Annotated in this window: 59 protein-coding genes and 4 tRNA genes; 8 read left to right on the top strand and 55 right to left on the bottom strand. The window is 56.8% G+C overall.

Features of this window, described 5'->3' with window-relative positions:
• Window positions 1-306 precede the first annotated feature (306 nt).
• The 47 genes from BMY49_RS01155 to BMY49_RS01385 form a co-directional block, all read right to left on the bottom strand.
• A complete protein-coding gene (locus tag BMY49_RS01155) occupies window positions 307-1,740 on the bottom strand; it encodes a serine hydrolase (RefSeq protein WP_244154878.1) in 1,434 nt (477 codons plus the stop codon).
• A gap of 220 nt (window positions 1,741-1,960) precedes the next feature.
• Window positions 1,961-2,347: a 50S ribosomal protein L17 gene (gene rplQ / locus BMY49_RS01160; RefSeq protein WP_062363025.1), complete on the bottom strand. Its 387-nt coding sequence runs from the start codon at window positions 2,345-2,347 to the stop codon at window positions 1,961-1,963.
• Between the two features lie 39 nt (window positions 2,348-2,386).
• Window positions 2,387-3,382 carry a DNA-directed RNA polymerase subunit alpha gene (locus BMY49_RS01165; protein WP_016915790.1) on the bottom strand — a complete coding sequence of 332 codons (996 nt, stop codon included), beginning with the start codon at window positions 3,380-3,382 and terminating at the stop codon, window positions 2,387-2,389.
• A gap of 125 nt (window positions 3,383-3,507) precedes the next feature.
• Window positions 3,508-4,128 (bottom strand): 30S ribosomal protein S4, encoded by a 621-nt coding sequence (rpsD, locus tag BMY49_RS01170; protein ID WP_089674583.1) that lies wholly within the window; start codon window positions 4,126-4,128, stop codon window positions 3,508-3,510.
• Between the two features lie 12 nt (window positions 4,129-4,140).
• On the bottom strand, window positions 4,141-4,527 hold the full coding sequence (rpsK, locus tag BMY49_RS01175; protein WP_009099028.1) for a 30S ribosomal protein S11: 387 nt from the start codon (window positions 4,525-4,527) through the stop codon (window positions 4,141-4,143).
• 52 nt (window positions 4,528-4,579) lie between these two features.
• Window positions 4,580-4,936, bottom strand: a complete 357-nt coding sequence (gene rpsM, locus BMY49_RS01180) for a 30S ribosomal protein S13 (RefSeq protein ID WP_089674584.1) — start codon at window positions 4,934-4,936, stop codon at window positions 4,580-4,582.
• A 121-nt stretch (window positions 4,937-5,057) separates the two neighbouring features.
• Complete coding sequence (rpmJ, locus tag BMY49_RS01185) at window positions 5,058-5,171, bottom strand: 50S ribosomal protein L36 (RefSeq protein ID WP_009099023.1); 114 nt, start codon at window positions 5,169-5,171, stop codon at window positions 5,058-5,060.
• Between the two features lie 28 nt (window positions 5,172-5,199).
• Window positions 5,200-6,531 carry a preprotein translocase subunit SecY gene (gene secY, locus BMY49_RS01190; RefSeq protein ID WP_054640906.1) on the bottom strand — a complete coding sequence of 444 codons (1,332 nt, stop codon included), beginning with the start codon at window positions 6,529-6,531 and terminating at the stop codon, window positions 5,200-5,202.
• Window positions 6,532-6,966, bottom strand: coding sequence for a 50S ribosomal protein L15 (gene rplO, locus BMY49_RS01195; protein ID WP_089674586.1), 435 nt, complete (start codon window positions 6,964-6,966; stop codon window positions 6,532-6,534).
• 3 nt (window positions 6,967-6,969) lie between these two features.
• A complete protein-coding gene (gene rpmD / locus BMY49_RS01200; RefSeq protein ID WP_009723888.1) occupies window positions 6,970-7,152 on the bottom strand; it encodes a 50S ribosomal protein L30 in 183 nt (60 codons plus the stop codon).
• Between the two features lie 6 nt (window positions 7,153-7,158).
• On the bottom strand, window positions 7,159-7,659 hold the full coding sequence (gene rpsE / locus BMY49_RS01205; protein ID WP_007111990.1) for a 30S ribosomal protein S5: 501 nt from the start codon (window positions 7,657-7,659) through the stop codon (window positions 7,159-7,161).
• Window positions 7,660-7,670: 11 nt separating this feature from the next.
• The gene (gene rplR / locus BMY49_RS01210; RefSeq protein ID WP_044628825.1) at window positions 7,671-8,021 is read right to left on the bottom strand and encodes a 50S ribosomal protein L18; all 351 of its coding nucleotides are present in this window, start codon (window positions 8,019-8,021) and stop codon (window positions 7,671-7,673) included.
• 9 nt (window positions 8,022-8,030) lie between these two features.
• A complete protein-coding gene (rplF, locus tag BMY49_RS01215) occupies window positions 8,031-8,561 on the bottom strand; it encodes a 50S ribosomal protein L6 (RefSeq protein ID WP_058579839.1) in 531 nt (176 codons plus the stop codon).
• Between the two features lie 9 nt (window positions 8,562-8,570).
• Window positions 8,571-8,963: a 30S ribosomal protein S8 gene (rpsH, locus tag BMY49_RS01220; RefSeq protein WP_009723892.1), complete on the bottom strand. Its 393-nt coding sequence runs from the start codon at window positions 8,961-8,963 to the stop codon at window positions 8,571-8,573.
• Between the two features lie 32 nt (window positions 8,964-8,995).
• Window positions 8,996-9,301 (bottom strand): 30S ribosomal protein S14, encoded by a 306-nt coding sequence (gene rpsN / locus BMY49_RS01225; RefSeq protein ID WP_044628827.1) that lies wholly within the window; start codon window positions 9,299-9,301, stop codon window positions 8,996-8,998.
• 10 nt (window positions 9,302-9,311) lie between these two features.
• Window positions 9,312-9,851 (bottom strand): 50S ribosomal protein L5, encoded by a 540-nt coding sequence (rplE, locus tag BMY49_RS01230; protein ID WP_054640904.1) that lies wholly within the window; start codon window positions 9,849-9,851, stop codon window positions 9,312-9,314.
• Between the two features lie 18 nt (window positions 9,852-9,869).
• Window positions 9,870-10,184, bottom strand: a complete 315-nt coding sequence (gene rplX / locus BMY49_RS01235) for a 50S ribosomal protein L24 (RefSeq protein ID WP_054640903.1) — start codon at window positions 10,182-10,184, stop codon at window positions 9,870-9,872.
• Window positions 10,185-10,198: 14 nt separating this feature from the next.
• Window positions 10,199-10,570, bottom strand: coding sequence for a 50S ribosomal protein L14 (gene rplN / locus BMY49_RS01240; protein WP_009723896.1), 372 nt, complete (start codon window positions 10,568-10,570; stop codon window positions 10,199-10,201).
• Between the two features lie 50 nt (window positions 10,571-10,620).
• Window positions 10,621-10,881 (bottom strand): 30S ribosomal protein S17, encoded by a 261-nt coding sequence (gene rpsQ, locus BMY49_RS01245; RefSeq protein WP_009723897.1) that lies wholly within the window; start codon window positions 10,879-10,881, stop codon window positions 10,621-10,623.
• A 1-nt stretch (window position 10,882) separates the two neighbouring features.
• Window positions 10,883-11,074: a 50S ribosomal protein L29 gene (gene rpmC, locus BMY49_RS01250; protein WP_027337514.1), complete on the bottom strand. Its 192-nt coding sequence runs from the start codon at window positions 11,072-11,074 to the stop codon at window positions 10,883-10,885.
• Window positions 11,074-11,487: a 50S ribosomal protein L16 gene (gene rplP, locus BMY49_RS01255; RefSeq protein ID WP_007112000.1), complete on the bottom strand. Its 414-nt coding sequence runs from the start codon at window positions 11,485-11,487 to the stop codon at window positions 11,074-11,076. Before rplP ends, rpmC begins: the two co-directional genes overlap by 1 nt.
• Before the next feature lie 15 nt (window positions 11,488-11,502).
• A complete protein-coding gene (gene rpsC, locus BMY49_RS01260; RefSeq protein ID WP_018917731.1) occupies window positions 11,503-12,207 on the bottom strand; it encodes a 30S ribosomal protein S3 in 705 nt (234 codons plus the stop codon).
• An 11-nt stretch (window positions 12,208-12,218) separates the two neighbouring features.
• Window positions 12,219-12,551 carry a 50S ribosomal protein L22 gene (gene rplV, locus BMY49_RS01265; RefSeq protein WP_044628831.1) on the bottom strand — a complete coding sequence of 111 codons (333 nt, stop codon included), beginning with the start codon at window positions 12,549-12,551 and terminating at the stop codon, window positions 12,219-12,221.
• 18 nt (window positions 12,552-12,569) lie between these two features.
• Window positions 12,570-12,845: a 30S ribosomal protein S19 gene (rpsS, locus tag BMY49_RS01270; RefSeq protein ID WP_009098993.1), complete on the bottom strand. Its 276-nt coding sequence runs from the start codon at window positions 12,843-12,845 to the stop codon at window positions 12,570-12,572.
• 33 nt (window positions 12,846-12,878) lie between these two features.
• Window positions 12,879-13,709, bottom strand: coding sequence for a 50S ribosomal protein L2 (gene rplB, locus BMY49_RS01275; RefSeq protein ID WP_044628832.1), 831 nt, complete (start codon window positions 13,707-13,709; stop codon window positions 12,879-12,881).
• A gap of 17 nt (window positions 13,710-13,726) precedes the next feature.
• The gene (gene rplW / locus BMY49_RS01280; RefSeq protein WP_009723902.1) at window positions 13,727-14,023 is read right to left on the bottom strand and encodes a 50S ribosomal protein L23; all 297 of its coding nucleotides are present in this window, start codon (window positions 14,021-14,023) and stop codon (window positions 13,727-13,729) included.
• The gene (rplD, locus tag BMY49_RS01285; protein WP_054640900.1) at window positions 14,020-14,625 is read right to left on the bottom strand and encodes a 50S ribosomal protein L4; all 606 of its coding nucleotides are present in this window, start codon (window positions 14,623-14,625) and stop codon (window positions 14,020-14,022) included. The genes rplW and rplD overlap by 4 nt, the downstream gene beginning before the upstream one ends.
• Window positions 14,626-14,640: 15 nt before the next feature.
• Window positions 14,641-15,279 (bottom strand): 50S ribosomal protein L3, encoded by a 639-nt coding sequence (rplC, locus tag BMY49_RS01290; RefSeq protein WP_044628835.1) that lies wholly within the window; start codon window positions 15,277-15,279, stop codon window positions 14,641-14,643.
• A gap of 151 nt (window positions 15,280-15,430) precedes the next feature.
• A complete protein-coding gene (gene rpsJ / locus BMY49_RS01295) occupies window positions 15,431-15,742 on the bottom strand; it encodes a 30S ribosomal protein S10 (RefSeq protein ID WP_009098983.1) in 312 nt (103 codons plus the stop codon).
• Window positions 15,743-15,902: 160 nt separating this feature from the next.
• Complete coding sequence (gene tuf, locus BMY49_RS01300) at window positions 15,903-17,096, bottom strand: elongation factor Tu (RefSeq protein WP_044628837.1); 1,194 nt, start codon at window positions 17,094-17,096, stop codon at window positions 15,903-15,905.
• A gap of 29 nt (window positions 17,097-17,125) precedes the next feature.
• A complete protein-coding gene (gene fusA, locus BMY49_RS01305) occupies window positions 17,126-19,249 on the bottom strand; it encodes an elongation factor G (RefSeq protein ID WP_062362755.1) in 2,124 nt (707 codons plus the stop codon).
• Between the two features lie 167 nt (window positions 19,250-19,416).
• Window positions 19,417-19,887, bottom strand: coding sequence for a 30S ribosomal protein S7 (gene rpsG / locus BMY49_RS01310; RefSeq protein ID WP_016915771.1), 471 nt, complete (start codon window positions 19,885-19,887; stop codon window positions 19,417-19,419).
• Between the two features lie 142 nt (window positions 19,888-20,029).
• Window positions 20,030-20,404, bottom strand: coding sequence for a 30S ribosomal protein S12 (gene rpsL, locus BMY49_RS01315; RefSeq protein ID WP_009098973.1), 375 nt, complete (start codon window positions 20,402-20,404; stop codon window positions 20,030-20,032).
• A gap of 197 nt (window positions 20,405-20,601) precedes the next feature.
• The gene (rpoC, locus tag BMY49_RS01320; RefSeq protein WP_062373722.1) at window positions 20,602-24,816 is read right to left on the bottom strand and encodes a DNA-directed RNA polymerase subunit beta'; all 4,215 of its coding nucleotides are present in this window, start codon (window positions 24,814-24,816) and stop codon (window positions 20,602-20,604) included.
• A 10-nt stretch (window positions 24,817-24,826) separates the two neighbouring features.
• Window positions 24,827-28,903 (bottom strand): DNA-directed RNA polymerase subunit beta, encoded by a 4,077-nt coding sequence (rpoB, locus tag BMY49_RS01325; protein ID WP_074211189.1) that lies wholly within the window; start codon window positions 28,901-28,903, stop codon window positions 24,827-24,829.
• Window positions 28,904-29,264: 361 nt separating this feature from the next.
• Window positions 29,265-29,636 (bottom strand): 50S ribosomal protein L7/L12, encoded by a 372-nt coding sequence (gene rplL, locus BMY49_RS01330; RefSeq protein WP_054640897.1) that lies wholly within the window; start codon window positions 29,634-29,636, stop codon window positions 29,265-29,267.
• Window positions 29,637-29,748: 112 nt separating this feature from the next.
• Complete coding sequence (gene rplJ, locus BMY49_RS01335; protein WP_044628843.1) at window positions 29,749-30,255, bottom strand: 50S ribosomal protein L10; 507 nt, start codon at window positions 30,253-30,255, stop codon at window positions 29,749-29,751.
• A 299-nt stretch (window positions 30,256-30,554) separates the two neighbouring features.
• Entirely contained in the window at window positions 30,555-31,247 is a 693-nt protein-coding gene (gene rplA, locus BMY49_RS01340; protein WP_089674588.1) for a 50S ribosomal protein L1, read from the bottom strand.
• A 2-nt stretch (window positions 31,248-31,249) separates the two neighbouring features.
• The gene (gene rplK / locus BMY49_RS01345; protein ID WP_044628845.1) at window positions 31,250-31,681 is read right to left on the bottom strand and encodes a 50S ribosomal protein L11; all 432 of its coding nucleotides are present in this window, start codon (window positions 31,679-31,681) and stop codon (window positions 31,250-31,252) included.
• A gap of 122 nt (window positions 31,682-31,803) precedes the next feature.
• Window positions 31,804-32,337, bottom strand: a complete 534-nt coding sequence (gene nusG, locus BMY49_RS01350; protein ID WP_062362764.1) for a transcription termination/antitermination protein NusG — start codon at window positions 32,335-32,337, stop codon at window positions 31,804-31,806.
• Window positions 32,338-32,345: 8 nt separating this feature from the next.
• Window positions 32,346-32,729: a preprotein translocase subunit SecE gene (gene secE, locus BMY49_RS01355; protein WP_044628847.1), complete on the bottom strand. Its 384-nt coding sequence runs from the start codon at window positions 32,727-32,729 to the stop codon at window positions 32,346-32,348.
• Window positions 32,730-32,801: 72 nt separating this feature from the next.
• Window positions 32,802-32,877, bottom strand: a tRNA-Trp gene (locus BMY49_RS01360).
• Window positions 32,878-33,026: 149 nt separating this feature from the next.
• Window positions 33,027-33,101 (bottom strand) — tRNA-Thr (locus tag BMY49_RS01365).
• Between the two features lie 14 nt (window positions 33,102-33,115).
• Window positions 33,116-33,189 (bottom strand) — tRNA-Gly (locus BMY49_RS01370).
• A gap of 106 nt (window positions 33,190-33,295) precedes the next feature.
• A tRNA-Tyr gene (locus tag BMY49_RS01375) sits at window positions 33,296-33,379 on the bottom strand.
• 127 nt (window positions 33,380-33,506) lie between these two features.
• A complete protein-coding gene (locus BMY49_RS01380; protein ID WP_054644986.1) occupies window positions 33,507-34,346 on the bottom strand; it encodes a type III pantothenate kinase in 840 nt (279 codons plus the stop codon).
• Window positions 34,343-35,326, bottom strand: coding sequence for a biotin--[acetyl-CoA-carboxylase] ligase (locus tag BMY49_RS01385; protein WP_044628849.1), 984 nt, complete (start codon window positions 35,324-35,326; stop codon window positions 34,343-34,345). Before BMY49_RS01385 ends, BMY49_RS01380 begins: the two co-directional genes overlap by 4 nt.
• A 163-nt stretch (window positions 35,327-35,489) precedes the next feature.
• Here BMY49_RS01385 and typA point away from each other — a divergent pair, with 163 nt between their 5' ends.
• Complete coding sequence (gene typA, locus BMY49_RS01390) at window positions 35,490-37,316, top strand: translational GTPase TypA (protein WP_044628850.1); 1,827 nt, start codon at window positions 35,490-35,492, stop codon at window positions 37,314-37,316.
• A 16-nt stretch (window positions 37,317-37,332) separates the two neighbouring features.
• Here the strand turns inward: typA and BMY49_RS01395 are convergent, their stop codons facing one another.
• On the bottom strand, window positions 37,333-37,593 hold the full coding sequence (locus tag BMY49_RS01395) for a hypothetical protein (RefSeq protein ID WP_062373733.1): 261 nt from the start codon (window positions 37,591-37,593) through the stop codon (window positions 37,333-37,335).
• A gap of 147 nt (window positions 37,594-37,740) precedes the next feature.
• Window positions 37,741-37,989, bottom strand: coding sequence for a hypothetical protein (locus BMY49_RS01400; protein WP_058579851.1), 249 nt, complete (start codon window positions 37,987-37,989; stop codon window positions 37,741-37,743).
• A gap of 66 nt (window positions 37,990-38,055) precedes the next feature.
• Between BMY49_RS01400 and BMY49_RS01405 the strand changes: the two genes are divergently transcribed.
• Window positions 38,056-38,859 carry a TlpA family protein disulfide reductase gene (locus BMY49_RS01405; protein ID WP_062363398.1) on the top strand — a complete coding sequence of 268 codons (804 nt, stop codon included), beginning with the start codon at window positions 38,056-38,058 and terminating at the stop codon, window positions 38,857-38,859.
• A 113-nt stretch (window positions 38,860-38,972) separates the two neighbouring features.
• Window positions 38,973-41,918, top strand: a complete 2,946-nt coding sequence (gene rapA, locus BMY49_RS01410) for an RNA polymerase-associated protein RapA (protein WP_089674590.1) — start codon at window positions 38,973-38,975, stop codon at window positions 41,916-41,918.
• A 25-nt stretch (window positions 41,919-41,943) separates the two neighbouring features.
• Here rapA and BMY49_RS01415 read toward each other — a convergent pair whose 3' ends face one another.
• Window positions 41,944-42,846, bottom strand: a complete 903-nt coding sequence (locus BMY49_RS01415; RefSeq protein ID WP_089674592.1) for a TIGR01777 family oxidoreductase — start codon at window positions 42,844-42,846, stop codon at window positions 41,944-41,946.
• Between the two features lie 690 nt (window positions 42,847-43,536).
• On the opposite strand from BMY49_RS01415, the gene BMY49_RS01420 reads away from it, so the two are divergent.
• Window positions 43,537-44,457 (top strand): MerR family transcriptional regulator, encoded by a 921-nt coding sequence (locus BMY49_RS01420; protein ID WP_201786213.1) that lies wholly within the window; start codon window positions 43,537-43,539, stop codon window positions 44,455-44,457.
• 33 nt (window positions 44,458-44,490) lie between these two features.
• A complete protein-coding gene (gene phrB / locus BMY49_RS01425) occupies window positions 44,491-45,903 on the top strand; it encodes a deoxyribodipyrimidine photo-lyase (protein WP_089674594.1) in 1,413 nt (470 codons plus the stop codon).
• 169 nt (window positions 45,904-46,072) lie between these two features.
• On the opposite strand, the gene BMY49_RS01430 is transcribed toward phrB, so the two are convergent.
• Complete coding sequence (locus BMY49_RS01430) at window positions 46,073-47,911, bottom strand: putative bifunctional diguanylate cyclase/phosphodiesterase (protein WP_044630324.1); 1,839 nt, start codon at window positions 47,909-47,911, stop codon at window positions 46,073-46,075.
• A gap of 270 nt (window positions 47,912-48,181) precedes the next feature.
• On the opposite strand from BMY49_RS01430, the gene fabA reads away from it, so the two are divergent.
• Window positions 48,182-48,697: a 3-hydroxyacyl-[acyl-carrier-protein] dehydratase FabA gene (gene fabA, locus BMY49_RS01435; RefSeq protein WP_054640890.1), complete on the top strand. Its 516-nt coding sequence runs from the start codon at window positions 48,182-48,184 to the stop codon at window positions 48,695-48,697.
• Window positions 48,698-48,709: 12 nt separating this feature from the next.
• The gene (gene fabB / locus BMY49_RS01440) at window positions 48,710-49,927 is read left to right on the top strand and encodes a beta-ketoacyl-ACP synthase I (RefSeq protein WP_044630322.1); all 1,218 of its coding nucleotides are present in this window, start codon (window positions 48,710-48,712) and stop codon (window positions 49,925-49,927) included.
• Between the two features lie 61 nt (window positions 49,928-49,988).
• Here fabB and BMY49_RS01445 read toward each other — a convergent pair whose 3' ends face one another.
• The 4 genes from BMY49_RS01445 to BMY49_RS01460 form a co-directional block, all read right to left on the bottom strand.
• Window positions 49,989-50,723: a lysophospholipid acyltransferase family protein gene (locus tag BMY49_RS01445; RefSeq protein ID WP_062360475.1), complete on the bottom strand. Its 735-nt coding sequence runs from the start codon at window positions 50,721-50,723 to the stop codon at window positions 49,989-49,991.
• Window positions 50,720-51,613: a sugar nucleotide-binding protein gene (locus BMY49_RS01450; protein WP_062360473.1), complete on the bottom strand. Its 894-nt coding sequence runs from the start codon at window positions 51,611-51,613 to the stop codon at window positions 50,720-50,722. The genes BMY49_RS01445 and BMY49_RS01450 overlap by 4 nt, the downstream gene beginning before the upstream one ends.
• Window positions 51,614-51,688: 75 nt before the next feature.
• The gene (gene ssb, locus BMY49_RS01455) at window positions 51,689-52,279 is read right to left on the bottom strand and encodes a single-stranded DNA-binding protein (protein ID WP_062360470.1); all 591 of its coding nucleotides are present in this window, start codon (window positions 52,277-52,279) and stop codon (window positions 51,689-51,691) included.
• A 79-nt stretch (window positions 52,280-52,358) separates the two neighbouring features.
• Entirely contained in the window at window positions 52,359-53,738 is a 1,380-nt protein-coding gene (locus tag BMY49_RS01460; RefSeq protein WP_058579861.1) for an MFS transporter, read from the bottom strand.
• Window positions 53,739-53,909: 171 nt separating this feature from the next.
• Between BMY49_RS01460 and uvrA the strand changes: the two genes are divergently transcribed.
• Window positions 53,910-56,759, top strand: coding sequence for an excinuclease ABC subunit UvrA (gene uvrA, locus BMY49_RS01465; RefSeq protein WP_044630317.1), 2,850 nt, complete (start codon window positions 53,910-53,912; stop codon window positions 56,757-56,759).
• Window positions 56,760-56,975 lie beyond the last annotated feature (216 nt).

Consider the following 56,975-nt stretch of genomic DNA (forward strand, 5'->3'; position numbering starts at 1 on the left):
GATAGCTATTGGGCTTCGAGTTTCATGGCCCTCTCGCCCAGATGTGGCTGCCTCATATGCGGTTCCTGTTCGTCGGGCCAGGAGTTTGCCTACAGCTTCCTTCAGATTCCGCCTCACGACGAACACCCTTGCTGTTCAGCTAACGGTTCCCGCTATCAGGGTCCGTAGGGGACTTTCACCCCCAAGTCATCCGGCCAACCACCACGGCGGACCGGATAGCGCCTAATTGGCGCTGCGCGCCATGCCTGGCGCACCAATAAAAAACCCCGCCAACGAGCCATTGGCGGGGCCTGAACCGCAATAGGGTTAGAGGCTGGCGTTAACCACCATGCAATCTATACCTTGCGCCTGAAGTGTTTGGCAGGCTTGGCGCGCCTGGGCTTCGTTAAGCGACACGACACGAGCGCGAAAGACAGGGGTTTGCCCTTGATGCTGATCAATCGCGACCTGCCCACCTACGCTACTAGGTAAGCGCTGGACGGCTTGGCGCGCAAGCTGCTCTGCTTGCGACGCCTGACTAAACGCTCCCACTTGAATCCCCCAACCAGCGGGTGCCGACTGCCCGGAAGAAGACGCTGTTGCTAAAACGCGCTCTTGCTCAATAAATGCCTGAAGCGGATCTTGCGAGGCGGTCTCCGGGCCATCTTCCCGGTCTTGCTGTGCCTGAATCAGCTGAGCCTCTACGTTTTGGGCTGACGCATTGGAGGCTGTGTTTGCAGGCACAGAGGCCTCAGAGGAAGGTCGCGTTGGTGATAGCGAGGTGGCGGACACATTAGCCATCATGGGCTGTGTGGCGGGCAAAGCTCCGGGAGATTGAGGGCGCGGCTGTGAAAGTGGCTGAGCAGGCCCCGCAAACCCCATAAACTCATTGGAGAAGCTGGTATTAGCCAGCCAAGAGCGCTGGTCACGTAGCGATGCCCGCATAAAGCTACGATCTAGAAGGTCTGCCATATGAGTATCGCGGGATGATGAGCTAAACCCACCCATGACCACCGCCACCATTCGACGGCCATCGTGCACGGCGGTCGTGGCCACGTTAAAACCCGAGGCGCGAATAAAGCCGGTTTTAAGACCATCTGCTCCTGGGTAATCGCGCACTAAGCGGTTATGGCTGGTATGGCGAGTACCGCGATAGGTAAATTCCTGCAAACCAAAATAGTGGTAGTACTGAGGAAAATCCTGCATCACGCGGACCGAGAGTGTCAGCATATCGCGCGCAGAGGTAATTTGTTGGTCGTCTGGCAAACCTGAAGCGTTACGGAATGTGGTGGCGTTCATTCCAAGCTCGCGGGCTTTCGCCGTCATTAAGTTGGCAAATCGCTGCTCGCTGCCGCCCAACGCTTCAGCAACCACCACCGCCACGTCATTGGCTGAACGCACTGCCAAAGCACGTATAGCAGTATCCACCGGGATAGAACTGCCAGCCGACAGCCACAGTTTGGTTGCAGGCATCGCCGCTGCCTGCGCAGAGACAGACAGAGGCTGATTGAGACTTAACGTGCCGTTTTCTAACGCTTCAAACGTCAGATATAACGTCATCATTTTGGTTAACGAGGCGGGATAGCGCGGCTCATCAGCATTTTCGGCATACAGCACTTCACCGTTTTCAAGGTCGACGACGATACCCGCGTAGCGCGGATTCGCGTGGGCACTCGTGCTCCCAATCAACGTCACGACCAGCATTACCAACCACCACTGACATACCCAAGGCACTGCGCCCATTCCGCGTGTTGTTGCCATACCGACCTCTTACTGATTGATCACCCCGCCCGATACGCTGCTACTCTCCACGGCGGCTGCTTTAGCCTAGCATGCCTACCATAGAAATTGAGCCTCCCACAGTTGATTCAGTCGAATCAGATGAATCGCCACAATACGCTTTGGTTTACTCATCGTACAGACGTAAAAAAACCGACCCCAGAGGGCCGGTTTTCATTGTGCCTGAAAGAAGGAGTAGTACTTACTCAGCTACTGCTTCTTCTTCAGCTACCGGACGGTCTACTAGCTCAACGTACGCCATAGGCGCGTTGTCGCCGGTGCGGAAACCGCACTTGAGAATACGGATGTAACCACCCGGACGCTCGGCGTAACGCGGACCCAGCTCGTTGAACAGTTTGCCGACGGCTTCTTTGGAGCGCGTACGAGCAAACGCCAGACGGCGGTTTGCAACGCTATCCTGCTTAGCCAGGGTGATCAGCGGCTCGATAACGCGACGCAGTTCCTTGGCTTTAGGCAGGGTTGTCTTGATAACTTCATGTTCGACCAGCGAGACAGACATGTTTTTAAACATGGCCTGACGGTGCGAGCTGGTGCGATTCAGATGACGACCACTCTTACGATGACGCATGGTTGTGATTCCTTACCAAACTGGGACTCAAGTCGACACTCACGCGGAGGCCTTGTCGTCCTTCAGGCTAGCGGGTGGCCAATTTTCCAGCCGCATACCGAGGGACAAGCCACGCGCCGCCAATACATCTTTGATTTCATTCAAAGACTTTTTACCGAGGTTCGGGGTCTTCAGCAGCTCCACTTCCGTGCGCTGAATCAGATCACCGATGTAGTAGATATTCTCGGCTTTGAGGCAGTTAGCGCTGCGTACGGTCAACTCAAGATCGTCTACGGGGCGCAATAGGATCGGATCGACGTGATCCTCTTCCTCTTCGACTTCCTGCTCTTTATCAGCTTCCAGGTCGACGAAGGCGGCCAGCTGCTCTTGCAGAATGGTCGCACTGCGACGGATAGCCTCTTCCGGATCCAGGGTACCGTCAGTTTCCAGGTCGATAATCAGCTTATCGAGGTCGGTGCGCTGCTCAACACGAGCGGCTTCGACCGAGTAGGAAACACGACGAACAGGGCTGAAGGTGGCATCCAGCTGCAGGCGGCCAATAGCACGGGTCTCTTCATCAGAGCCACGAGCGTCAGCCGGTTCGTAACCACGACCCAGCGCTACTTTAAGCTGAATTTTCAGCTCGGCACCTTCATTGACATGTGCAATGACGTGGTCCGGGTTGACGATTTCGACGCTATGATCAAGCGCAATGTCGCCAGCGGTGACGACGGCTGGGCCCTGCTTGTTCAGCGAGAGCACCGCCTCATCGCGGCTGTGCATCTTGATCGCAACATCTTTCAAGTTCAGGAGGATTTCGATGACATCTTCCTGCACCCCTTCGAGTGCACTGTATTCGTGCTCTACACCGGCAATTTCAGCCTCTACCACGGCAGCGCCGGGCATGGATGAAAGCAGAATGCGACGAAGTGCATTCCCCAGGGTGTGGCCAAAGCCGCGCTCGAACGGTTCGAGAACGATTTTGGCATGATGTGCGCTGATTTCTTCGACCTTGATGTCGCGAGGGCGAAGAAACTCTGTCACTGAACGCTGCATATGAACACCTTTCAGGCTGCCAAACGGATACTGAGTACTCTAAAGCACGATACTCAAGAGCATCTGGGCGGTTAGCTTTGCTATCCCGCCCAGGCCTCAAGAAGCAGAAACGTAAATCAAACTGCTTACTTGGAGTACAGCTCGACGATCAGGTTTTCGTTGATGTCGGCAGTCAGGTCACCGCGTTCAGGCAGAGCCTTGAAAGTGCCTTCCATCTTCTTGGCGTCGATTTCGATCCAAGTGATGTCTCCACGGTTGGCAGCAATGCTCAACGCGCTTTGAATACGAGCTTGGTTCTTCGCCTTTTCGCGAACAGATACCACGTCACCCGGCTTCACTTGGTAGGAAGCTACGTTAACGGTGCGGCCGTTCACGGAAATCGCCTTGTGGCTGACCAGCTGACGCGCTTCAGAGCGAGTCGAGCCGAAGCCCATACGGTAGACGACGTTATCCAGTCGGGATTCAAGCAGCTGCAACAATACTTCACCCGTCGCACCTTTCAGGCGAGCGGCTTCTTTGTAATAGTTGCGGAACTGCTTTTCGAGTACGCCATACATACGGCGTACTTTCTGCTTCTCACGAAGCTGCAAGCCGTAGTCGGAAAGACGCTGACGACGCTGGCCGTGTACACCCGGGATTTGCTCGGATTTACACTTTTTCTCGAAGGGAGTCACGCCACTCTTCAGGAAGAGGTCGGTGCCTTCACGACGAGACAATTTGCACTTAGGTCCAATATAACGAGCCATGAATCTGTCTCCTTAAACGCGGCGTTTCTTAGGCGGACGGCAGCCATTATGGGGAATGGGCGTCGCGTCTACGATGCTTTGCACGCGGAAGCCGGCGGCATTCAGTGCGCGCACGGCGGATTCACGGCCGGGACCGGGGCCTTTGACCAGCACGTCTACGTTTTTCACACCATACTCGGCTGCAGCAGTCGCTGCACGTTCACTTGCTACTTGAGCAGCGAACGGGGTGCTCTTGCGAGAACCACGAAAACCCGAACCACCGGCTGTTGCCCAAGAGAGAGCATTGCCCTGGCGGTCTGTGATCGTCACGATCGTGTTGTTAAAAGAGGCATGGATGTGCGCTACGGCGTCCACTACCTGCTTTTTAACCTTTTTACGGTTACTACGCGGGTTAGCCATGTTGATGTCTATTCCTGTCTTAACGTCAGCTCTCTATTAAAGAGCCTGCGTGTTATTTGCGGATCGGCTTACGCGGGCCCTTACGGGTACGCGCGTTAGTCTTAGTCCGCTGACCACGCAGCGGAAGACTACGACGATGACGCAGACCACGGTAGCAGCCTAAGTCCATGAGACGCTTGATGTTAAGCGTGACATCACGACGAAGGTCGCCTTCTACGGTAAACTTACCAACTTCAGAACGCAGGGTATCCAGCTCGTCGCCAGACAGATCCTGGATCTTGGCAGTCGGCGCAATACCGGCAGCAGCACAGATGTGCTGAGCGCGAGTACGGCCAATCCCGAAGATATAGGTCAGCGAGATCGCCGCATGCTTGTTGTCCGGGATATTGACGCCTGCAATACGGGCCATCAGCTTACTCCGAAATTTGAGCGGCTTGCTCGTTTATTCATCTACAAAAGGCGCAACAGCATACCCCTTTAAGAGCCCTAAGGCAAGGGGTATGCCGGCACCGGCTTAATACAGCCCAGGTTTAGCCCTGGCGCTGTTTGTGCCGCGGTTCGATGCAAATGACGCGAACAGCGCCATTGCGACGAATAATCTTACAGTTACGGCACATCTTCTTTACGGAAGCTCGAACTTTCATCGTTCTCTCCAATTCGCAACGGCGCGCCTCAGCGCATGATGCCGCCGCTACCGTAGCCTTTCAGGTTGGACTTCTTCATCACTGAGTCATATTGATGCGACATGAGATGCGACTGCACCTGGGCCATGAAGTCCATGATGACCACTACCACGATCAGAAGCGACGTGCCGCCGAAGAAGAACGGTACGTTCCACGCTACGATCAGGAACTGGGGCATCAAGGAAACCGCAGTGATATACAAGGCACCGAACAGAGTGAGACGAGTCATCACCTTGTCGATATAGCGAGCGGTCTGCTCGCCGGGGCGAATGCCCGGCAGGAAGGCGCCTGACTTTTTCAAATTGTCAGCCACATCCTTGGGGTTGAAGACCAGCGCTGTGTAAAAGAAGCAGAAGAATACCACTGCCGCCGCGAAAAGCAAGATGTAAAGCGGTTGGCCGGGGCCTAACGCTTGTGATGCACGCTGCAACCACTCCATTCCTTCACCAGCACCCACCCACTGACCGATAGAGGCCGGGAAGAGAAGAATACTGGAAGCAAAAATAGCTGGAATAACACCCGCCATATTCACTTTCAAAGGTAAGTAGCTGCTTTGGCCTGCATACATCTTATTGCCGACCTGACGTCGCGGGTAGTTCACTTTAAGGCGGCGTTGACCGCGCTCAATGAACACCACAAACGCAACGGTGGCAATACCTAGCACTGACAGCGCTAACAGCGGAAGAACATTCCAGGCCCCTTCATTGCGAGCAAGCTCAAACGCTTGCCCCACGGCACTGGGCAGCCCAGCGACGATCCCTGCGAAGATCAGCAGCGATATGCCGTTGCCGATACCCTTCTCAGTGATCTGCTCACCTAGCCACATCATAAACACCGCGCCTGACACAAATGTGATGATCGCAGTGAAATAGAAGCTGAAGTCAGCGCTGTAAGCGATGCCTTGGCTAGCCAGACCCACGGACATACCGGTAGCCTGGACAAGTGCCAGTATCACCGTGCCGTAGCGGGTGTACTGGCTGATCTTGCGGCGGCCAGCCTCACCCTCTTTCTTGAGCTGTTCAAGATGAGGGGAGACCGCAGTCATAAGCTGCATGATAATCGACGCCGATATATAAGGCATAATGCCCAAGGCGAGGACGCTCATGCGCTCCAGGGCGCCACCCGAGAACATGTTAAACATGCCTAGGATGGTGCCCTGTTGCTCCCTAAACAAGGCAGCAAGCTGGTCAGGATTGATACCGGGAACGGGAATGTGGGCACCGATACGGTACACCACGATGGCGAGGAGCACGAAGCGCAAACGCGCCCACAGTTCACTCAGACCGCTGCCCATCGCCGGCATATTTCCTGACTTGGCCATTTAGTCCTCTACCTTGCCGCCAGCGGCTTCGATCGCTTCACGGGCACCTTTGGTGACCTTGATACCACGAACGGTAACCGCCTTGTTCAGTTCGCCAGAAAGGATGATCTTCGCGTGTTGCGTAGCATCCTTCAGCACGTTGGCTTGCTTCAGAGTTTCCATGGTGACTTCGTCACCGGCAACCTTGGCAAGCTCGGCCAGGCGTACTTCTTCAGACACCAGCGACTTAGCAGACGTGAAGCCGAATTTCGGCAGACGACGCTGCAGCGGCATCTGACCGCCTTCGAAACCAGGCTTGACGCTGCCGCCACTGCGTGATTTCTGACCTTTGTGGCCACGGCCGCCGGTCTTACCAAGACCGGAACCGATACCACGACCAACGCGCTTTTCAGCGTGTTTGGAGCCCGGTGCCGGGCTCAGGGTATTGAGTTTCATGGATTACTCTCCCTCAACGCGCACAAGGTAGTTAACCTTGTGGATCATGCCGCGTACGGCAGGGGTGTCTTCCAGCTCAACCGTATGACCGATGCGACGCAAACCCAGGCCTTTCATAGTAGCCTTGTGCTTGGGCAAAACGCCGATGGTGCTGCGGATCTGGGTAACCTTGATCGTTGCTGCCATGGTGCCTTACCCCGTGATCGCTTCGACAGACAGACCGCGCTTAGCGGCCACGTCTTCCGGTGCTTGCATGGAGGAGAGACCTTTGACAGTCGCCCGTACCACGTTAACCGGGTTGGTGGAACCGTAGCACTTGGCCAGTACATCGTGAACGCCGGCCAGCTCTAATACAGAGCGCATGGCGCCACCAGCGATGATACCGGTACCTTCAGAGGCCGGCTGCATGTACACCTTGGAAGCACCGTGACGGGCTTTTACCGGGTACTGCAGTGTGTGGCCTGCAAGGTTAACCTTGACCATGTTGCGACGAGCTTGGTCCATCGCTTTCTGGATTGCGACCGGCACTTCACGCGCCTTGCCACGACCGAAACCGACACGACCTTTACCATCACCAACGACGGTCAGTGCGGTGAAGCCGAAAATACGACCACCTTTGACCACCTTGGCGACGCGGTTGACCTGCACTAACTTCTCTTGCAGATCGCCGCTTTGCTGTTCGTTCTTCGCCATCGTAAAACCCTTTAGAATTCCAGGCCGCCTTCACGAGCGGCGTCGGCCAGAGCCTTGACGCGACCGTGATACTTAAAGCCAGCACGGTCGAAGGCCACCTGGGTGATGCCTGCTTCTTTAGCGCGCTCAGCAATCAGAGCACCGACCTTAGAGGCCGCGTCTGTGTTGCCGGTCGCACCCTCGCGCAGTGCTTTGTCCAGCGTAGAAGCACTGGCTAGCACTTTGCCACCATCCGGCGAGATAATCTGCGCATAGATGTGACGCGGGGTACGGTTGACGCACAGGCGATACACGCCCAGCTCGCGGATCTTGGCGCGAGCGCGGCGGGCACGACGGAGACGAGATTCTTTCTTCGCGTTCATAACCCTGCCTTACTTCTTCTTGGCTTCTTTGCGACGCACCTGCTCGTCGGCGTACCGTACACCTTTGCCTTTATACGGCTCTGGCGGACGGAAGGCGCGGATTTCCGCGGCGCACTGACCGAGCATCTGCTTGTCCGCGCTTTTCAGCACGATCACGGTGTTTTTCGGCGTTTCCGCTGTAACACCCTTAGGCAGTTCGTAGTCGACCGGGTGCGAGAAGCCCAGTGAAAGATTGAGCGTCTGGCCCTTAGCTTGGGCACGATAACCGACGCCAACAATTTCGAGAGTTTTTGTGAAACCCTCGGATACGCCCGTTACCAGGTTCTGAACCAAGGCGCGGGTAGTACCGGCCATTGCCCAGCTCTTGGCAGACTCACTCGGGGCGAAGGTCAGCTGACCATCTTCTTGAGCGATCACCACGTCTTGGTGAACGGTCATAGATAGTGTGCCCTGGCCGCCTTTGGCGGTCAGCTGGTCGGCATTGATTTTAATCTCAACGCCGGCAGGCACTTTAACCGGATATTTCGCTATGCGGGACATTCCAGCCTCCTAGAATACGGTGCAGATGACTTCGCCACCGACGCCTGCTTGGCGCGCGGCACGATCGGTCATGACACCATTAGAGGTGGTGACAATCGCGATACCCAGACCATCGGCGACCTTAGGCAGGTTGTCCTTGCCTTTGTACTGGCGCAGAGACGGCTTGGAAACCCGCTGAATGTGCTCAATAACCGGCTTGCCCTCAAAGTACTTGAGAGTAACGGTCAGCTCGGGTTTAACGCCTTCAGCCACCGTAAAGTCAGTAATGTAGCCTTCTTCCTTTAGCACTCGGGCCACTTCAACTTTCAGCTTGGAGGACGGCATGGTAGCCGTCTCCTTGGTGGCCATCTGCGCATTGCGGATACGGGTAAACATATCCGCCAGAGTGTCTTGCATGCTCATTTAATGTGCGCTCCTGATGATTCTACGTAGCGTTACCAGCTGGACTTTTTCAGACCAGGGACGTCGCCACGCATGGCGGCTTCACGCAGCTTGTTACGGCCGAGACCGAACTTGTTGTAAAAACCGTGCGGACGGCCAGTCACGCGGCAGCGGTTACGCTGACGCACCGGGCTTGAGTCGCGCGGCAGTTGCTGCAGCTTCAGCGTCGCCTCGAAACGATCTTCTTCAGAAGCGTTCACGTCCGAGATGATTTTCTTGAGCTCTGCGCGCTTAGCCGCATACTTCTCGACTAGCTGAGTACGCTTGAGCTCACGCTCTACCATACTTTTCTTAGCCATGATCCAACCCTTATTTCTTGAACGGGAAGTTCAGTGCTGCAAGCAGCGCACGACCTTCCTCGTCGGTGTTGGCGGTAGTAGTGATAGTGACGTCCAGCCCCCGTACGCGATCGATTTTATCATACTCGATCTCTGGGAAGATGATCTGCTCACGCACACCCATAGAGTAATTGCCGCGACCGTCAAAAGACTTCGGATTGAGACCACGGAAGTCACGCACGCGAGGAATCGCAATGTTCACCAGACGGTCCAGGAAGTCCCACATACGCGCGGAGCGCAGTGTTACTTTAATACCGATCGGCCAACCTTCGCGCACCTTGAAGCCCGCGATGGACTTACGTGCTTTAGTTACTAGCGGCTTTTGACCAGAGAGCTTCTCCAGATCGCCGATAGCGTTGTCGATCAGTTTTTTATCACTGACCGCTTCGCCGATACCCATGTTCAGAGTCACTTTCGTGATCCGGGGTACCTGCATTACGTTGGCGTAGCTGAACTGCTCTTTGAGTTGAGCCACCACCTCGTTTTGATAACGTTCTTTCAAGTTCGCCATTTTGCTACCCGACTCGCGTTAGGCGTCGATCTGCGTCTGCGTCGACTTGTAGATACGTACCTTGGTACCGTCTTCCTTAACTTGGAAGCCGACGCGATCCGCCTTACCGGTCTCCGAATTGAAGATGGCTACGTTGGACGCGTGAATCGGAGCCTCACGCTCGACGATACCGCCCTGATTACCCGCCATGGGATTGGGCTTGGTGTGACGTTTAATCATGTTCACACCGGACACCACGAAGCGGTTGTCTAACACCCGCTTAACGGTGCCGCGCTTGCCCTTATCCTTCCCGGCGATGACGATGACTTCATCGTCACGTTTGATCTTTTGCATATCCGCCTCGCTCCTTACAGCACTTCAGGCGCTAGGGAAATGATCTTCATGAACTTCTCATTACGAAGCTCACGAGTTACCGGCCCGAAGATACGCGTGCCGATCGGCTGTTCGTTGGTGTTGTTCAACAAAACTGCCGCATTTCCATCGAAACGGATCAGCGAACCGTCACTACGACGGACGCCACTACGGGTACGAACGACTACCGCTTTCAGCACTTGGCCTTTTTTGACCTTACCGCGCGGAATCGCTTCTTTCACCGTTACTTTAATGACGTCACCAACGCGGGCGTAACGACGGTGTGAACCGCCTAGCACCTTGATGCATTGCACCCGGCGCGCTCCGCTGTTGTCGGCGACATCCAGCATTGTCTGAGTCTGAATCATCGGTTTTCTCCAAACCTAATCTGACTGCACTGGTTGGACAGACGCAGGGGTTAACCTTTGGCCTGCTCGACCACCTCGACCAGCGTCCAGGCTTTCTTCTTGGAAAGCGGACGGCACTCCTGAATGGAAACCGTATCGCCTGCCTTTGCCTGGTTCGCCTCATCATGGGCGTGCAGCTTGGTGGAGCGCTTAACGTATTTTCCGTAGATCGGGTGACGCTCACGACGCTCGATCATAACGACGATGGACTTATCCATCTTGTCGCTGACCACCTTGCCGGTCAGCGTACGTGTTTTCTTCTCTTCGGCCATCTCAATCACCTGCCTTCTCGTTGAGCACAGTCTTAACGCGGGCGATATCCCGACGGACCTGCTTGAGCAGATGAGTCTGGCTCAGTTGGCCAGTGGCCTTCTGCATGCGCAGGTTAAACTGCTCGCGGAGGAGCTCGAGGAGCTGCTCTTTGAGCTCTCCTGCGGACTTTTCACGAATTTCCTGGGCTTTCATCACATCACCGTCCGTTTCGCAAAGGTGGTGGACAGGGGCATCTTCTGGGCGGCCAGTTCAAATGCTTCACGGGCCAGCTCTTCGGATACACCTTCAATTTCGTACAGGACCCGACCCGGCTGGATCTGGGCTACCCAGTACTCAACTGAACCTTTACCCTTACCCATACGAACTTCGAGCGGCTTCTTGGAGATCGGCTTGTCAGGGAATACGCGGATCCAAATCTTACCGCCACGTTTGACGTGACGTGTGATCGCACGACGGCCGGCTTCGATCTGACGCGCAGTGATGCGGCCACGACCGGTTGCTTTGAGACCGTACTCCCCGAAGCTGATCTTGCTTCCGCGATGCGCTAGGCCACGGTTGCGGCCTTTCATCATCTTGCGGAATTTCATACGCTTGGGCTGTAACATCGACTCGCTCTCCCCTTACCTGGAACCTTTCTTCTTGGGCGCGTTGCCGGCAGGCTGCTGTTGCTTAGCCTTGGCACGTACTTCCTCGATACCGCCGAGGATTTCGCCCTTGAAGATCCACACTTTGACGCCGATGACGCCGTAGGTGGTGTGAGCTTCGTAAGTGGCGTAGTCAATGTCCGCACGCAGAGTGTGCAGCGGAACGCGACCTTCGCGGTACCATTCGGTACGTGCGATTTCGGCACCACCCAGACGACCTGACAGCTGAATCTTGATGCCGCCAGCGCCAAGACGCATTGCGTTTTGTACCGCGCGCTTCATCGCACGACGGAACATAACGCGACGCTCAAGCTGACCCGCTACGTTAGCAGCAACCAGCTTGGCATCCAGCTCCGGCTTGCGAACTTCTTCAATGTTCACATGAACCGGAACACCCATCATCTCGGTGAGATCGCGACGCAGACGGTCGACATCTTCACCTTTCTTACCAATCACGATACCCGGACGGGCAGTGTGAATGGTGATGCGGGCATTGTTAGCCGGACGCTCGATGTGAATGCGGCTTACGGAGGCGTTTTTCAAACGCTCTTCCAGGAAGCTGCGCACTTCGAGATCGTTGTTGAGCTTATCGGCATAGGCGCCGCGCTCGGCATACCAGACAGAAGCATGGTCTTTGACGATGCCCAGTCGAATGCCTGTTGGATTGACTTTCTGACCCATCTGGTCGACTCCTACTTCTCGGCTACCTTGACGGTGATGTGGCAGGTGCGCTTCAAGATACGATCCGCACGGCCTTTGGCGCGCGGCTTGATACGCTTAAGCGTCATGCCCTCATCGACGCAGATGGTCGAGACACGCAGCTCGTCGATGTCCATGCCGTTGTTTTCTTCCGCATTCGCGATGGCGGACTGAAGCACTTTCTTGACCAGTTTGGCAGCCTTCTTCGGGGAGAAGGTCAGCAGGTCAAGAGCTTCGGCGACCGGTTTACCGCGCACCTGGTCAGCCACCAAACGGGCCTTCTGTGCGGATAAAGCAGCGCCACTCAGCTTAGCTGTGACTTCCATCTCTTAATCCTCTCTGGCTTACCGTTTGGCTTTCTTGTCCGCCGCATGCCCGCGATAAGTGCGAGTAGCAGCGAATTCGCCCAGCTTGTGACCAACCATTTCCTCGGAGACATGCACCGGGACGTGTTGGCGACCGTTATGGACAGCGATTGTGAGGCCTACCATGTTTGGCAGGATCATCGAACGACGCGACCAAGTCTTGATCGGTTTACGGTCGTTCTTCTCCACTGCAGCCTCTACCTTCTTCAAAAGATGAAGGTCAATGAAGGGACCTTTCTTTAGTGAACGTGGCACAGCCGTTACCTCTTAATGTCTTGGCAATTTAGATCAACGTGTCTTATTACGACGACGAACGATCAGCTTGTCGGTGCGCTTGTTCTTACGCGTCTTGTGACCCTTAGTCGGCACGCCCCATGGGGATACCGGGTGACGACCACCACTGGTGCGGCCTTCACCACCACCGTGCGGGTGATCCACCGGGTTCATCGCGACACCGCGAACAGTCGGACGCACACCTCTCCAGCGCTTCGCACCGGCCTTGCCAAGTTGACGCAGGCTGTGCTCGGAGTTGCTCACTTCACCCAAGGTTGCGCGGCATTCAGCCAAAACCTTGCGCATTTCGCCAGAGCGAAGACGCAGGGTGGCGTAATTACCTTCACGAGCAACCAGCTGAGCGCTAGTACCGGCACTGCGAGCAATCTGCGCGCCTTTACCCGGCTTCAGTTCGATACCGTGAACGGTAGAACCCAGCGGGATGTTACGCAGAGGCAAGGCATTGCCTTTCTTGATGGGCGCGTTAACACCAGATTCCAGCACGTCACCCGCGCTGACACCTTTCGGTGCAATGATGTAACGACGCTCGCCATCGGCATACTTCAGCAGCGCAATGTGCGCACTGCGGTTCGGGTCGTGCTCCAGACGCTCAACAGTAGCAGGAATGCCATCTTTGGTGCGTTTGAAGTCGATCAACCGATAGTGATGACGGTGACCACCGCCCACGTGGCGGGTGGTGATGCGACCGTAGTTGTTACGGCCACCGGACTTGGACTGTTTTTCCAAAAGCGGTGCATAAGCACGGCCCTTGTACAGCTCCTCACCAACGATCTTGACGACGTGGCGACGACCGGCGGATGTGGGTTTGGTCTTGACGATTGCCATTATCCGTACTCCTGCCCTTATTCGGCGCCAGAGAAGTCTTCGAGCGTTTCACCCGCAGCCAGGGTCACATACGCTTTGCGGTAACCCTTACGCAGGCCAACGCCGTGAGCAGTACGCTTTGTTTTACCCTTAACGTTCAGCACCTGAACGCTGCCGACCTTCTTGCCGAACAGTGCTTCAACGGCTTTCTTGATCTCGGGCTTGGTAGCATCGCTTGCCACCTTGAAAACGTACTGGTTGCGCTCGGCTGCCATCGCGGCCTTTTCGGTCACGTGCGGTCCAAGCAGAACCTTGAATACGCGTTCCTGGTTCATGCCAGCTTCTCCTCGAATTTACGCAGGGCGGAGACGGTGACCAGGACCTTATCAAAGGCAACCAGGCTCACCGGATCAGCTGCAGCGACATCCACCACATCGACGTGGGGAAGGTTGCGTGCGGCCAGATAGAGCGTTTCGTCAACTTCTTCAGTGACGATCAACACTTTCTCAAGGTTGAGCTCTTTCAGCTTGGCAGCTACCTGCTTGGTCTTCGGCGCTTCTACGCTGAACTCTTCAATAGCGACTAAACGCTCTTGACGTACCAGCTCAGACAGGATGGAACGCATCGCCGCGCGGTACATTTTGCGGTTAACTTTCTGGGTGTAGTCCTGTGGACGCGCCGCGAAAGTCACACCGCCGCTGCGCCACAGCGGAGAGCGGATAGTACCGGCACGTGCACGACCGGTACCCTTCTGACGCCACGGCTTCTTACCACCACCACGTACGTCGGAACGGTTCTTTTGAGCGCGCGTACCCTGACGGCCACCAGCCAAGTAGGCGGTAACGACCTGGTGCACCAGCGCTTCGTTGAATTCTTTGCCAAAAGTGGCGTCGGCTACTTCAACGGTACCCGTGCCTGCAGCAAGATTCAGATTCATTGGTAATTATCCCCTTCAGCCAGCTTTCACGGCGCTGCGAACGATAACGTCGCTACCGGTAGCACCCGGTACTGCGCCTTTGATCAGCAGCAGGTTACGCTCGGCGTCGACACGGACGATCTCAAGGCTCTGTACGGTGCAACGGGTGTTACCCATTTGACCGGCCATTTTCTTGCCTTTGAATACGCGGCCAGGTGTCTGACACATGCCGATAGAACCCGGCGCGCGATGCGACAGGGAGTTACCATGGCTGTTGTCTTGGGTACGGAAGTTCCAGCGCTTAACAGCACCCTGGAAGCCTTTACCCTTAGAGGTGCCGGTCACGTCGATCATTTGACCAGCTTCGAAGAGGGATACGGTGAGTTCGCCACCCACTTCAGGAGCTTCTTCGCCTTCTGCAAGACGGAATTCCATCAGTGAACGACCAGCCTCAACACCCGCCTTGGCAAACTGTCCAGCTTGCGCTTTGGTGAGGTGCTTGGCTTTACGAGAACCTGTAGTCACCTGAACCGCTGCGTAGCCGTCAGACTCAATGGTCTTAACGCGCGTTACACGGTTAGGATCAACTTCAATAACGGTCACGGGCACGGATGCGCCATCTTCGGTAAAGACACGGGTCATCCCGGCCTTTTTACCGACTAAACCGATAGTCATACTCAGTCTCCTATAGTGTACGGGGCTATCACCCGCTATGGCTGCCCTTTCCAGAGCATTCCACTAGCACATTGTGTGGCGCCTCACGGCGCGGCGGCTGCTGCTCACATACTAAAAACGGTGAGCGCTGGGCCGCGAAGTGTCTAGTGTATTAGTCGAGCTTGATTTGCACGTCTACGCCAGCGGCGAGATCGAGCTTCATCAGCGCATCAACAGTTTTCTCGGTCGGCTCAACGATGTCGAGCACACGCTTGTGAGTACGAATCTCATACTGATCACGCGCATCTTTGTTGACGTGCGGTGAAATCAGAATGGTATAGCGCTCGCGGTTGGTCGGCAGCGGAATCGGCCCACGAACCTGAGCACCAGTACGCTTAGCGGTTTCAACGATCTCCGCTGTGGACTGATCAATCAGGCGATGGTCGAACGCCTTCAACCGAATGCGAATCTTTTGGTTCTGCATTTGCCCTAAACTCCAATGGATGTCGACGGCGCGAGCCGTCTACCCACGCATTCAAAGGATGCGCATTATAGGCACGCCAAAAGCCCATGTCAAACATTTGCTATTGGTGCGCAGAAAAAGGGGCTCGCAAGAGCCCCTCTTGATCAATCATCAAGCAAGTTTACTTGACGATTTTTGCAACAACGCCAGCACCAACGGTACGACCACCTTCGCGGATTGCGAAGCGCAGACCTTCGTCCATAGCGATTGGAGCAATCAGGGTAACAACCATCTTAACGTTGTCGCCCGGCATTACCATTTCAACGCCTTCCGGCAGTTCACAAGTACCTGTTACGTCAGTGGTACGGAAGTAGAACTGGGGACGGTAGCCTTTGAAGAAAGGCGTGTGACGACCACCTTCTTCTTTGGACAGTACGTAGACTTCGGCTTCGAAGACAGTGTGCGGGTTGATGGTGCCCGGCTTCGCCAGTACCTGACCACGCTCAACGTCATCACGCTTAGTACCACGCAGCAGAGCACCAACGTTCTCACCTGCACGACCTTCGTCGAGCAGCTTACGGAACATTTCTACGCCAGTAACGGTGGTTTTGGTGGTGTCGCGGATACCCACGATTTCCACTTCTTCACCAGCTTTAACGATACCGCGCTCTACACGACCGGTAACAACGGTACCACGGCCAGAGATAGAGAATACGTCTTCGATCGGCATCAGGAACGGCTGGTCGATCGCACGCTCCGGCTCAGGGATGTAGTCATCCAGAGCTTTGATTAGGTTAGCTACCGCAGTAGTACCCATGCCGTTCTCGTCTTCACCGTTCAGCGCCATCAGCGCAGAACCAGTGATGATCGGCGTGTCGTCACCCGGGAAGTCGTACTCGGACAGAAGTTCACGAACTTCCATTTCGACCAGCTCGAGCAGCTCTTCGTCATCGACCATGTCCGCTTTGTTCAGGAACACAACGATGTACGGAACGCCAACCTGACGAGACAGCAGGATGTGCTCACGCGTCTGCGGCATGGGGCCGTCAGCGGCAGAACATACCAGGATCGCGCCGTCCATCTGGGCAGCACCGGTGATCATGTTCTTGACGTAGTCAGCGTGTCCCGGGCAGTCAACGTGTGCGTAGTGACGCACTTCAGACTGGTATTCAACGTGAGATGTCGCGATGGTGATACCACGCTCACGCTCTTCCGGAGCGTTATCGATGGTATCGAATTCACGCCAGTCGCCGCCGAAAACCTCAGCAGACACGCGGGTCAGGGCCGCTGTCAGAGTCGTTTTACCGTGGTCGACGTGACCGATGGTGCCGACGTTGACGTGCGGTTTGGAACGTTCAAATTTTTCCTTAGCCACTGCTATAACCTCTTTACGTTAGCTAACGGTTAACCGTTTTGGTTGATGACGGCTTCAACGACGCTGGAGGGCGCCTCCTCGTACTTCGCGAACTCCATAGAGTAGCTCGCACGGCCCTGGGTCTGTGAGCGCAGATCGGTTGCATAACCGAACATCTCACCCAGTGGCACCGTTGCACGAATGACTTTACCAGAGGAAGAGTCATCCATGCCCTGCACCAGGCCGCGACGACGGTTCAGGTCGCCCATGACGTCACCCATAAACTCTTCGGGGGTCACGACTTCGACCTTCATCACCGGCTCCAGCAGCACGGCCTTGGCCTTCCTGGCACCTTCTTTCACTGCCATAGAAGAAGCAATCTTGAACGCAGTCTCGTTAGAGTCCACGTCATGGTAGGAACCATCAAACAGCGTGACTTTGACGTCGATCATCGGGTAACCCGCGATGACACCATTTTGCAGCTGCTCGAAAGCACCTTTCTCAACCGCAGGTACGTATTCCTTCGGAACCACACCACCTACGATCTCAGAGTTGAACTTGAAGAAGATCTCTTCTTCGCCTTCACCCTTCTCTTCTGCAGTCAGCGGCTCGATACGCAGCCACACGTGACCGTACTGACCACGACCACCGGACTGACGTACGAATTTACCTTCCTGCTCGACGCTGCCACGAATCGTTTCACGGTAGGCAACCTGCGGCTTACCGATGTTCGCTTCTACCTTGAACTCGCGACGCATACGGTCAACGATGATATCCAGGTGCAGCTCGCCCATACCCGAGATGATGGTCTGGCCGGTCTCTTCGTCGGTCTTCACCTGGAAGGAAGGATCTTCCTGGGCCAATTTACCCAGCGCAACACCCATTTTTTCCTGGTCAGCTTTCGACTTAGGCTCTACGGCAACAGAGATAACCGGATCCGGGAACTCCATGCGCTCAAGCACGATCTTGTGATCGATATCACACAGGGTATCACCTGTAGTGACGTCCTTCAGACCGATACAAGCAGCGATGTCGCCTGCGAGTACTTCTTTGATCTCTTCGCGAGAGTTGGCGTGCATCTGAACGATACGACCAACACGCTCTTTCTTCTGCTTAACGGAGTTATAAACACCATCACCAGATTTCAGAACGCCTGAGTAGACGCGAATGAAGGTCAGCGTACCAACGAAGGGGTCGGTGGCGATCTTGAACGCTAGTGCAGCGAACGGAGCGCTATCGTCTGCTTCACGAGTCGCGATGGTGCCGTCTTTGTCGTCCAGCTCACCTTCGATTGCTTTAACTTCTGTCGGCGAGGGCAGATACTCAACAACCGCATCCAGGACTGCTTGAACACCCTTATTCTTAAAGGCAGAACCACAGGTCACTAGAACGATTTCGCTAGCCAGTGTGCGCGCACGAAGGCCTGCTTTGATTTCTTCAATGGTCAGCTCCTCACCTTCGAGGTACTTATCCATCAATTCATCAGAGCCTTCAGCTGCGGCTTCGACCATTTGCTCGCGATATTTTTCGGCAGTCTCTTGTAGCTCAGCAGGAATATCGACAAGCTCATACGAAGTGCCTAAGTCTGCCTCATTCCAGAGGATAGCCTTCATCTCGATCAGGTCGATAACGCCTTTAAAGTCTTCCTCTGTACCCCAGTTAATCTGGATTGGCACAGCGTTAGCACCTAAGCGCTCCTTCAACTGGTCAACAACCATGAAGAAGTCTGCACCGGTACGGTCCATCTTATTGACGAAGACCATACGCGGAACTTCATATTTATTAGCCTGGCGCCATACGGTTTCGGTCTGCGGCTGAACGCCGGAAGAACCGCACAGTACAACCACAGCACCATCAAGAACACGCAAAGAACGCTCAACTTCGACAGTGAAGTCAACGTGCCCAGGGGTGTCGATGATATTAATGCGGTGCTCATCAAACTGGTGATTCATACCTTTCCAGAAGGTAGTAACAGCAGCCGAGGTGATAGTAATACCACGCTCCTGCTCTTGCTCCATCCAGTCAGTAGTCGAAGCACCTTCATGGGTTTCGCCCAGCTTGTGGTTTACGCCAGTGTAAAACAAAACACGTTCTGTCGTGGTTGTCTTACCTGCATCAACGTGGGCAACAATACCCAAGTTGCGATAGCGATTAAGCGGTGTTTTGCGTGCCACGGTGAAGCTCCCGTTAGTTGGCAATGCCCGTTAATTCAGCAGTGTTCATTTTGCTTATCCCACCGCCGCCACCCTCAAAGGTAGCGGCAGTGTGTTGCAGCATGGCGAAAAAACTCTTTAGCGCAGCACAACCAACAAAATCAAACACAAACTCAGAAACGCCGAGTTTAGAAACGATAGTGAGAGAAGGCCTTGTTGGCTTCTGCCATACGGTGCACATCTTCACGCTTCTTAACAGCCGAGCCTTTGCCTTCAGCGGCATCCAGCATTTCACCTGCCAGACGCTGTACCATCGTTTTTTCACCGCGACGACGCGCAGCGTCTACCAGCCAGCGCATAGCCAGCGCTTGGCGACGTGACGGACGAACTTCAACCGGCACCTGATAAGTAGCACCACCCACGCGGCGCGACTTTACTTCGACCATCGGCTGGATGGTTTCCAGCGCCTTGTCGAAGATTTCCAGCGGCTCTTCTTTACTACGCTCGGCAACCTTGTCCAACGCACCATAGACGATGCGCTCAGCTACGGACTTCTTGCCGCTGACCATCAGGTGGTTCATGAACTTCGCCAGACGCTCACTTCCGAACTTGGGATCCGGCAGGATTTCGCGTTTAGCTACAACTCTTCTTCTAGGCATGATAAGCCCTCAATTAAGGATCCTTCAGGTAAACTCGGAACCTGCTTGCGCTCTTGGCGCCGCCCGACCTTACTCTTATCAGACCGTCATATTCGTATTAAGGTAACAACGCCAGCGTCTTAAGACGCTGCAACAAGACGCCTTAGGACTTCGGACGCTTGGTACCGTACTTAGAACGACCCTGCTTACGGTTCTGTACGCCAGAGGTGTCAAGGGCGCCACGAACGGTGTGATAACGCACACCTGGCAAATCCTTTACACGACCGCCGCGAATCAGAACAACAGAGTGCTCCTGGAGGTTGTGACCTTCACCACCGATGTAAGAAGAGACTTCGAAACCGTTGGTCAGGCGCACACGGCAAACCTTACGCAGGGCCGAGTTCGGCTTCTTGGGGGTGGTGGTGTAAACGCGCGTACAAACGCCGCGCTTTTGCGGGCATGCCTGAAGCGCAGGCACGTCACTCTTGGTGACGGGGCGCTTGCGCGGCTTGCGCACTAGCTGATTAATCGTTGCCATGGTGTTTAGCTGACTCCAATGGTTGCCTTGGCCTATTAACAAATACAAGCAGCGGATGCGGGCGCACCCACCCCACTGTTAAAGGCTGCGCATTCTAAAGGCTGCCCCTGCCTGGCGTCAAGCCCTGGCGGTGGTTTACCGCCAGGTTCCTGCCATTCAGGGTCAGCCGCTCTTGGCTGCTCGTGGCCTGTCCTGGGTTACAGATCGTCGTCTGAATCCAGGGCGGTCAACTGAGCACCCAGCTCCTGCTCAACCTCGGTAGCCGAGGGGTTGAACAGACGCTCTACGTCTTCGCGCTTGCGACGACGCTCTGCGTGGTGAGTCAGACCGGTACCTGCCGGAATCAGACGTCCAACTACCACGTTTTCTTTCAGGCCGCGCAGGTAGTCGCGCTTGCCGGTTACCGCTGCTTCGGTCAGTACGCGGGTCGTTTCCTGGAACGACGCCGCCGAAATGAACGATTCGGTGGCCAAGCTGGCCTTGGTGATACCCAGCAGCAAACGTTGATACTTGGCCGGGAACTTGCCTTCTTTCTCCAGGCGCTCGTTCTGCTCCAGTACGCGCACCAGTTCCGCCTGGTCGCCGGTAATGAAGTCAGAGTCGCCGGAATCGGTGATCTCCACCTTGCGCAGCATCTGACGCACGATGACTTCGATGTGCTTGTCGTTGATGCCTACGCCCTGTAGACGATAAACGTCCTGTACTTCGGCGGTGATGTACTTGGCCAGCTCCGCGACACCCAGCAGACGCAGGATATCGTGCGGGTTGCTTGGGCCATCGGAGATCACCTCACCCTTCTCGACCGTCTCGCCTTCGAACACGGCGATTTGACGCCATTTCGGGATCAGCGCCTCGAACGGATCGCCAGACTCAGGCGTAATCGTCAAACGACGCTTACCTTTGGTCTCTTTACCGAAGCTCACCACACCGCTGATTTCCGCCAAAATGGCAGGCTCTTTGGGTTTACGCGCTTCGAACAAGTCAGCCACGCGGGGCAGACCACCGGTGATGTCCTTGTTACCCGACGCCTCGACCGGTATACGCGCAACGACCTCACCTACACCGATGGTCGCACCGTCGTCCACCGAGATGATGGAGTTACCCGGCAGCAGGTACTGAACCGGCGTATTGGAACCGGACACGGATACATACTCACCAGCGGCATCTTTCAGCATCACCATCGGGCGCTTGTCACGACCCGCCATTGGGCGTGCGGCCGACTCGATCACTTCGATGGACGACAGACCGGTCATTTCATCGACGCTGCGGTGCATGGTGACACCCTCGTCGAGATCGATGAACTGCGCCTTACCTTCTACTTCCGCAATGATCGGGTGCGTGTGCGGATCCCACTTAGCCACTACCGCACCGGCATCAACCACGTCGCCGTCACGTACGGAGAGTTCAGCACCATAGGGCAGCTTGTAGTACTCACGCTCACGACCGTGATCGTCGGCAACCGCCAAGGCGCTCGAACGAGAGACCACGACCAGCTTGCCGTCGGCACGTTCAACGTGCTTGATGTTATGCAGGCGCACTTTACCGCCGTGCTTGACCTGAACGCTGTCGACCGCAGACGAACGCGATGCTGCACCACCGATGTGGAACGTACGCATGGTCAGCTGGGTACCCGGCTCACCGATCGACTGTGCGGCGATGACACCTACAGACTCACCGATGTTGACCTGGTGGCCACGGGCAAGGTCACGTCCGTAACAGGCGGAACACACGCCGTGAGCCGTATCACAGGTGATGGTGGAGCGTACGACGATTTCGTCCACGCCCATGGTGTCCAGCGAGGCACACCACTTCTCGTCGAGCAGCGTATTACGCGGAATCAGTACTTCTTCGGTACTCGGATCGACAACATCAATGGCCACAACACGACCCAGTACGCGCTGAGACAGCGGTACGATGATGTCGCCACCCTCGATGATCGGGTGCAGCGTCAGGCCGTTTTCGGTGCCACAGTCGGTCTCGGTAATCACCAAGTCCTGAGCAACGTCTACCAGACGACGAGTCAGGTAACCGGAGTTGGCCGTTTTCAGGGCCGTATCCGCCAGACCTTTACGTGCGCCGTGGGTCGAGATGAAGTACTGAAGTACGTTCAGACCTTCACGGAAGTTCGCCACGATCGGCGTTTCAATGATCGAGCCATCCGGCTTGGCCATCAGGCCACGCATACCCGCCAGCTGGCGAATCTGTGCCGCAGAACCACGGGCACCGGAGTCGGCCATGATGAAGACACTGTTGAAGGAGTCCTGCTCGACTTCATTGCCGTCACGATCAACAACCGTCTCTTTCGAGATGCCGACCATCATCGCCTTGGCGACTTTATCATTCGCCTTGGACCAGATATCGATGACCTTGTTGTACTTCTCGCCTGCGGTTACCAGGCCAGAGGAGAACTGGTCTTCGATCTCTTTGACTTCTGCTTCAGCGGCATCAACGATCTCGGTCTTGGCATCGGGGATAACGAAGTCGTTAACACCGATCGAGGCACCGGACCAGGTCGCCAGACGGAAGCCGGTGTACATCAGCTGGTCAGCGAAGATAACCGTGGGCTTGAGGCCCGCACGACGATACACCTCGTTGATCAGGCTGGAGATCGCCTTCTTCTTCATCGGCTGATCGATCAGCGCGAACGGTACGCCTTCCGGCAGAATGCGGAACAACAGCGCACGACCGACGGTGGTGTCGTAAAGACGGCGGTGCTCGGAGCGCTCGCCAGTCTCTTCGTCGACGTCCACTTCGTCCAGACGCACCTTGACGCGGGCATGCAGCGACACGGACTGTGTGCCGAAGGCGCGCTCTACCTCATTGAGGTCGGAGAACACCATGCCTTCACCCTTGGCGTTGATCTTTTCACGGGTCATGTAGTACAGACCCAGAACAACGTCTTGCGACGGTACGATGATCGGCTCGCCGTTGGCCGGCGACAGCACGTTGTTGGTCGCCATCATCAGCGCACGGGCTTCGAGCTGTGCTTCCAGGGTCAGCGGTACGTGGACCGCCATCTGGTCACCGTCAAAGTCGGCGTTGTAAGCCGCACACACCAGCGGGTGCAGCTGGATCGCCTTACCTTCGATCAGCAGTGGCTCAAACGCCTGGATGCCCAAACGGTGCAGCGTCGGCGCGCGGTTAAGCAGTACCGGGTGTTCGCGGATAACGTCGGCCAGGATGTCCCACACTTCCGGCAGCTCGCGCTCAACCATCTTTTTCGCGGCTTTAATCGTGGATGCATGGCCCAGCGACTGCAGCTTGGAGTAGATGAACGGCTTGAACAGCTCAAGCGCCATTTTCTTCGGCAGACCACACTGGTGCAGACGCAGGGTCGGGCCCACGGTAATGACCGAACGGCCTGAGTAGTCTACGCGCTTACCCAGCAGGTTCTGACGGAAACGACCCTGCTTACCTTTGATCATATCGGCAAGCGATTTCAGCGGGCGCTTGTTAGAGCCGGTAATCGCACGACCACGGCGGCCGTTATCCAGCAGCGCGTCGACCGCTTCCTGGAGCATCCGCTTCTCGTTACGCACGATAATATCCGGTGCGTTAAGATCCAGCAGTCGCTTCAGACGGTTGTTGCGGTTGATCACACGACGGTAAAGGTCGTTAAGATCGGAGGTCGCAAAGCGGCCGCCGTCCAGCGGTACCAACGGACGCAGATCCGGCGGCAGCACGGGCAGCACTTCCATGACCATCCACGCCGGCGCATTGCCGGAGTGGTAGAACGCTTCCAGCAGCTTCAAGCGCTTCGACAGTTTCTTGATCTTGGTTTCAGAGTTGGTCTGCGGAATCTCTTCACGCAGCGTATTGATCTCTTCTTCCAGATCGATATCTTTCAGCAGCTCCTGAACCGCTTCGGCACCCATACGGGCATCGAAGTCGTCACCGAACTCTTCCAGCGCTTCGAAATACTGCTCGTCGTTGAGCAGCTGACCACGCTCCAGCGTGGTCATGCCGGGATCGATGACCACAAAGCTTTCGAAGTACAGCACGCGCTCGATATCACGCAGGGTCATATCGAGGAACATGCCGATACGTGACGGCAGGGATTTCAAAAACCAAATGTGAGCCACCGGCGATGCCAGCTCGATGTGACCCATGCGTTCACGGCGCACGGCCGCCTTGGTCACTTCGACACCACACTTCTCACAGATAATGCCGCGGTGCTTCATGCGCTTATATTTGCCGCACAAGCACTCGTAGTCTTTAACCGGGCCGAAAATCTTGGCACAGAACAGACCATCCCGTTCCGGTTTAAAGGTACGGTAGTTGATGGTCTCAGGCTTCTTCACCTCGCCGAAGGACCAGGAGCGAATCATGTCCGGCGACGCCAGGGTAATCTTGATCGCGTCAAACTCATCGGACTGAGATTGCGATTTGAGTACTTTCACCAAATCTTTCATGGGACGGCTCCTAGCTCTCTAACTCGATATCGATGCCCAGCGAGCGGATTTCCTTCACGAGTACGTTGAAGGATTCCGGCATGCCTGCCTGCATGGTGTGGTCGCCATCCACGATGTTCTTGTACATCTTGGTGCGGCCTTCGACGTCGTCCGACTTGACGGTGAGCATCTCTTGCAGCGTGTACGCGGCGCCATAGGCTTCCAGCGCCCACACTTCCATCTCACCAAAGCGCTGACCACCGAACTGCGCCTTACCACCCAGCGGCTGCTGCGTAACAAGCGAGTAAGAACCGGTAGAACGCGCGTGCATCTTATCGTCTACCAGGTGGTTGAGCTTCAGCATGTACATGTAGCCAACGGTCACCGGACGGTCAAACGCATCGCCGGTACGACCATCGTACAGCGTCATTTGGCCCGACTCCGGAATGTCCGCCAGCTTCAGCAGGTGCTTGATTTCGTGCTCTTTGGCACCGTCGAACACCGGCGTGGCCATCGGCACACCGCCCTTTAGGTTCTTCGCCAGCGCGATGACTTCGTCATCGGTCAGCGAGTCGATATCCTCAACGCGGGTACCGGGCGTGTTATACACCTGACCCAGGAAGTCGCGAATTTCAGCAACCTGCTGACCGCGGGCGTCGCGCAGCATGGCGTCAATCTTGACCCCGAGACCACGTGCCGCCATACCCAGGTGAGTTTCCAGGATCTGACCAACGTTCATACGCGACGGTACGCCCAGCGGGTTCAGCACCACGTCCACCGGCTCGCCCTTCTCGTCGAACGGCATGTCTTCGATGGGCATGATCGCGGAGATAACACCTTTGTTACCGTGACGACCGGCCATCTTGTCACCGGGCTGAATGCGACGCTTGACCGCCATATAGACTTTGACGATTTTCAGCACGCCCGGTGCGAGGTCGTCGCCCTGGGTCAGCTTGCGCTTCTTATCTTCGAAACGCTCGTCCATCTCTTTACGGCGGTTCTCAAGCTGTTCGTCGGCCTGGGCCAGTAGCTCGTTGTAGGCTTCATCCTGCATGCGCAGTTTGAACCACTGCTGACGCGGCAGTTCGTCCAGGTACGCCTCGCTCAGCACGTCGCCTTTCTTCAGGTTCGGGCCGCCATTAACCGCTTGGCCATCCAGCGTACGCTTCAGACGCTCAAAGGTTGCGTCTTCGGCAATACGGTAGGTTTCCTGAAGATCCTTGCGCACTTCGTCCAGCTGCATCTGCTCGATGGAGAGCGCACGGGAGTCTTTCTCAACGCCGTCACGAGTAAACACCTGAACGTCGATAACCGTACCTTTCATGCCGGTCGGGGCACGCAGGGAAGTATCTTTAACGTCAGACGCTTTCTCACCGAAGATGGCACGCAGCAGCTTCTCTTCTGGCGTCAGCTGGGTTTCACCTTTCGGTGTTACCTTACCGACCAGAATGTCACCGGGGCCAACTTCAGCGCCGATGTACACAACGCCCGCCTCGTCCAGTTTACCCAGTGCGGATTCACCGACATTGGGAATATCAGAGGTAATCTCTTCCGGCCCTAACTTGGTGTCGCGAGACACGCAGGTCAGTTCCTGGATGTGGATGGTGGTGAAACGGTCTTCTTGAACCACACGCTCAGAGAGCAGGATGGAGTCCTCGAAGTTGTAGCCGTTCCAGGGCATGAACGCGATGCGCATGTTCTGGCCAAGCGCCAGGTCGCCCATGTCGACAGACGGGCCATCGGCCAGAATATCGCCACGGGCAACGCTGTCACCAGGACGCACGATGGGGCGCTGGTTCATACAGGTATTCTGGTTGGAACGGGTGTACTTGGTCAGGTTGTAGATATCAACGCCAGCTTCACCGCCGATGATTTCATCTTCGTTCACCCGAACCACGACACGACGCGCATCGACGGAGTCGATTACGCCGCCACGACGCGCCACGGCACAGACGCCGGAGTCACGGGCAACGAAACGCTCCATGCCGGTACCGACCAGCGGCTTGTCGGCACGCAGGGTCGGAACGGCCTGACGCTGCATGTTCGCCCCCATCAAGGCGCGGTTGGCATCATCGTGCTCCAGGAACGGGATCAGGGCCGCTGCGACAGATACAACCTGACGCGGAGACACGTCCATCAGCGTCACCTGCTCAGGACGCATAAAGGTGGTCTCACCGCGGTGGCGTACCTGTACCAGGTCATCAATCAGTTTGCCGGACTCGTCAACCGCCGCAGACGCCTGGGCGATAACAAAGTCACCTTCCTCAATCGCTGACAGGTGGACGATATCGTCAGTGACCTGACCGGCATTCACTTTGCGGTACGGTGTTTCCAAGAAGCCGTAGCTATTGGTATGACTGTACGTTGCCAGCGAGTTGATCAGACCGATGTTCGGGCCTTCCGGCGTTTCGATCGGGCACAGGCGGCCATAGTGCGTGGCGTGTACGTCGCGCACTTCGAAGCCTGCACGCTCACGGGTTAGACCACCCGGGCCGAGTGCCGACACACGACGCTTGTGGGTCACCTCGGAGAGCGGGTTGTTCTGGTCCATAAACTGAGACAGCTGGCTGGAGCCGAAGAACTCTTTCACCGCTGCCGCAACTGGCTTGGCGTTGATCAGGTCTTGCGGCATCAGGCCTTCGCTTTCCGCCATGGAAAGACGCTCTTTCACCGCACGCTCGACACGCACCAGACCGACGCGGAACTGGTTCTCGGCCATTTCGCCCACGCAGCGAATACGACGGTTACCCAGGTGATCGATATCGTCCACGTCGCCGAAGCCGTTACGGATATTGATCAACTCACGCAGCACATCCAGGATGTCTTTGCGATCCAGCACGCCGGAGCCCGTGTCACTTTCACGGCGCAGACGGCGGTTGAACTTCATCCGACCAACGCCCGACAGGTCGTAACGGTCTTCGGTGAAGAACAGGTTATGGAACAGCGTCTCGGCAGCCTCTTTGGTAGGCGGCTCGCCTGGGCGCATCATGCGGTAAATCTCTACCAACGCTTCCAGCTGAGAGCCGGTGGTATCCAGCTTCAGAGTGTCGGAAATGAACGAACCGCAGTCGAGGTCGTTGGTGTAGAGGGTTTCGATATGCGTGATACCGCCCTGCGCCATACGCTCGAGGACTTCCGGAGTGATTTCCGTGTTACACGGGCAGATCAGCTCACCGGTTTTGGTATCGATTTGGTCTTTGGCCAGCGTTTTGCCGAACAGATACTCCATCGGCACTTCCAGACGCTCAAGGCCGGCTTTTTCAAGCTGACGAATGTGCTTCTGAGTGATCCGGCGACCCTCTTCGACGATGACGCTGCCTTCGCCATCTTTGATGTCGAACGTGGCCGTTTCACCGCGCAGGCGTGATGGCACCAGCTCCACAAAGAAGCCGGTCTTCTCGATGTGGAATTTGCTGGTTTCGAAGAACTCAGCCAGGATCTCTTCGGTGCTCATACCCAGCGCACGCATCAGTACCGAGGCCGGCAGTTTGCGGCGGCGGTCGATACGCACGAAGACGTTGTCTTTCGGGTCGAACTCGAAGTCGAGCCAAGAGCCACGGTAAGGAATCACGCGAGCAGAGTAGAGCAACTTCCCTGAGGAGTGGCTCTTGCCTTTGTCGTGATCGAAGAACACACCGGGCGAACGGTGGAGCTGAGAAACGATAACCCGCTCAGTGCCGTTGATGACGAAGGTACCGTTCTCGGTCATCAGGGGGATCTCCCCCATGTAGACTTCCTGCTCTTTGATGTCTTTGATGGCCTTGTTCGAAGAGTCGCGATCGTAGATGATCAAGCGAACCTTGACACGCAGCGGAGCGGAGTAGGTCACGCCACGCAGCTGACACTCTTTGACATCGAACGCTGGCGTACCGAAACGGTAGCTCACGTACTCCAGGGCCGCATTGCCGGAGAAGCTCTCGATCGGGAACACGGACTTGAACGCCGCGTGCAGGCCAACCTCGTGGCGCTCGTCGGGCGAACGATCCTGCTGGAGAAAGTCGTAGTAGGAATCAAGCTGGATGGCCAGCAAGTAAGGCACATCCATCACTTGGGGCAGTTTGCCGAAATCCTTGCGGATGCGTTTTTTCTCAGTATATGAGTAAGCCATCTGTATTCCCCAGCTTGTTCACCATGGGTGACCGATGCGTGGTCATCTGCCCCGCGGGCGTTTCAGACGCAGACAGCAAGCTCCTAAATCGGTAGCTCGCCGTCAAAAATCTTGATAGATAACAGTGTTACAGTAGTGCTGTTCGCGCTTTGCTGTCGCTTGCTAGCATCACTCGCGCTTCACAACTTACGCGTTACAACAACGTACGCTTCACAACAACGGTCTTACTGTTTTGCTGCTTTTTACCGCAGCGCTTCTGCTGTTGCCTTGCAGCATACTACAACAGAAAAAGGCCGGCAGCGGGATAGCCCGCCGCCAGCCGTGGAAGCTTACGCAGCGCGTAAAGCCATCAGCACAAGGATTACTTGAGCTCGACGGTTGCGCCCGCTTCTTCCAGCTTCTTCTTAGCTGCTTCAGCGTCGTCTTTAGACATCGCTTCTTTGATGGTCGCCGGCGCGCCGTCAACGGCACCTTTGGCTTCTTTCAGGCCAAGACCGGTGATTTCACGAACAGCTTTGATGACGTTAACTTTCTTGTCACCAGCAGAAGCCAGTACCAGATCAAATTCAGTCTGCTCTTCAGCAGCTGCTTCGCCGCCGCCAGCCGGGCCAGCCATAACGGCTGCCGCTGCAGAAACGCCGAATTTCTCTTCCATTGCTTCGATCAGCTCAACAACTTCCATTACGGACATGTCGGCTACAGCATTGATGATATCGTCTTTGGACAGTGCCATTGTTTCATTCCTAACTTTGCGGGAGTCTCGGTCAGCCGAGGACTCGGGGTTCATTGCTTGGTTCAGGCAGCGTACCGATCACATCGTTCACGCCGCCTGCAAGAAACACTGCTTAGGCAGCTTCGGCTTCTTGCTTCTGGTCGCGCAGGGCGGCCAGAGTACGAACCAGCTTGCCAGCGGAGGCTTCTTTCATTACCGACATCAACTTGGCAATTGCCTCGTCGTAAGTCGGCAGGGTTGCCAGACGATCGATGTCAGCAGCCGGAATCAGCTCACCTTCGTAGGCCAACGCCTTAACTTCGAAGTTCTTCTCGTCTTTAGCGAACTCTTTGAACAGACGAGCAGCAGCGCCCGGGTGTTCAGTAGAGAAAGCCAACAGAGTAGGACCAACAAAGCTCTCGTTCAGACACTCCCACTGAGTGCCTTCGAGTGCGCGGCGAGCCAGCGTGTTACGAACAACACGAAGCTCTACACCGTTTTCGCGGGCCTGCTTACGCAGATCGGTCATTTTGCTGACCGTAACACCACGAGAATCGGCAACTACGACGGAGAGTGCGCCCTTGGCCGCTTCACTGACCTCGGCAACAATCGCTTTCTTGCCTTCAAGTGCTAGTGGCACAGTGATCACTCCTTCGTGCCGGAACCCATCAAGGCTCCGGTGGTTACCATCTCTTCCAAGGCATACTGCTGGCCTTGGAAGCCTTAGGGGATGGTGCTCACCAGAAAGCGGCTTGCGAAAAGCGTTAACCAACTGGCGGCCACACCATCTGCGCAGGCGCTCTAGGGCGATTAAGCCGCCCAATCTTCAAAAGACAAGGCGGCACCTGCGGTCTTTGACGGCGCCTCGCTCGACTAACTACCTAGCGAGGGACCGCAAAGTTCTTGCTCGGCACTTACTAAAACCTGCCGACGACTCGCTTATACCAGCGCAGAGTGGTCGATGGTCAAACCCGGGCCCATGGTAGTGGACAGGGTAATTTTCTTAAAGTAGACGCCTTTGGAGGAGCTCGGCTTGAGCTTCTTCAGGTCAGCTACCAGTGCTTCCAAGTTGCCCTGAACGGACACCGCGTCAAAACCCACTTTACCCAGGGTAGTGTGGATGATGCCGTTTTTGTCGGTACGGAAACGCACCTGACCCGCTTTGGCGTTCTTGACCGCAGTTGCCACGTCGGGCGTTACGGTGCCCACTTTCGGGTTCGGCATCAGGCCACGCGGACCAAGAATCTGACCCAGCTGACCCACAACGCGCATTGCATCCGGAGAAGCAATGACCACGTCGAAGTCCATCTGGCCTTTTTTGACTTGCTCAGCCAGATCGTCCATGCCCACGATGTCAGCACCGGCTTCTTTAGCAGCGTCGGCATTCGCACCCTGGGTGAAGACGGCTACGCGTACGTCTTTGCCGGTACCGTTAGGCATAACGGTGGCGCCACGCACAACCTGGTCAGATTTACGCGGGTCAACGCCAAGGTTGATCGCCACGTCCAGAGACTCTTTGAACTTAACGGTAGACAGCTCGGAAAGCAGCGCAACCGCTTCTTCCAGAGAGTACGCTTTGTTCGGGTCTACTTTCTCGCGAATCACTTTCGCGCGCTTAGACAATTTAGCCATGATCAGAGACCCTCCACGTTTAAGCCCATGCTACGAGCGCTGCCAGCGATGGTGCGCACCGCGGCGTCGAGATCAGCCGCCGTTATATCCGGCTCTTTGGTTTTGGCGATCTCTTCGAGCTGCTCGCGAGTCACGGTACCGACTTTCTTCTTGTTCGGCTCACCAGAACCGGACTTGATGCCGGCTGCTTTCTTGAGCAGAACGGCGGCCGGCGGTGTTTTGGTGACGAACGTGAAGCTACGGTCAGAGTAGACAGTGATCACGACAGGCGTCGGCAGGCCCGGCTCAATCTCTTGAGTCGCAGCGTTGAACGCCTTACAGAATTCCATAATATTCACGCCGTGCTGACCCAGCGCGGGGCCTACGGGCGGACTCGGGTTGGCTTTACCTGCAGCAACCTGCAGTTTGATATAAGCCTGTACTTTCTTGGCCATGGTAAATACTCCAGTTGGGTGATAGCGCCTGACGGCTCCCCGGTACGCGCAAAGCAGCGCTGGGCTGCTTTACATGAATCCAGACTGGCGCGCATAGGACACCAGCCTGCAACATTTTGAGATTACTCTTTTTCAACCTGCGAGAATTCGAGTTCCACAGGCGTTGCTCGCCCAAAGATCAGCACGCTGACCTGCAGGCGGCTCTTGTCATAGTTCACCTCTTCAACGACACCGTTGAAGTCAGCAAACGGACCATCGATGACACGGACGGACTGACCCGGCTCGAACATGGTCTTGGGACGCGGCTTGTCGGTACCATCTTTGACACGACGCAAGATCGCCTCTGCTTCGCGTGAGGTAATCGCAGCGGGCTTCTCTTTGGTGCCGCCAATGAACCCCATGACACGCGGCGTCTCATTCACCAGGTGCCAAGTTTCATCATCCATTTCCATCTCGACTAACACGTAGCCCGGATAGAACTTACGCTCACTCTTGCGACGCTTGCCGTCACGCATCTCAACCACTTCTTCCGTCGGCACCAGGATCTCGCCAAAGCGATCTTCCATGCCGTACATCTTCACACGCTCGATAAGCGAGCGCATGACATGCTTTTCGAAGCCGGAATAAGCGTGGACGACGTACCAACGTTTGGACATGAATGCTCCTAACCAATGACGCCGGACATCGCCCAGCCAAGAAGAGTATCGATCAACCACAGCATCAGACCCACCACCAGCACAGCTACCAGCACAATGGCGGTTGTCTGAATGGTTTCAGGACGGGTCGGCCATACAACGCGCTGAATCTCTTTCTTGGCGCTTATGGCAAGCTCAACTAAATCGCGACCTTTTGTGGTTGTTAAGGCGATCAAACCAGCAAGCGCACACAACACCACCACACCCAAGACGCGGTAGAGCAGACCAATATCGGCGAAATAGGTATTACCAACGACTGCAACGACAAGCAGCGCCACAACCGCCGCCCACTTGAGCCCGTCATGGCGCGTCCGTTGCACCTCTGCGCCATGTTTTACGGAACTAGGCTTCATAAAAACGAGACTCCTAAGGGTGCAGCGAGCGACAAAGGAATTCTAGAAAAGACATACCAACCTGGGGAAGGCTGGCAGGCCAGGAGGGAATCGAACCCCCAACCTGCGGTTTTGGAGACCGCTGCTCTGCCAATTGAGCTACTGGCCTGTATCGTCATGCGCGCAAGCAAACGCCTACGCAACAGCGGGCGCCATAATAGCGGAGAAACCTCCGCCTGACAACCCTTACTTTCACCCCCAAACCACCGGAGGGCAGAGACAAAAAAAAAGCGAGCATCGCTCGCTTTTTCCGCAATATGGAGCTCATGGACGGAATTGAACCGTCGACCTCACCCTTACCAAGGGTGTGCTCTACCCCTGAGCTACATGAGCCAAACACATCAAACTGGAGCGGGCGGCGGGAATCGAACCCGCACCATCAGCTTGGAAGGCTGAGGTTCTACCATTGAACTACGCCCGCCGAACTTGCCTATAGAATGACAATCCGCTGCACGAGTAACAGTAGCTAATGCCCGCTTACCGGCGTTTCATTCCCAGACGCTGACTAGCTCAACGCCTGCTCAATCTGGTGGAGAGGGAAGGATTCGAACCTTCGAAGCTTTCGCGGCAGATTTACAGTCTGCTCCCTTTGGCCACTCGGGAACCTCTCCAGCTGTGGCGGCACATTATGCCAGCCTCCAAAACGGTGTCAAGCCTGCAAACTCTTTATTTATCAAAGCCTGCTGGATGCAACGCCTTCTCAAGCGCAGCTTCCGCTCTGGAACGCGCTGCATTCTGTCAAAGCAGCATCGAGAATGCAAGGCCTGCGCGAATTTTTTCTAATGATACCGGCTCTGGAACCCGAGGAGCACCTGACATCTTGCCCGCCCGTTCGGCAAAGGTGAGCGGAAAACTGGCCTCAAGCCCGCCATATACCATATCGGGCCATACCGCATGGGGCACCTGCACACCGCGGGAAACGACTCTGGCATCACCACCGGTGAGCAGCACTGGTAGCGCCACCCCCTGCTGGTCACACACTTCGCTATAGATACGGTTAATCGCACTGACGGCCGCCATATAGATACCGTGATTCACCGCATCCACCGTGCGCCGCCCTGGCTCTAGCAATGCATCGGCTTCGCTTTCCGGGTCGATGGCGACGTTGCGCGTCCCTAGCTTCAGGCTCTCTTTCATGAGCCGCAGGCCGGGAATAATGAAACCACCCAGGTGCACACCGCCAGGTAGTACGAAGTCAATGGTAATGGCGCTACCGCAATCCACCGCGCAGCAACCACCCGCCAGCTGGTAGCCCGCCAGCGCCCCCATCCAGCGGTCAACGCCCAACCGGCCCGGCTCTTCATAACCATTGACCACGCCGAGCGCTTCTGGCGTTGAGCGCGCCACATAAACGTGACGCACCTGACGGCGTAGCAACGTCACAGTCTCATCCAGCACAGCGGCCCTGGCTACACTGGATATCCGCACGGCTTCGACGACATCCAGGTCGGGAATATCCGCCCCCGGGCGCCACTCTTCCCGTGTCCACACGGCACCTCGCGAGCGGATCTCACTGCTCTCGGCATCTTTAAGCCGCCATTTCGACAGCGTGTTGCCGATATCCAAATCCAAAATCATAGGCGCCTACGTACGCTGATCTCACCGCCCGATAGGCGTCGCGAGTGACCGTTTTCAGTAACCCACAGGTTACCACTCTCATCCACATCTCCCGCCACAGCATCGCTTGAGCGCTCACCTTGAATCACTCGGATGGGTAGGCCTGCATAAGCATGGCGCTGATTCCACGCATCGAGCCAAGGCGCAAAGCCACTGTTTTCAAAGCCCGCCAGCATACCCAACAGCCCCGACACCATATCGGCAGCCAACTGGTTGCGGGAAATACCTGCCTTGGCATCAAACAGCGCCGCCACCGGCTGGTCAATGGTGGCCCGCAGGCTATCCGGTAGCGACAGGTTCATGCCCATGCCTATCACTACTTCACAAGGGCCTGCCGCATCACCGGTCACTTCAATCAAAATACCGGCTAACTTACCAAGCTCGCTGCCCTGCTCGGCTAGTAGCACATCGTTCGGCCACTTTAGTTTGGGCGATACGCCATACTGCTCAAGCACCTGAGAGACCACCACACCCACCGCCAGGCTTAACCCCTCCAGAGCATTGATACCTGATTCGAAGCGCCAGCCCATTGACACCATGAGGCTCTGCCCCCAGGGCGTCGACCACACCCGGCCACGGCGGCCACGCCCAGCCGTTTGCAGCTCGACGAAGCAGACCTCGCCATGCCCTGCCCCTTGAGAGAAGCGCTCGCGCAGGTATTCGTTGCTTGAAGGAAGCTGATCTTCCACGAACAGTCGCGCCAGCAGGTGGCGGGCATCGGCGGGCAGCCGCTCGACGATTTTGGCGCCATCCAGCGGCTCTAACGGGTGAGCCAACCGGTAGCCACGCCCTTTCACAGCGACCAGCTCTACGCCCAGCGCCTCTAATTTTTTTAGCTGTTTCCACACGGCGGCTCGGGAAACGCCCAGCGCTTCGCCTAATTGTTCACCGGAATGAACCTCGCCATCGCTTAACAAACGCATCAGGTTACCGATGGTCATGTGCTTGCCCCAACTGGGAAAACGCCTATCTTAACGGAAGCGCCACAACAGCGAAAACTGCCGCGTTTAGGTTATTGACTTGCTGCTTTATTTAAGACAGCGCTGGTAGTGGACCACCCCCAGACCCTATAATGCCGCCCTATTTTTCCAGCAGGATCGCGTCGTGATCGAGAATCTTCGCAACATTGCCATCATCGCCCACGTTGACCACGGTAAAACTACCTTGGTAGACAAACTGTTAAGCCAGTCCGGCACGCTCGACCGTAAGGCCGAAGGCCAAGAGCGTATCATGGACTCTAATGACCAGGAGAAGGAGCGTGGTATTACCATCCTGGCCAAAAACACCGCTATTCAGTGGCAGGATGGTAATGGTACGGGCTACCACATCAACATCGTGGACACCCCTGGGCACGCCGACTTCGGTGGCGAAGTTGAGCGTGTTATGTCCATGGTGGACTCGGTTCTGCTGCTGGTTGACGCCGTAGACGGCCCGATGCCGCAAACCCGCTTCGTGACACAAAAAGCCTTCTCCCAGGGCCTGAAGCCGATCGTGGTGGTTAACAAAATCGACCGCCCCGGTGCACGCCCTGATTGGGTTATCGACCAGATTTTTGATCTGTTCGACAACCTGGGTGCCACTGACGAACAGCTCGATTTCCCGATTATCTACTGCTCGGCGCTGAACGGTATTGCTGGTATGGATCCGGAAGCGCTGGCCGACAACATGGATCCGATGTTCCAAGCGATTGTGGACATCGTTGAGCCACCGAAAGTTGAAGTAGATGGCCCCTTCCAGATGCAGATTTCTGCCCTGGACTACAACAGCTACGTCGGCGTTATCGGTCTTGGCCGCATTAAGCGCGGTTCTGTGAAGCCTAACCAGCAGATTTCAGTCATCAGTGTTGATGGTACGACTCGGAAAGGCAAAATCGGTCAGGTCATGACCCACATGGGCCTTGAGCGAGTTCAAACCACCGAAGCCACCGCTGGCGATATCGTATGCATCACGGGCATCGAAGACCTGGCCATCTCCGACACTCTGTGTGACCCGAGCGCCGTTGAAGCGCTGCCGCCGCTGTCTGTTGATGAGCCGACCGTTTCTATGACCTTCCAGGTCAACGACTCGCCGTTCGCGGGTAAAGATGGCAAGTTCGTCACCAGCCGTAACATCAAAGATCGCCTGGATCAGGAGCTGATTCACAACGTCGCCCTGCGCGTCGAGCAAGGCGAAACGCCCGAGAAGTTCAAAGTCTCTGGCCGTGGCGAACTGCACCTGTCGGTACTGATCGAAACCATGCGTCGTGAAGGCTTCGAGCTGGCCGTTGGCCGTCCGGAAGTTATCATCAAAGAGATCGACGGTGTTAAGCAAGAGCCCTACGAAGAAGTCATCATCGACTGTGAAGAACAGCACCAGGGCTCCATCATGGAGGAGCTTGGCTACCGTAAAGGTGAGATGACCAACATGAACCCGGATGGTAAAGGCCGAGTTCGTTTGGACTTCATTATCCCGGCGCGTGGCTTGATCGGTTTCCGTGGCCAGTTCCTGACGCTAACTTCCGGCACCGGCATCCTGACCAGCCGTTTTGACCACTACGGCCCGCTGAAGCCCGATGCGTCTATCGAGCGTCGTAACGGCGTGCTGGTGTCTATGGTAGGCGGTAAAGCGCTGGCTTACGCACTGTACGCCCTTCAGGAGCGCGGCAAGCTCATCATCGACCACGCGACCGAAGTGTACGAGGGCATGCTGATCGGTATTAACAACCGTGCCAACGACATGGTGGTGAACCCGACCAAGGGTAAAAAGCTCGATAACATGCGCTCTACCGGTAACGATGAGAACATCGTTCTAACGCCGCCGATCAAGTTTACCCTTGAGCAAGCCATCGAGTTCCTGGACTCCGATGAGCTGGTAGAAGTCACGCCCAGCCACATCCGCCTGCGCAAGAAGCACCTGACCGAAAACGAGCGTAAGCGCGCTAGCAAAAAGTAAGCTAACCCCGCCTCATTCACGAGGGCGCTGATTGAGCGGTCTGAAGGTACTGGCTGTTGGCATTGCTTATCAGGATTCGCATCTTCAGCGCGAGTGGCTGTTGAGTAATGCCAAAACGCTGGAATTTTCCCGCTTTCTTATAGCTCTTTGGAATCAATTGCGGCCGTCCAAGCAGCCGCGACAGCGTGGCTTGAGACGGCCGGTCCTGGACCAGGGGCGTCATGCCGCGTGCATCGCCGTTGCATGAGGGCGTCCAGATGGATAGGCTTTCACCCATAGCGGATGGCTCTCTTGGTTCAGGTTCTTGGCGGAACACACTGAATTTTCAAGAGAATACCATTCGCTATCTTCGTTATCAGGCCGGCCTCATGAATAAGCCGGGCTTAATCTGGAACCGTCGCGCCAAAAACACAAGCAACGGTTTCTAACGCTCGTGGTTTTCTGACGCCGACGCGTCGAGTCGCTCTGCCAAGCGCTTCTGGCGGCGCTTGTTGCGGTACATACGCACCAGCGCAATGACCAGTGCACACGCCACCATAGCGGCCAGCACACCGCCCTGCCAGGGGCGTGCGGCGTCGCCGAGGACGGTTTCGAGGGTAATGATGAGCGCCAGGCCAAGTGCCTGGGTACCTATGGCCAGGGCGCGCAGGGTGTCAAAAGAGGATTGCGGCATCGACATCTCCGTCATGTGAAGCGTGCATGGTATGGTTGCCCAGTGTACCTGCTTATCGGAACGACTATGAATGCCATTGCTCTCGGTCCACTGCTGATTTCCACTCCCCGCCTCTATGCGTTTGGCTGTGCACTGCTGCTTTTATTAAGCAGCCGCTTCCTGCTGGGGCTGTCTACCAAGCAGCATGGCCGCTGGTTTAATGGCTTGCTGGTGGTGTGGCTATTAGCAGCGCGCGTCACGTTTGTGGCCTTCAACTGGGAGAGCTACAGCGCCACCCCACTCGACGCCCTGAAGGTATGGCAACCGGGCTATCACGCGCTTGGTGGGCTACTTGCCGGTTTACTGTGGACCGCCTGGACGCTGCGTGCACGTCTGCTGGCGATGATCGGCGGACTCGCCATGACGGTGGGGGCCGTTAGCCTCTGGTTAGTGTTGGTCACGCTGGCCCCGCTAGGCCAGCAATTTGCCGTGGCATCGCTGCCCGACGTCACCCTGGAAGATCTCGATGGAAACGCGGTTAGTCTCTCCTCGCTGACGAATCAAGATGAGCTCATTATCGTGAATTTATGGGCCACCTGGTGTCCCCCCTGCCTGCGTGAAATGCCGCTGCTGGAAGAGGCCGACCAGCGCGAGGGCGTTACTGTCGTGGTGGCCAATCAGGGCGAGGACTTACTACCTATCGCACGCTACCTAGACGAGCAGTCGCTGAGCTTTCGCTACCCGTTGCGCGACCCACAGCAAACCCTAATGGCCCAGTTTCAAGCCCCAGGCCTCCCCACTACTGTGCTATTTGACCAGACAGGCAAGACGCTGGACGTTCATGTGGGAGAGCTCACTCGAGCGCAGTTAGAGCGCTGGTTAAGCGATTGACCACGATAGACCTTAATACCCCCGCTGCTTTGCGTTAGAATCCCCCGCCCTGTTTGCCACTGGTGACCTGCCCAGCGGCGCACGACCGATTTTGACGACTTCCTCGAGGCATCATGAGCGATTTTTCTCCCGGCCAGCGCTGGATTAGCGACGGCGAGGCTGAGCTTGGACTCGGCACCGTGCTTAACTGCGACGCCCGTAGCGTTACCATCTTGTTCAGTGCCAGCCAGGAAACCCGCACCTACAACACCCGTCAAGCACCGCTCACCCGCGTCATGTTCGGCAGCGGCGACCGCGTGCTCTCTGCCGACGGCTGGCAGATGATCGTTGATGACAGCAAAGAGACCCGCGGCCTGATCACCTACATTGGTGAAGATAGCGAAGGCAACCTGCGCGAACTGCCTGAGGCGAAGCTGGCCGACACCATGCAGTTTGACCAAGCCCGTGACCGCCTGCTGACCGGTCAGGTAGACCGTAACGACTGGTTTGATCTGCGCTTTCGTACGTTGCACCACTATCAGCGCATTGAGCAGCACAGCGCGCTGGGCTTTGCTGGGCCGCGTATTGATCTCATTCCCCACCAGCTCTATATCGCCGACGAAGTGGCCGGACGCCATGCGCCGCGGGTACTGCTGGCCGACGAGGTAGGCCTGGGCAAAACCATTGAAGCGGGCTTGATTCTCCACCGCCTGCTGCTGGCAGGCCGGGTAGAGCGCGCGCTGATTCTGGTGCCCGACAGCCTGACCCACCAGTGGCTGGTAGAGCTGCTGCGCCGTTTCTCACTAAACGTGACACTGCTGGACGAGCACCAGAGCCAAGCCCACGGCAGCACCAACCCGTTCGAGAGCGCCCAGCTCGTGCTGGCCAGCCAAGGCTGGCTGTTCGCCAACATTCATCGCCAGGACCAAGCCCTGGCCAGCCGCTTCGACCTGCTGATTGTCGATGAAGCGCATCACCTGGACTGGAGCCCAGAAAGCAGCGGCCCCGGCTACCAGTGCGTGGAACAGCTCGCCTCTGAGATCCCGGGCTTGCTGCTGCTCACCGCCACGCCAGAACAGATGGGGCTGGAGAGCCACTTCGCGCGCCTGCGCCTGCTGGATGCCGAGCGCTACCACGATATCGAGCGCTTCAAAGAGGAGGAGCAGCACTACGTGGCGGTGGCCGAGGCCATCGATGCTCTCGAGGAACTGCCCCAGACCGCGAGCGCCCGTGAACGCGTCGCCGCCGTAGCCGACGACCGAGATAGCCAAGCGCTGCTCGCCACGCTGTGCCACCCAGAGGCAAGCCCTGAGCAGCAGGACGCCGCCCGCGCCCAGCTGCGCGATGCGCTGTTAGACCGCCATGGCACCGGCCGCGTGATGTTCCGCAACAGCCGCCGTCACGTAGGCGGCTTCCCCGAGCGACGCCTGCATCAGGCATCACTGGAACTGCCGTCGGCTTACCGCCGCGTGCTGCGCCGCCTGGAGCGCGACGACGACTACCTGGACGAGCTGCTGATCGAAACCGGCATGGACCACCCGGATGTACTGATCTACCCGGACGCCATGTACCGCGAGTTAAGCAACGATCCGCTGAACACCGAGTCCTGGTGGCATATCGACCCACGCGTCAACTGGCTGCTGGAAAAACTCAGCGACGACAGTGAATCCGGCTTTGCCAACGACAAAGTGCTGGTGATTGCCCACCATCGCGAAACCGCCGAAGGGCTCGCGGAGGGCCTGCGGGTCTTGGGCGGCTACCATGCGCCGGTCTTCCACGAAGGCCTGTCACTGATAGAGCGCGACCGGGCCGCCGCCGCGTTTGCCGATGAAGAGGATGGCTGCCAGGTGTTGGTGTGTTCTGAGATTGGCTCCGAAGGGCGTAACTTCCAATTCTGCCGCCACCTGGTGATGTTTGACATGCCGCAGCATCCCGACCAGCTAGAGCAGCGCATTGGCCGTCTGGATCGGATCGGCCAGCGCCACGCCATCGAGCTGCACGTGCCCAACTTCACCGGCAGCCCCGGCGAGCGCTTGCTGCGCTGGTACCACGAAGGCATGGACGCGTTCAGCGCGCCCCATGGGGTGGGCAGCGACCTGTTCGATGCCTTTGGCGATGCCCTGGCCGAGGCGCTGCTCGACGATGAAGCGCTCGACGAGATTATCGAAGAGACGCGCGAGATGTTCACTGCCAAGCTCGCCGAGCGGGATGCGGGTCGCAACCGCCTGCTGGAGCTTAATGCTTGCCGCCCAGCACGAGCACAGCAGGTGATTGAGGCGGTACGCGAGCTGGACGAGGACCCGGCACTGCCCCGCTACGTGGAGCGCGCGCTGGATATCTTCGGCGTCGATAGCCAGGAGATCGGCAATGGCCTGCTCTACCTTCAGCCCAGCCAGCACATGCTGGATGGCCTGCCGGGGCTGGTCAAAGGCGAAGAGGGCTTTTCCGCCACCTATAGCCGCGCTCAGGCGCTGGCACGGGATGATGTTCAGCGGCTCTCCTGGGAGCACCCGCTGCTGCGCGAAATGATGGGCCGCATTCTCGACGGCACCATGGGCAACACGGCGCTGGCGCTGCTGCGCCACCCAGCGATCCCCAGCGGGCGCTTAATGGCGGAACTGGTGTTCCGCACCCACTGCCCGGCACCCAAATCGCTGCACCTGAACCGCTTTTTGCCACCCACCGCCGTGCGGGTACTGTTGGATGAATCAGGGGCTAACCTGACCAGCAAGATCTCCTTCACCGGGCTGGGCAAAAATCTGCAGAAGGTGAACAAGTCGCTGGCGCGGGACTTGATCAAAAGCCGCCATGACCAGTTACGCGAACTCCTCACCCAAGGGGAAGGCGAAGCCGAACGGGAGCTGCCGAGCATTGTTGAGGCCGCTGAAACCCGTATGCGTGCCCAACTGGATGCCGAACTGGCCCGCCTGACGGCGCTGGCAGAGCACAATCCGGCAGTACGCAGCGAAGAGCTGGAAGCGCTGAAACAGGAGCGCCAAGCACTGAGCAACGCGATTGAGAATACCCGCCTGCGGCTTGACTCCGTACGGGTCATTATCACCGTCGACCCGAACGCTTAAACCAGGCAAGTACCCGCTGGTGGCGCTATAAAATCGCCGCCAGCGCTTGCTTCAGCGTCGGGTATTGGAAATGAAAGCCTGCCTCGCTCAAGCGTGCCGGGCGCATATCCGCACCGGTAAGCAGCAGTTGCGACATCTCCCCAAAGCCCGCTTTCAGCACAAAAGCGGGCACCGGAAACATGGCCGGACGATGTAACTGCTTAGCCAGCGTTTGGGTAAATTCAGCGTTGGTCACTGGGTGGGGCGCGCTGCCGTTAAAGGCACCTGACAAGGTCGGCTCGTTGATCAGAAACATAATCGCCGCTACCAAGTCATCCCGGTGAATCCAGGGCATAAACTGTGTGCCATCGCCAAATCGCCCGCCTAATCCCAGCTTGAACGGTGGCAGCATTTTCTGCAGCGTACCGCCTCCCGCCTCTAGCACTAAGCCAATCCGTAAAACTGCTAGCCTAACCCCCATGGCTTCAATCGGTTTTGCCGCGGCTTCCCATTGGGCGCAGAGCCGATGGGCGAACTCATCATGAGGGGACGTGGATTCATCCACCACTTTGCTGCCCTGATCACCGTAATAGCCCATGGCCGAACCGCTCACCATCACTTTCGGTAAGGGCTGACCATTGGCCGCCAGCTGCTCACAGAGCGCAATCAGCTGCTGAGTACTTTCCACCCGTGAACGAATCAGCCGCTCTTTCTGCTCGGCGCTCCAGCGCTTTGCCGCGATGGACTCCCCCGCTAGGTTTACCAACGCATCCGGCGGTGTATCCACAAAGGCTTGGGCACTATCACGGATATCGCATGCCTTGGGTAGTTTTCCCCGCACGTCGTGGGGCGTGCGAGATACCACCTGTACATCGTGCCCCTGGGCAATGAGCTGTTGGCAGAGCCGTTGGCCTACAAAGCCGCTTCCCCCGGTAATTAATACCCGCATGGTGTCACTCCTTTGGCGTTGGACGTCACTTGCGCCAGCGTAGTCGCCACTACTGATCCATCAGATGGTTGATATCAAAAAGTGGTCACCGCACCGTCGCGCACGTTGCATAGCGCTTAATTGTACAATATTTATACATAACTGCTACAATAAATTTAGTTGAGCACTACCTTACTCGCGAGGATTTATGGCTGAACCGGCAAGTGTAACCTTCACTCCCTCCACCGCGCCCACCTTTGCGAGCAAAGTTGCCGACTGAACAGTATGGCCACTTCGATCATGTGGTGATCAGCGCGCCGCCTCCCCAGGCAAAAGCGCTGCGGGCAGTCAGTCATTCTTATACAGCGAGCGCGGTTTATGGCTATACGGCGGCAGCTTTCGTGGCAGCCGCGTGGAGGATGCATGGCTCTCCGATGACGAGTTGGGAGAGGCATTATTAGGCCGGTCGGTCTAATGGAAGCTAACGCGAGGCTACACCCAAAGGGACACAGCAAAGGTTGTACCTAGTAGCCACAAGTTGTACAAAGGTGCCTATAATAGCGTGACCCTATCTAACCGATTAGGTGCTATTCAGCAAACCGCTACACGACTAAGTGGCCTAGCGCCGAACTGGCGCGACAACACGGCCACCGCAATTATTGACAGACCCCTGCAGCGCTTGTTGCAGGCAACCAAGAGGCAATGGCGCCCATGAGCAACAAGGCGACCCACCCACCCGATACCCCGCTCTATCCGATTCGGGAAGTTTCCCGCTTAACGGGTGTGAACTCGGTCACCCTGCGCGCCTGGGAGCGACGCTACGGATTAATTCGCCCACAGCGGACCCCTAAGGGTCACCGGCTCTATGCCCAGGACGATATCAGCCGTATTGAACGCATTCTCCAGTGGCTCAACCGAGGCGTGCCGGTCAGCCAGGTCGCCGACCTGCTTGACCAGCCCGAAACGGTAGAGGCCCCCGCCCCAGATGCCGGGGACTGGTCTAGCCAGCGCCAGCAGCTTCTGGCGGTCATTGAAGCCGTCGACCTTCCCAAGCTGGAAGCGCTCTACCATCAAAGCCTAGCGCTCTATCCGCTAAGCGTGGCGATTAACGAGCTGTGGCAGCCTGTCATTCTGACCCTAGAAGCTAAATGGGCGGCGCAGCCAGATGATTTGGTGCGCCGCACCTTTGAGGCCTTTTTGCGTAGTCAGGTGGGTACTCGCCTGCACTACGCCAACCAGGCAACCCGCGGCCCGCTGATTCTGCTCAGCGCCATGCCCGACGATCCTGGCCCGCTGTGGGTACTGATGAGTGCACTGATGGCCAGCGAGCAGGGCTACCGAGTCCAGCTGTTTGATCATTCGCTGGCACTCGAAGACCTTGCACAAGCGGTGTCTCGCCTGCACTCCTCAATGGTTCTGCTCTCTAGCGGCCAGCGGGAATGCGACAACTATATTCGCGTAGCGCTACCCAAAGCCGCTGAAGCGCTGGGCGTGCCTATCGGCGTATGCGGTGAAGTCGCGCGCCTGCGTGAGAACGATCTGCGCGATGGTCCTGTTCATATGCTGGGCGACGATCTACCCCAGGCGATCGCCCGGCTACGCCCTCTTCTGCGTGAATCAGGCATTCTTTAAGCGTACGAAAAGTCGCCACCCTAAGGACTTTGCATGAACCTGCAGCTTGTTTGGTTTCGCAGCGATCTACGTATTCATGACAATTCCGCACTCGCCGCCGCTGCCGCCAAAGGGCCGGTAGTGGCGGTTTTTTTGCGTAGCATTGAGCAGTGGCGTGACCACGGCCACGGCGCAAATAAGCTCGATTTCTGGGCGCGTGGTGTTAGCGCGCTTAAGGCCTCGCTCAATGGCTTGAATATTCCGCTGTTGCATCGCGATATTGGGCGTTTCGACGACGCCCCCAAGGCGCTTTTAGAGGTTGCCCGCGAACATGGCATCAAGCAGCTCCACTTCAATTATGAGTATCCGCTGAACGAGCAGCGCCGCGACCAGTCGGTACTGGAGGCTTTTCAGCAGGTCGGTATTACCGCCCAAGGCCATCACGACGCGGTGGCGTTTGCCCCCGGTACCTTGCTGACAGGCAAAGGCGACTACTACGGCGTCTTCACCCCGTTTTCAAAAGCGTGGCACAAGCAAGTTACCGCCGAGCAGTTAGCCCTGCGCGACACGCCCAGCGCGCAGTCACCGCTAGCCATTGACAGTGATCCATTACCAGCACTGCCAACGCTAGAGGATGAGCCGCTGGATGGGCGTCTCTGGCCTGCGGGTGAAAATACTGCCAGCGATAACCTTGAGCGCTTTTTACGCTTTCGGGGGCGTCACTATAAAGATCAGCGTGACTTTCCTAAGGTGCGCGGCACGAGCGAGCTTTCGCCCTACTTAGCGCTGGGCGTTATTTCCCACCGCCAGTGCCTGCAAGCGGTCATGAGCGAAAATGGCGGGCACCTTGCCGATGGCGATGCAGGCCTTACCACCTGGGTAAACGAACTCATCTGGCGCGAGTTTTATCAGCATGTCGCGGTCGGCTTTCCTCAGGTATGCCGCTACCAGCCGTTTCAAGCGCACACCAAGCAGTTGCAATGGCGGGATGACGACGAAGGGTTTGCCGCCTGGTGCGAAGGCCGCACCGGTTATCCGATTGTGGATGCCGCCATGCGCCAGCTAGTAACGACCGGCTGGATGCACAATCGTCTGCGAATGATTACGGCCATGTTTCTCAGCAAGCATCTGCTGATTGACTGGCGGCGGGGCGAAGCCTTTTTTATGCGCCACTTGGTCGATGGCGAGTTTTGCGCCAATAACGGCGGCTGGCAGTGGGCAGCCTCAACGGGTACCGATGCGGCACCTTACTTCCGCATTTTCAACCCCACGACCCAATCCACGCGCTTCGACCCAGGCGGCGAATTTATTGCTCAGTGGCTACCCGAGCTCAAGACGTTGCCTGCCAAAGCGCGCCATGCGCCGCCTCAGGACATGCTCAACCCGATTGACTACCCAGCGCCCATCGTTGACCACAAAGCGGCTCGCCAGCGGGCGCTGGATGCCTTCAAAGCGCTCTCCAAATAACGTTAACCTCAGCACCTCTCCATAGCGGCGTCCCGCCGCTATTTTAGGCGGTGCAGCGCTAGCAAACGTTAGCTTGGCACCGTGGCTACTTCCAGCACAGGCCGTCATCTGGGCAGCGCTCTGCTGGGGCATCAGCCGTTACATTCAGCGTTTAGCCGCTAGCGATTAATTAATATGCGCCTTCTGCCTGCGTTAGCGGTGCCCAGCGCTGCTCAAGCTCGGCGGCGGGCATCGGTTTAGCAAAGTAAAATCCTTGTACCAGGGTGCAGCCTGCTTCTACCAGGAACTGACACTGGGCCTGGGTTTCGACTCCTTCGGCGATCACTTCCAGCCCCATGCCTTTTGCCATGGCCAGTACCGCTGTAACAATCGCGGCATCTGCTTGGTCGTTGGGCAACTCGCTAATAAAAGCGCGATCTAATTTAATTTTATCTACTGGTAGCCGCTTCAAATATCCCAGCGACGAGTAGCCGGTGCCAAAGTCGTCAATAGCGATTGAGTAGCCAAGCTCTCTTAGTACCTGCAGACGTGGCCCCATGTCCCCTGCTCGTTCGTCTAGTAACACCGATTCGGTCAGCTCCAAACCAAGTTGTGACGGCTCTAACTGGTAACGCTCAAGACAGGTGGCAAGCTGGGTTTCTAGATCGCCCTGAAAGAGCTGAAGGGCAGAGATATTGACCCAAACAGTGGTCTTCGGCATGCCGCTATTTTGCCAATGCGCTTGCTGAGCACAGGCCTTTTCGATCACCCAACTGCCTAACTCTGCCATCAAGCCGTGACGCTCGGCCAGGGGAATAAACTCTCCCGGCGATATCATGCCACCTTTGGGGTGACGCCAGCGCAGCAGTGCTTCCATACCTACCAACTCACCGCTACCGGGATGGTGTTGGGTTTGGTAGTGAAGCTCTAACTGGTCACCGGAGATCAGCGCGGCACGCAGGTCGCTGACTAATGCTAATTGGGGATTATCCTGTTTATCCAGCGCGGGGCAAAACCGCAGGCTGTGGTTGCGACCCAGCCGCTTGGCGCTGTAAAGCGCTGACTCTAAACGCTGAAACAGCACGCTGGAATCTTGACCATCTTCCGGCGCACGGCAGCTACCAATGGTGAGGCCTAATCGTAGCGACTGTTCATTAATCTCGAAGGGGCGGCACATATGGTCGCGCAGATTCCCTAGCCACTTGTCGTGGTCATCAAAGGTGGTGGTGCGAATCACCATAAACTCATCACCACCCAGCCGCCCCACTACGCTTCCCGCCATATAGCTGGTGAGCCGCTGGGCAAATCGAGCCAGCAGCCGGTCGCCCTGCTCAACGCCTAAGCTATCGTTAACCGACTTAAGTCCGTCAATATCAATCAACGCCATATCCAAGCTTTCACCTGCACGCAGGTGGCGCAGCCTGGACGCCATTAAGTCATGCAAGCGACGCCGGTTAGGTAGGCCTGTTAGCGGATCTTCATAGCCGATACGCCTTAAATCGTTCTCACGAGCTTTTTGTGCCGAAATATCGGAGAACCAGCTGATAAAGTGGGTGATTTTGCCTCGCTTGTCGGTGACGGCACGCACTTTGAGCCATTCAGGGTACTCATCGCCATGTTTGCGACGGTTCCACATTTCGCCTTCCCACCGCCCAGTGGCTTTTAGGGTGCTCCAAAAGTTTTCATAAAACGCTTTGTCATGGCGCTGAGCCGCCAGGGTGTCTAGTTTTCGGCCTATCATCTCTTGGCTTTCATAACCGGTAATTTCGGTAAACGCCGGATTCACCGCTAGCACACGGTTTTGGACATCACTAATGACCACCGCATCACCAGACAACCCCAACGCATCCTGTGAAAGGCGCAGGCGCAGACGCTGCTGACGCACTTGGTTCCAAGCATCCCACAAGCCTAAAGTAACGAAGCTAGCCGCGACCATACGCAGCGCCGCACCGGGGATCCACACGCAGGCAGGTAGCGCCATCAGCGCCACCCATACCAACGGGCGATTAAGAGAGACAGGCAGCCACATGGCGATTCTTGTTGTCCTGATCAGTCACTAACAAAAACAAACGATGACGACATCATGCCGTCTCACTAAAATCTTGGATAGAGCATATTACGTCAATACACCGTTTATTGGGCGAATTCACTAATCCGAACAACACAATAAGGCAACCTGGATTATCGGCAACCCATTAAAAAGTGTTAGAACGTTACGATAAGCCGCTCGCGACGTGCATTCAGCGGTTTCGGGAAGTAGACTAGGCGCAACAATCATCTTCATACTCGGAACGACTCAGTGACCAAGCAACATTCCTTTGATCGCGAAGAACTGCTGGCCTGCTCGCGCGGCGAACTATTTGGCCCCGGCAATGCACAGTTGCCAGCTCCTAACATGCTGATGCTTGATCGCATTAAGCACATTCACGAAGAGGGCGGTGAGCATGGCAAGGGCGAACTGATCGCCGAGCTGGATATCACACCTGATCTGTGGTTTTTTGATTGCCACTTCCCAGGAGATCCAGTGATGCCCGGCTGCTTAGGGCTTGATGCGATGTGGCAGCTGGTGGGCTTCTATCTGGGATGGCTTGGCCATCCTGGCCGTGGCCGTGCGCTAGGCTGTGGCGAAGTGAAGTTCAGCGGCCAAATTTTGCCCGATGCACAAAAAGTGACGTATCGCATTAATATGAAGCGCGTCATCACTCGTCGGCTTATCCTAGGCATTGCTAACGGCACCGTGTCCGTTGACGGACGCGACATCTACCAGGCTAATGACCTGCGCGTTGGCCTATTCACCTCCACTGCGAATTTCTAACAGGAGGCTCCCATGCGACGAGTGGTAGTCACCGGCCTTGGCATCGTGTCGTGCTTAGGTAACGACCAGCAACAGGTCCTAGACGCGCTCAAAAACGGGCGCAGCGGTATTCGTTTTAAGGAAGAGTACGCTGAGCGTGGCTTCCGTAGCCATGTAGCAGGCAGCGTTGATATCGACTTGGACGCGTTAATCGACCGCAAACTGCGCCGCTTTATGGGCGACGCAGCAGCCTATGCGTATGTCTCCATGGCTCAAGCAGTCGAAGACGCCGGGCTAACTGAAGCCCAGGTTTCTGACGTGCGTACGGGGCTGATTGCAGGCTCGGGGGGGGCATCAAGCGCCAACCAAGTTGAAGCTGCCGACGCCATGCGCGAGAAAGGCCTGCGCCGCGTAGGCCCCTACCGTGTTACCCGCACCATGGGCAGCACAGTGTCTGCGTGCTTGGCAACGCCGTTTAAAATCAAAGGTGTGAATTACTCAATCTCTTCCGCCTGCGCAACCTCAGCTCACTGTATCGGCAATGCCATGGAGCAGATCCAGCTAGGCAAGCAAGATGTGGTATTTGCGGGTGGTGGCGAAGAGGAGCACTGGACGCTCTCGTGCCTGTTTGATGCAATGGGCGCCCTCTCCACCCACTACAACGATACGCCTGACAAGGCTTCTCGCCCCTACGACCAGGCGCGCGACGGCTTTGTGATCGCTGGCGGCGGCGGCATGCTGGTGCTTGAAGAGCTGGAGCATGCCAAAGCTCGTGGCGCGAAGATTTACGGCGAGCTGGTGGGCTATGGCGCAACGTCTGATGGCTACGACATGGTGGCTCCCTCTGGCGAAGGTGCTACACGCTGTATGCACCAAGCGATGGCGACCGTGCAGGGCGATATCGACTATATCAATACCCACGGCACCTCTACGCCGGTTGGTGATATGGCTGAGTTGAAGGCCATCCGCAATGTGTTTGGCAACTCAACGCCTGCTATGAGCTCGACCAAGTCGCTAACGGGCCACTCCCTGGGAGCAACAGGCGTACAAGAAGCCATCTACTCACTGTTGATGATGCAGCACAATTTTGTAGCTGCCTCGGCAAACGTTGATCAGCTGGATGAGCAGGCCGATGGCTTCGATATTGTGACCCAGCGTCGCGATAACGTCACCATCGACCGCGTGCTGTCTAATAGCTTTGGCTTTGGCGGTACGAACGCTTGCTTAGTCTTCCAGCGCTATAACGGCTGATCAGCACTTAAGCAGCATAAAAACGGCGCCTTTCGAGGCGCCGTTTTGCGTTATAAAACGATTAGCGAGACGCTGGCCGTGGCACCTCTGAAATTTCCTGTAGCTGACCCTCTATCCAAGCCTCTACATCTTCCAAGACTTCATCGGGCGTACGCCCGGAGGTCTCAATGGGCTCTCCAATGCGCACCCGCAGTACACCCGGGCGCTTGACCCAGTGACGACCAGGCCAGCGCTCACCGGCATTGTGAGCGACGGGAAGCACCGGCACACCGGCTCGGCAAGCAACGACACTACCGCTTTTGTTATAGCGCTTGCGCACGCCAGGATCTACCCGCGTGCCCTCTGGGAAAATCAGGACAGACAGGCCAGTGCCCAGGCGTTCGACGCCCTGCGTCAGCACCTGTTTCATGGCTCGCGCGGGCTTGGAGCGATCCAAACTGATCGGGCGTAGCAAGCGCAGCCCCCACCCAAAAACGGGAATGCGCAGCAGCTCGCGCTTGAGCACGGTGCACACCGGCGGCTTCATCACCTGCAGAAAGAGCGTCTCCCACTCACACTGGTGATTGGCTTGAATGACGCAGGGCCCTGACGGGATATTTTCCCGCCCCTGAATCTCATAGCGCACACCGCAGGCAATGCGGAACCACACCATCAAGAAGTAGTTGTAGAGATTCAACAGCCGATAGCGAGCCGCCAGTGGCAGAAACGGTGCGATGGGTAAAAAAAGCACCCCAATGAGCAGCATGGCAGTGAAATAACCTAAATAAAACAGCAGGCTGCGACCCACATTGATCAAACTGACTCTCCTGTCCCAACGTCATCACGCTGCTGGTCACGGGTTAAGCACCACGCATCTAGCATGCGTCCCACTTCCAGCCGCCAAGGTTTTTGATGCACACCAAAAACATCCAACACTCGACGGCAGTTTAATACCCGACGCAGCTTGGCGTCGTGATGATGATTAAGGGCCTGTATCTCCCCTAAATCAATATGTTCGCCACGCCCTTCTAGGTGAGTGGCCAGCTGAGTACGCACCATTGATGTAAAAGTGAACGCACTGACCGGCTCAGTGCCCGCCAAATGATAGGCTCCCCAGGCGTCAGCGCCGCAGGCCTGCTGCTGTAGCATGCCAATCAACGCCATGGCGACCGCGTCGGCAGAGGTGGGGCAAAACACTACGTCCTCTGCTGCGCGCACCGTCTGCCCCGTGATAAAGCTGTCGATAATTTCACTTAGCCAGGCGTGGCTACCTTCCAACGCAAACAGCGGCCCTAAGCGCACAATCAGATGGCGATGGTATTCGGCACGGATACGATCGCCTGTTTGCACCAATCGACGCAAACACTCATCACGTGGGGCAGGCACGACATGCTCATCAATCGGGATATCAAATCCCTCTTCATAGAGCTGATCCGAGACACACCACACCAGCGCCACGTCTTGGGCTTGGCAGGCATCCACACAGCGATCAACGGCATCCGCATGGGCTTTCACCTCGGCGGGCGTCATGCTCAGCGGGTGCGCCAGCGGGGGAATGAGCACCGCATCGGGCGCTATCGCCTGTAGCTGACTCGGCGAAACAGCAAGGCCTTGCTCAATGACTAGCTCGGTATCCGCGCGCCGGCTCGCTTCACGGGCTAGCGCTAAACTTAAGCAGTGCCCGGCATCTAGTATCAGCAGCTTCAAGACAGCCTCTCCCCCTCAACCCAAAACCGTGGCGGCAACTGCGCCACGCATCGACGAACGTGTGTAAGGTACTTTCTAGAACGGAATTTCGTCGTCGAAATCATCAAAATTACCCGGATCGGGGGCGCCATAGCTGTTGTTTTGGTTATTCGGTGCCGGCTGCTGCTGCGGCGCTGGCTGTCCACCTCGCTGAGGGGCCCCACCCTGAGGCGGGTAGCCGCCCTGCTGGGGCAGGTTTTGGCCATAGTTCTGTTGAGGAGGCGCTTGCTGAGCCGGGGCCTGCTGAGCGTAGCCACCCTGCGGGGCACCACCGCCCTGGAAGTCGCCGCCACGGCTATCCAGCATTTGCATATCGTTAGCCACGATCTCCGTGCTGTAACGATCTTGACCGTTCTGGTCCTGCCATTTGCGCGTTTGCAGGCGGCCCTCAATATACACTTTTGAGCCTTTTTTAAGGTACTGCTGGGCGATTTCAGCGGTTTTGTTGAATAGCACCACGCGATGCCACTCGGTGCGCTCCTGGCGCTGGCCACTTTGGCGATCCATCCAGGTATCGGAAGTGGCTAGGTTTAAGTTTGCTACCGCTGTGCCAGAAGGGGTGAATCGCACTTCAGGATCTTGGCCCAGGTTGCCAATCAAAATAACTTTGTTAATACCGCGCGCCATGAGGTCGCTCCTTTACGTAATCGGACAAATAACTGAGTAGGTCGCTACCTGCTGTTTTTAGCAGGTGAGCGCTCATTCTTTAGGGTCGCGGCGGTGGAATCAGTTTTGCCAGCGCCGCTTGATCGAGTTCTTTGCGGTTTACCTTCAAATACATGAGGCGCTCCTCCGGCACGACCATCACATCTTCCACACCAACCACGTCGGCAAGATGCTCCATCAATAAGTTGATCGCATCAGGCTGCGTATCGTGTAACGCCACCACCTCGCTGGAGAGCGGCGGAGGAGAAGGCATCCGCCACATGGCTACCCACCACGCCAGCGCTAGCACCGCGCAACCAATAAATACCGCGTTAAGCCCCCAGGTATTCGCCAGCAAGCCGCCCAACGTGCCACCTAAAAAAGCGCCGAGAAACTGGCTGGTGGAATACACCCCCATTGCGGTGCCCTTAGCACCCGCTGGGGCCAACTTGCTAAGCATGGAAGGCAGCGTTGCCTCCAGCAAATTAAAGCCGGTAAAGAAAACAAATAGCCAAACAAACAGCCAATGCCCCTGGGAAAGCGACAACCCTAGGCTGGCTAGGCTGGCAGCGATGGCTCCAATCGCCAATAGGCACATCAGCCTCATACGCTGGCGCTTTTCCGCTATGATCACCAGCGGCACCATCGCCACAAAAGAGAGTGCCATAATGCCTAGGTAGGCTAATCCATGGTACTCCACTGCTACCCCCGCATTGAGTAAGCGGAAGGGGATAGCCACAAAGATTGCCATGAGGACAAGATGCAGCGCAAAAATCGATAGATCAAGCCGCCACAAATCCGGCCGGGTAATCACACTTTTAAACTGCTTCCGGTCCAGCCCTACGTCACGGTGGCGTAACCGGCGCGGCGCAGGCGGCACCCAGCGCCAAAGGACTAACAGTCCCACCAATGTTAGGAGTGCGGTAAACCAAAACACCCCAGAGAGCCCCGCCCAGGAGGCTAACCAAGGACCAAGCACCATGGCAATGGCAAACGATACGCCGATCGAAAGGCCAATGGTGGCCATGGCCGCCGTGCGTACCTGCTCGCGGGTTTGATCTGCCAATAGAGCCATTATGGCGGCCGCCACGGCACCGCCCCCCTGAAGGGCGCGACCTAAAATTACCCCGCCAATGCTATCTGCCATGGCCGCTACCACGCTGCCAAAAGCAAAAATCAGCAGCCCCATCGCAATGACACGCTTACGACCAATGCGGTCAGAGAGCAAACCAAACGGGATTTGCAGCGTCGCCTGGGTTAAGCCATAAATGCCTAACGCCACGCCAACCAGTAGCGGCGTAGCGCCTGTCAACGTGTCGGCATAAAGCGCGAGCACCGGCAGAACCATGAACAGTCCCAGCATACGAGACGCATAAAGGCCGGCCAAGCCGCTGATTGCACGGCGTTCAGCGGCCAGCAGCAGTGCGGAAACCTTGCGCATAGTGCCCTTGTGTATGGTGGATGGGCCAGAACGGCCTGAGGTAACCCCCCATTCTAGCGCTTTGTCATCACGCTGGAAACGCCAAGCGCGGTGACGCAGGCAGAGACAGTTTTGCCGGGAAGGGGACAGCAATCGTATAATTACGCTTTTGCCACGCGATTCGAGGTGTTGATGGACAGCATTCTGGTCAGGGGTGCCCGCACCCACAACCTCAAGCAGATCGATGTGGAGCTGCCTCGCGACAAGCTTATCGTCATTACCGGGCTTTCCGGTTCCGGTAAGTCATCGCTGGCGTTTGACACGCTCTATGCCGAGGGGCAGCGTCGCTACGTGGAGTCGCTCTCTACCTATGCACGCCAATTCCTCTCGATGATGGAGAAGCCCGATGTGGACCACATCGAAGGTCTCTCTCCTGCGATCTCTATTGAGCAGAAATCCACCTCCCACAACCCGCGCTCAACCGTGGGCACTATCACCGAAATTTACGACTACCTGCGTCTGCTGTTTGCCCGCGCAGGCACGCCCCGTTGCCCAGAGCACGGTGAAGACTTAGAAGCCCAGACCATTTCGCAGATGGTCGATCAGGTAATGAACCTCGCCGAGGGCACCAAGCTAATGCTGCTGGCCCCTATGGTGAAGGGCCGCAAAGGCGAGCATTTACAATTGCTCAGCGAGCTGCGTGCCCAGGGGTTCGTGCGGGTGCAGATCGACGGTCAAGTGCTCGAACTCGACGACATCGCACCATTGGATAAGCGTAAAAAACACGATATCAGCGTGGTAGTGGACCGCTTTAAAGTGCGCGACGATATCGCCCAGCGCTTAGCGGAATCGTTTGAGACCGCGCTAAACCTGGCCGACGGCACGGCGATGATTCACTTTATGGATGGCGAGCAGGAAGACCTCGCCTTCTCCTCGCGCTTTGCCTGCCCGGTATGTGGCTACTCGCTCTCAGAGCTTGAGCCGCGCATGTTCTCTTTTAACAACCCTGCGGGCGCCTGCCCTACCTGTGATGGCCTCGGCGTTCAGCAGTACTTTGACCCAGATAAGCTGATTAGCCATCCAGAGCTTTCCCTCGCAGAAGGCGTCATTAAAGGCTGGGATCGGCGCAACATTTACTATTTCACCCAGTTGCAGGCACTCGCCAAGCACTACCGCTTCGAGCTGGAAACCCCCTGGCAGGAGCTGGCTCGCCACGAGCGTGAGATCATCCTCAACGGTAGCGGCAATGAGCAAATTCCGTTCGTGTACGTGGGGGATCGCGGCCGCAAAGTCACCCGGGAGCATGCCTTTGAAGGCGTGCTGCCCAACATGCAGCGCCGCTATCGGGAAACCGAATCCAACATGGTGCGTGATGATCTCGCCAAGTATATCGCCGTGCAGCCGTGTACCACCTGCGGCGGCTCGCGGCTGCGCAAAGAGTCGCGCCATGTGTACGTGGATGACCACAACATTGCGGATATCGTTCACCTGCCGATTGGCGACGCGTGGCGCTACTTTGCCGAGCTGGCCCTGCCGGGGCGTAAAGGCGAAATTGCCGACAAGATCGTCAACGAGATTCACGCGCGCCTAGAGTTCCTGGTCAACGTGGGCCTGGACTACCTGAACCTAGAGCGCAGCGCCGACACCCTCTCCGGCGGCGAAGCCCAGCGTATCCGTCTGGCTAGCCAAATCGGCGCGGGGCTGGTGGGCGTCATGTACATTCTGGACGAGCCCTCTATCGGCCTGCATCAGCGGGACAATGACCGCCTGTTGAAAACCCTGGAGCGACTGCGCGACCTGGGCAATACCGTGATTGTGGTCGAACACGACGAAGACGCCATTCGCGCGGCAGACCATGTGCTGGATATCGGCCCCGGTGCTGGTGTGCATGGCGGTGAAATCGTCGCCCAAGGCACGCCCCAGCAAGTGATGGATAACCCCAACTCGCTCACCGGTCAGTATCTTTCCGGCACTCGTGAAATCGCCGTGCCGCCCTACCGTATTCCCAGCAATCCGGAAAAGCAGTTGGTCGTGCGCGGCGCGACAGGCAATAACCTGCAAAACGTCACGCTGAGCCTGCCTTTGGGGCTGTTTATTGCCGTGACGGGGGTTTCTGGCTCGGGTAAATCAACGCTGATTAACGGCACGCTGATGCCCATTGCCGCCCGTGAGCTTAACCGCGCCACCACCTTGACCCCAGCGCCCTATGAGAAGGTTGAAGGGCTTGATCAGCTCGATAAAGTGATCGATATCGACCAGAGCCCCATTGGCCGTACGCCGCGCTCTAACCCTGCGACGTACACCGGTATTTTCACGCCCATTCGCGAGCTATTTGCGGGTACCCAAGAGGCGCGCTCACGGGGCTATAAGCCGGGCCGCTTCAGCTTTAACGTTAAGGGCGGGCGCTGTGAAGCGTGTCAGGGCGAGGGCATGATCAAGGTAGAGATGCACTTCCTGCCGGATATCTACGTACCCTGCGATGTATGTAAAGGTAAGCGTTACAACCGCGAAACGCTGGATATTCACTATAAAGGCAAGACCATCCACGAAGTGCTGGAAATGACCGTGGAAGACGCGCTGGCATTCTTCAGCCCGGTGCCCGCCATTGCCCGCCGCCTGCAAACGCTAATGGACGTAGGGCTCTCGTATATTCGCTTAGGGCAAAGCGCCACCACGTTATCCGGCGGTGAAGCACAGCGTGTCAAACTGGCCCGAGAGCTAGCTAAGCGCGACACCGGCAAAACGCTCTACATTTTGGATGAACCTACCACAGGCCTACATTTTGAAGATATTCGCCAGCTGCTGACCGTACTCCACCGACTGCGCGATCACGGCAATACGATTGTCGTGATTGAGCACAACTTGGATGTGATCAAAACCGCCGACTGGCTCATTGATCTTGGACCGGAAGGTGGCTCTGGCGGCGGGCAAATTATTGCTGAGGGCACGCCCGAGCAGATTGCCAAGCAGAGCGTTTCGCATACCGGGCGCTTCCTGGCGCCACTACTGGAGCGGGCCAAACGCGCATCATCCACTTCCTAGCGCTTAGCTACCCGGTGCCCGAAGCCAATCACGATATTAGTGGCCAATTCCGCCTGCCGCTCTCCCAGGAGCAGCTGGCGGACATTCTAGGCTTAAGTCCAGTTGTCATTTTCAGCAATTAGTGCGACCCTCAGGGCGTAATATCGGGCTATTATGGTAGTCTATGCAGGATTGAATGCGACAGAATTAATAGCAATTGCTGCGACAGGCCACGTT

It is taken from the genome of Vreelandella aquamarina, assembly GCF_900110265.1.
GTDB lineage: Bacteria > Pseudomonadota > Gammaproteobacteria > Pseudomonadales > Halomonadaceae > Vreelandella > Vreelandella aquamarina.

Excerpts from the sequence above, each read along its gene's own strand:
- BMY49_RS01155 (WP_244154878.1), bottom strand. The coding sequence starts at position 1,740 with ATGGCAACAACACGCGGAATGGGCGCAGTGCCTTGGGTATGTCAGTGG.
- rplQ (WP_062363025.1), bottom strand. The coding sequence starts at position 2,347 with ATGCGTCATCGTAAGAGTGGTCGTCATCTGAATCGCACCAGCTCGCAC.
- BMY49_RS01165 (WP_016915790.1), bottom strand. The coding sequence starts at position 3,382 with ATGCAGCGTTCAGTGACAGAGTTTCTTCGCCCTCGCGACATCAAGGTC.
- rpsD (WP_089674583.1), bottom strand. The coding sequence starts at position 4,128 with ATGGCTCGTTATATTGGACCTAAGTGCAAATTGTCTCGTCGTGAAGGC.
- rpsK (WP_009099028.1), bottom strand. The coding sequence starts at position 4,527 with ATGGCTAACCCGCGTAGTAACCGTAAAAAGGTTAAAAAGCAGGTAGTG.
- rpsM (WP_089674584.1), bottom strand. The coding sequence starts at position 4,936 with ATGGCCCGTATTGCAGGCGTCAATATCCCGGACAACAAGCATGCGGCG.
- rpmJ (WP_009099023.1), bottom strand. The coding sequence starts at position 5,171 with ATGAAAGTTCGAGCTTCCGTAAAGAAGATGTGCCGTAACTGTAAGATT.
- secY (WP_054640906.1), bottom strand. The coding sequence starts at position 6,531 with ATGGCCAAGTCAGGAAATATGCCGGCGATGGGCAGCGGTCTGAGTGAA.
- rplO (WP_089674586.1), bottom strand. The coding sequence starts at position 6,966 with ATGAAACTCAATACCCTGAGCCCGGCACCGGGCTCCAAACACGCTGAA.
- rpmD (WP_009723888.1), bottom strand. The coding sequence starts at position 7,152 with ATGGCAGCAACGATCAAGGTTACCCAGATCCGCAGCACCATCGGCGTT.
- rpsE (WP_007111990.1), bottom strand. The coding sequence starts at position 7,659 with ATGGCGAAGAACGAACAGCAAAGCGGCGATCTGCAAGAGAAGTTAGTG.
- rplR (WP_044628825.1), bottom strand. The coding sequence starts at position 8,021 with ATGAACGCGAAGAAAGAATCTCGTCTCCGTCGTGCCCGCCGCGCTCGC.
- rplF (WP_058579839.1), bottom strand. The coding sequence starts at position 8,561 with ATGTCCCGCATAGCGAAATATCCGGTTAAAGTGCCTGCCGGCGTTGAG.
- rpsH (WP_009723892.1), bottom strand. The coding sequence starts at position 8,963 with ATGAGCATGCAAGACACTCTGGCGGATATGTTTACCCGTATCCGCAAT.
- rpsN (WP_044628827.1), bottom strand. The coding sequence starts at position 9,301 with ATGGCTAAGAAAAGTATGGTAGAGCGTGAGCTCAAGCGTACTCAGCTA.
- rplE (WP_054640904.1), bottom strand. The coding sequence starts at position 9,851 with ATGGCGAACTTGAAAGAACGTTATCAAAACGAGGTGGTGGCTCAACTC.
- rplX (WP_054640903.1), bottom strand. The coding sequence starts at position 10,184 with ATGCAAAAGATCAAACGTGACGATGAAGTCATCGTCATCGCCGGGAAG.
- rplN (WP_009723896.1), bottom strand. The coding sequence starts at position 10,570 with ATGATTCAGACTCAGACAATGCTGGATGTCGCCGACAACAGCGGAGCG.
- rpsQ (WP_009723897.1), bottom strand. The coding sequence starts at position 10,881 with ATGGCCGAAGAGAAGAAAACACGTACGCTGACCGGCAAGGTGGTCAGC.
- rpmC (WP_027337514.1), bottom strand. The coding sequence starts at position 11,074 with ATGAAAGCCCAGGAAATTCGTGAAAAGTCCGCAGGAGAGCTCAAAGAG.
- rplP (WP_007112000.1), bottom strand. The coding sequence starts at position 11,487 with ATGTTACAGCCCAAGCGTATGAAATTCCGCAAGATGATGAAAGGCCGC.
- rpsC (WP_018917731.1), bottom strand. The coding sequence starts at position 12,207 with ATGGGTCAGAAAGTCAATCCAACAGGCATTCGACTGGGCATCGTCAAA.
- rplV (WP_044628831.1), bottom strand. The coding sequence starts at position 12,551 with ATGGAAGTCACAGCTAAGCTGAGTGGCGCTGCTTTATCCGCACAGAAG.
- rplB (WP_044628832.1), bottom strand. The coding sequence starts at position 13,709 with ATGGCAATCGTCAAGACCAAACCCACATCCGCCGGTCGTCGCCACGTC.
- rplW (WP_009723902.1), bottom strand. The coding sequence starts at position 14,023 with ATGAACCAGGAACGCGTATTCAAGGTTCTGCTTGGACCGCACGTGACC.
- rplD (WP_054640900.1), bottom strand. The coding sequence starts at position 14,625 with ATGAATCTGAATCTTGCTGCAGGCACGGGTACCGTTGAAGTAGCCGAC.
- rplC (WP_044628835.1), bottom strand. The coding sequence starts at position 15,279 with ATGACTATCGGTTTAGTCGGTAAAAAGGCCGGGATGACCCGTGTCTTT.
- rpsJ (WP_009098983.1), bottom strand. The coding sequence starts at position 15,742 with ATGCAGAACCAAAAGATTCGCATTCGGTTGAAGGCGTTCGACCATCGC.
- rpsG (WP_016915771.1), bottom strand. The coding sequence starts at position 19,887 with ATGCCTAGAAGAAGAGTTGTAGCTAAACGCGAAATCCTGCCGGATCCC.
- rpsL (WP_009098973.1), bottom strand. The coding sequence starts at position 20,404 with ATGGCAACGATTAATCAGCTAGTGCGCAAGCCGCGCAAGCGCCCCGTC.
- rpoC (WP_062373722.1), bottom strand. The coding sequence starts at position 24,816 with ATGAAAGATTTGGTGAAAGTACTCAAATCGCAATCTCAGTCCGATGAG.
- rpoB (WP_074211189.1), bottom strand. The coding sequence starts at position 28,903 with ATGGCTTACTCATATACTGAGAAAAAACGCATCCGCAAGGATTTCGGC.
- rplL (WP_054640897.1), bottom strand. The coding sequence starts at position 29,636 with ATGGCACTGTCCAAAGACGATATCATCAATGCTGTAGCCGACATGTCC.
- rplA (WP_089674588.1), bottom strand. The coding sequence starts at position 31,247 with ATGGCTAAATTGTCTAAGCGCGCGAAAGTGATTCGCGAGAAAGTAGAC.
- rplK (WP_044628845.1), bottom strand. The coding sequence starts at position 31,681 with ATGGCCAAGAAAGTACAGGCTTATATCAAACTGCAGGTTGCTGCAGGT.
- nusG (WP_062362764.1), bottom strand. The coding sequence starts at position 32,337 with ATGTCCAAACGTTGGTACGTCGTCCACGCTTATTCCGGCTTCGAAAAG.
- secE (WP_044628847.1), bottom strand. The coding sequence starts at position 32,729 with ATGAAGCCTAGTTCCGTAAAACATGGCGCAGAGGTGCAACGGACGCGC.
- BMY49_RS01380 (WP_054644986.1), bottom strand. The coding sequence starts at position 34,346 with ATGATTTTGGATTTGGATATCGGCAACACGCTGTCGAAATGGCGGCTT.
- BMY49_RS01385 (WP_044628849.1), bottom strand. The coding sequence starts at position 35,326 with ATGACCATCGGTAACCTGATGCGTTTGTTAAGCGATGGCGAGGTTCAT.
- BMY49_RS01395 (WP_062373733.1), bottom strand. The coding sequence starts at position 37,593 with ATGGGTGAAAGCCTATCCATCTGGACGCCCTCATGCAACGGCGATGCA.
- BMY49_RS01400 (WP_058579851.1), bottom strand. The coding sequence starts at position 37,989 with ATGCCGCAATCCTCTTTTGACACCCTGCGCGCCCTGGCCATAGGTACC.
- BMY49_RS01405 (WP_062363398.1), top strand. The coding sequence starts at position 38,056 with ATGAATGCCATTGCTCTCGGTCCACTGCTGATTTCCACTCCCCGCCTC.
- rapA (WP_089674590.1), top strand. The coding sequence starts at position 38,973 with ATGAGCGATTTTTCTCCCGGCCAGCGCTGGATTAGCGACGGCGAGGCT.
- BMY49_RS01415 (WP_089674592.1), bottom strand. The coding sequence starts at position 42,846 with ATGCGGGTATTAATTACCGGGGGAAGCGGCTTTGTAGGCCAACGGCTC.
- BMY49_RS01420 (WP_201786213.1), top strand. The coding sequence starts at position 43,537 with ATGAGCAACAAGGCGACCCACCCACCCGATACCCCGCTCTATCCGATT.
- phrB (WP_089674594.1), top strand. The coding sequence starts at position 44,491 with ATGAACCTGCAGCTTGTTTGGTTTCGCAGCGATCTACGTATTCATGAC.
- BMY49_RS01430 (WP_044630324.1), bottom strand. The coding sequence starts at position 47,911 with ATGTGGCTGCCTGTCTCTCTTAATCGCCCGTTGGTATGGGTGGCGCTG.
- fabB (WP_044630322.1), top strand. The coding sequence starts at position 48,710 with ATGCGACGAGTGGTAGTCACCGGCCTTGGCATCGTGTCGTGCTTAGGT.
- ssb (WP_062360470.1), bottom strand. The coding sequence starts at position 52,279 with ATGGCGCGCGGTATTAACAAAGTTATTTTGATTGGCAACCTGGGCCAA.
- BMY49_RS01460 (WP_058579861.1), bottom strand. The coding sequence starts at position 53,738 with ATGCGCAAGGTTTCCGCACTGCTGCTGGCCGCTGAACGCCGTGCAATC.
- uvrA (WP_044630317.1), top strand. The coding sequence starts at position 53,910 with ATGGACAGCATTCTGGTCAGGGGTGCCCGCACCCACAACCTCAAGCAG.